The sequence below is a fragment of the Brevundimonas halotolerans genome, assembly GCF_003730275.1.
GTDB classification, from domain to species: domain Bacteria; phylum Pseudomonadota; class Alphaproteobacteria; order Caulobacterales; family Caulobacteraceae; genus Brevundimonas; species Brevundimonas halotolerans.
Genome location: NZ_QTTA01000022.1, coordinates 54894 through 110354 on the forward strand (window position 1 = coordinate 54894; position 55461 = coordinate 110354).

Annotated in this window: 63 protein-coding genes and 1 pseudogene (2 of these 64 running past the window's edge); 38 read left to right on the forward strand and 26 right to left on the reverse strand. The window is 65.6% G+C overall.

What is annotated here, in order from left to right; translation table 11 throughout:
* Positions 1-701, reverse strand: the 5' portion of a protein-coding gene (locus EG854_RS11490; protein WP_241153249.1) for a cell wall hydrolase. The gene continues 451 nt to the left of window position 1, outside the view; the window shows 701 of its 1152 coding nt (coding positions 1-701); its start codon is at positions 699-701; its stop codon lies beyond the left edge, outside the window.
* Between the two features lie 489 nt (positions 702-1190).
* Between EG854_RS11490 and EG854_RS11495 the strand changes: the two genes are divergently transcribed.
* On the forward strand, positions 1191-1382 hold the full coding sequence (locus EG854_RS11495; RefSeq protein ID WP_123288274.1) for a hypothetical protein: 192 nt from the start codon (positions 1191-1193) through the stop codon (positions 1380-1382).
* Between the two features lie 176 nt (positions 1383-1558).
* Positions 1559-1939 carry a DUF6481 family protein gene (locus tag EG854_RS11500; protein ID WP_123288275.1) on the forward strand — a complete coding sequence of 127 codons (381 nt, stop codon included), beginning with the start codon at positions 1559-1561 and terminating at the stop codon, positions 1937-1939.
* Positions 1940-1956: 17 nt separating this feature from the next.
* Here the strand turns inward: EG854_RS11500 and EG854_RS11505 are convergent, their stop codons facing one another.
* The gene (locus EG854_RS11505) at positions 1957-4362 is read right to left on the reverse strand and encodes a PAS domain-containing protein (protein WP_123288276.1); all 2406 of its coding nucleotides are present in this window, start codon (positions 4360-4362) and stop codon (positions 1957-1959) included.
* Positions 4363-4526: 164 nt separating this feature from the next.
* On the opposite strand from EG854_RS11505, the gene EG854_RS11510 reads away from it, so the two are divergent.
* The 5 genes from EG854_RS11510 to EG854_RS11530 all read left to right on the forward strand — a co-directional run bounded on the left by EG854_RS11510 (position 4527) and on the right by EG854_RS11530 (position 8964).
* Positions 4527-5009: a Dps family protein gene (locus EG854_RS11510; protein ID WP_123288277.1), complete on the forward strand. Its 483-nt coding sequence runs from the start codon at positions 4527-4529 to the stop codon at positions 5007-5009.
* Positions 5010-5118: 109 nt separating this feature from the next.
* Positions 5119-6324 (forward strand): cell wall hydrolase, encoded by a 1206-nt coding sequence (locus tag EG854_RS11515; RefSeq protein WP_123288278.1) that lies wholly within the window; start codon positions 5119-5121, stop codon positions 6322-6324.
* A gap of 95 nt (positions 6325-6419) precedes the next feature.
* On the forward strand, positions 6420-7952 hold the full coding sequence (locus EG854_RS11520; RefSeq protein WP_123288345.1) for a sensor histidine kinase: 1533 nt from the start codon (positions 6420-6422) through the stop codon (positions 7950-7952).
* Positions 7953-8035: 83 nt separating this feature from the next.
* Positions 8036-8458, forward strand: coding sequence for a response regulator (locus tag EG854_RS11525; RefSeq protein ID WP_123288279.1), 423 nt, complete (start codon positions 8036-8038; stop codon positions 8456-8458).
* Between the two features lie 26 nt (positions 8459-8484).
* Positions 8485-8964, forward strand: a complete 480-nt coding sequence (locus EG854_RS11530; RefSeq protein ID WP_164462022.1) for a BLUF domain-containing protein — start codon at positions 8485-8487, stop codon at positions 8962-8964.
* A 6-nt stretch (positions 8965-8970) separates the two neighbouring features.
* Here the strand turns inward: EG854_RS11530 and trxB are convergent, their stop codons facing one another.
* Entirely contained in the window at positions 8971-9990 is a 1020-nt protein-coding gene (trxB, locus tag EG854_RS11535) for a thioredoxin-disulfide reductase (RefSeq protein ID WP_123288281.1), read from the reverse strand.
* Between the two features lie 71 nt (positions 9991-10061).
* On the opposite strand from trxB, the gene EG854_RS13415 reads away from it, so the two are divergent.
* Entirely contained in the window at positions 10062-10343 is a 282-nt protein-coding gene (locus EG854_RS13415) for a glycine zipper domain-containing protein (protein ID WP_123288282.1), read from the forward strand.
* Positions 10344-10373: 30 nt separating this feature from the next.
* On the forward strand, positions 10374-11894 hold the full coding sequence (locus EG854_RS11545) for a TIGR00341 family protein (protein WP_123288283.1): 1521 nt from the start codon (positions 10374-10376) through the stop codon (positions 11892-11894).
* A 1-nt stretch (position 11895) separates the two neighbouring features.
* Here EG854_RS11545 and EG854_RS11550 read toward each other — a convergent pair whose 3' ends face one another.
* From EG854_RS11550 to EG854_RS11580, 7 genes are all read right to left on the reverse strand, one after another.
* Entirely contained in the window at positions 11896-12909 is a 1014-nt protein-coding gene (locus tag EG854_RS11550; protein ID WP_123288284.1) for a mitochondrial fission ELM1 family protein, read from the reverse strand.
* Positions 12900-13373 carry a transcription elongation factor GreA gene (gene greA / locus EG854_RS11555; RefSeq protein ID WP_123288285.1) on the reverse strand — a complete coding sequence of 158 codons (474 nt, stop codon included), beginning with the start codon at positions 13371-13373 and terminating at the stop codon, positions 12900-12902. Before greA ends, EG854_RS11550 begins: the two co-directional genes overlap by 10 nt.
* A gap of 113 nt (positions 13374-13486) precedes the next feature.
* Positions 13487-13675: a hypothetical protein gene (locus EG854_RS11560; protein WP_123288286.1), complete on the reverse strand. Its 189-nt coding sequence runs from the start codon at positions 13673-13675 to the stop codon at positions 13487-13489.
* A gap of 116 nt (positions 13676-13791) precedes the next feature.
* Positions 13792-14457, reverse strand: a complete 666-nt coding sequence (locus EG854_RS11565; RefSeq protein WP_123288287.1) for a glutathione S-transferase family protein — start codon at positions 14455-14457, stop codon at positions 13792-13794.
* 23 nt (positions 14458-14480) lie between these two features.
* The gene (carB, locus tag EG854_RS11570; RefSeq protein WP_123288288.1) at positions 14481-17795 is read right to left on the reverse strand and encodes a carbamoyl-phosphate synthase large subunit; all 3315 of its coding nucleotides are present in this window, start codon (positions 17793-17795) and stop codon (positions 14481-14483) included.
* A 16-nt stretch (positions 17796-17811) separates the two neighbouring features.
* On the reverse strand, positions 17812-18126 hold the full coding sequence (locus EG854_RS11575; protein ID WP_241153250.1) for a ribonuclease E inhibitor RraB: 315 nt from the start codon (positions 18124-18126) through the stop codon (positions 17812-17814).
* 120 nt (positions 18127-18246) lie between these two features.
* On the reverse strand, positions 18247-18951 hold the full coding sequence (locus EG854_RS11580) for an HAD family hydrolase (RefSeq protein ID WP_123288289.1): 705 nt from the start codon (positions 18949-18951) through the stop codon (positions 18247-18249).
* A 42-nt stretch (positions 18952-18993) separates the two neighbouring features.
* Between EG854_RS11580 and EG854_RS11585 the strand changes: the two genes are divergently transcribed.
* The 9 genes from EG854_RS11585 (at position 18994) to rpoD (ending at position 27549) form a co-directional block, all read left to right on the forward strand.
* Positions 18994-19683, forward strand: a complete 690-nt coding sequence (locus EG854_RS11585) for an SDR family NAD(P)-dependent oxidoreductase (RefSeq protein WP_123288290.1) — start codon at positions 18994-18996, stop codon at positions 19681-19683.
* Positions 19684-19844: 161 nt separating this feature from the next.
* Positions 19845-20594, forward strand: a complete 750-nt coding sequence (locus EG854_RS11590; RefSeq protein ID WP_164462023.1) for a hypothetical protein — start codon at positions 19845-19847, stop codon at positions 20592-20594.
* 107 nt (positions 20595-20701) lie between these two features.
* The gene (gene carA, locus EG854_RS11595; RefSeq protein WP_123288292.1) at positions 20702-21865 is read left to right on the forward strand and encodes a glutamine-hydrolyzing carbamoyl-phosphate synthase small subunit; all 1164 of its coding nucleotides are present in this window, start codon (positions 20702-20704) and stop codon (positions 21863-21865) included.
* Positions 21862-22629 (forward strand): FkbM family methyltransferase, encoded by a 768-nt coding sequence (locus EG854_RS11600; RefSeq protein WP_123288293.1) that lies wholly within the window; start codon positions 21862-21864, stop codon positions 22627-22629. The genes carA and EG854_RS11600 overlap by 4 nt, the downstream gene beginning before the upstream one ends.
* Entirely contained in the window at positions 22626-24503 is a 1878-nt protein-coding gene (gene dnaG, locus EG854_RS11605; RefSeq protein ID WP_123288294.1) for a DNA primase, read from the forward strand. Before EG854_RS11600 ends, dnaG begins: the two co-directional genes overlap by 4 nt.
* A 35-nt stretch (positions 24504-24538) precedes the next feature.
* Entirely contained in the window at positions 24539-24790 is a 252-nt protein-coding gene (locus tag EG854_RS11610; RefSeq protein ID WP_123288295.1) for an antitoxin, read from the forward strand.
* Complete coding sequence (locus EG854_RS11615; protein WP_123288296.1) at positions 24787-25200, forward strand: type II toxin-antitoxin system VapC family toxin; 414 nt, start codon at positions 24787-24789, stop codon at positions 25198-25200. The genes EG854_RS11610 and EG854_RS11615 overlap by 4 nt, the downstream gene beginning before the upstream one ends.
* Positions 25197-25523, forward strand: a complete 327-nt coding sequence (locus EG854_RS11620; protein WP_183211098.1) for a hypothetical protein — start codon at positions 25197-25199, stop codon at positions 25521-25523. The genes EG854_RS11615 and EG854_RS11620 overlap by 4 nt, the downstream gene beginning before the upstream one ends.
* A gap of 76 nt (positions 25524-25599) precedes the next feature.
* Entirely contained in the window at positions 25600-27549 is a 1950-nt protein-coding gene (gene rpoD, locus EG854_RS11625; protein ID WP_123288297.1) for an RNA polymerase sigma factor RpoD, read from the forward strand.
* A gap of 55 nt (positions 27550-27604) precedes the next feature.
* On the opposite strand, the gene EG854_RS11630 is transcribed toward rpoD, so the two are convergent.
* Positions 27605-27985: an endonuclease domain-containing protein gene (locus tag EG854_RS11630; RefSeq protein WP_311717433.1), complete on the reverse strand. Its 381-nt coding sequence runs from the start codon at positions 27983-27985 to the stop codon at positions 27605-27607.
* A gap of 156 nt (positions 27986-28141) precedes the next feature.
* On the opposite strand from EG854_RS11630, the gene EG854_RS11635 reads away from it, so the two are divergent.
* The gene (locus EG854_RS11635) at positions 28142-28978 is read left to right on the forward strand and encodes a hypothetical protein (protein WP_123288299.1); all 837 of its coding nucleotides are present in this window, start codon (positions 28142-28144) and stop codon (positions 28976-28978) included.
* Between the two features lie 183 nt (positions 28979-29161).
* Here the strand turns inward: EG854_RS11635 and EG854_RS11640 are convergent, their stop codons facing one another.
* Complete coding sequence (locus EG854_RS11640) at positions 29162-29500, reverse strand: type IIL restriction-modification enzyme MmeI (protein WP_206423407.1); 339 nt, start codon at positions 29498-29500, stop codon at positions 29162-29164.
* Positions 29501-29654: 154 nt separating this feature from the next.
* On the opposite strand from EG854_RS11640, the gene EG854_RS11645 reads away from it, so the two are divergent.
* Positions 29655-30185, forward strand: a complete 531-nt coding sequence (locus EG854_RS11645; protein ID WP_123288300.1) for a hypothetical protein — start codon at positions 29655-29657, stop codon at positions 30183-30185.
* A gap of 12 nt (positions 30186-30197) precedes the next feature.
* On the opposite strand, the gene EG854_RS11650 is transcribed toward EG854_RS11645, so the two are convergent.
* Positions 30198-30545 (reverse strand): DUF1428 domain-containing protein, encoded by a 348-nt coding sequence (locus EG854_RS11650; RefSeq protein ID WP_123288301.1) that lies wholly within the window; start codon positions 30543-30545, stop codon positions 30198-30200.
* Between the two features lie 198 nt (positions 30546-30743).
* Between EG854_RS11650 and EG854_RS11655 the strand changes: the two genes are divergently transcribed.
* Positions 30744-32690, forward strand: a complete 1947-nt coding sequence (locus EG854_RS11655; protein ID WP_123288302.1) for a DEAD/DEAH box helicase — start codon at positions 30744-30746, stop codon at positions 32688-32690.
* Positions 32691-32785: 95 nt separating this feature from the next.
* Positions 32786-33106: an Mpo1-like protein gene (locus tag EG854_RS11660; protein ID WP_123288303.1), complete on the forward strand. Its 321-nt coding sequence runs from the start codon at positions 32786-32788 to the stop codon at positions 33104-33106.
* Positions 33107-33108: 2 nt separating this feature from the next.
* On the opposite strand, the gene EG854_RS11665 is transcribed toward EG854_RS11660, so the two are convergent.
* Entirely contained in the window at positions 33109-33636 is a 528-nt protein-coding gene (locus tag EG854_RS11665) for a 3D domain-containing protein (RefSeq protein ID WP_123288304.1), read from the reverse strand.
* 159 nt (positions 33637-33795) lie between these two features.
* Here EG854_RS11665 and EG854_RS11670 point away from each other — a divergent pair, with 159 nt between their 5' ends.
* Genes EG854_RS11670 through EG854_RS11685 form a run of 4 tightly spaced genes read left to right on the forward strand, consistent with a single transcriptional unit; the run spans position 33796 to position 36796 of the window.
* Positions 33796-34233: a protease inhibitor I42 family protein gene (locus EG854_RS11670; RefSeq protein WP_123288305.1), complete on the forward strand. Its 438-nt coding sequence runs from the start codon at positions 33796-33798 to the stop codon at positions 34231-34233.
* A gap of 48 nt (positions 34234-34281) precedes the next feature.
* Positions 34282-34956 (forward strand): nitroreductase family protein, encoded by a 675-nt coding sequence (locus EG854_RS11675; protein ID WP_123288306.1) that lies wholly within the window; start codon positions 34282-34284, stop codon positions 34954-34956.
* Positions 34957-34984: 28 nt separating this feature from the next.
* Entirely contained in the window at positions 34985-36007 is a 1023-nt protein-coding gene (locus tag EG854_RS11680; RefSeq protein WP_123288307.1) for a phospholipase C/P1 nuclease family protein, read from the forward strand.
* Positions 36008-36010: 3 nt separating this feature from the next.
* On the forward strand, positions 36011-36796 hold the full coding sequence (locus tag EG854_RS11685; protein WP_123288308.1) for an RNA methyltransferase: 786 nt from the start codon (positions 36011-36013) through the stop codon (positions 36794-36796).
* Here EG854_RS11685 and EG854_RS13180 read toward each other — a convergent pair.
* Entirely contained in the window at positions 36793-37146 is a 354-nt protein-coding gene (locus EG854_RS13180) for a hypothetical protein (RefSeq protein WP_164462024.1), read from the reverse strand. The two genes, EG854_RS11685 and EG854_RS13180, sit on opposite strands and share 4 nt — an antisense overlap.
* A 138-nt stretch (positions 37147-37284) precedes the next feature.
* On the opposite strand from EG854_RS13180, the gene EG854_RS11690 reads away from it, so the two are divergent.
* The 12 genes from EG854_RS11690 to EG854_RS13395 all read left to right on the forward strand — a co-directional run bounded on the left by EG854_RS11690 (position 37285) and on the right by EG854_RS13395 (position 45161).
* A complete protein-coding gene (locus EG854_RS11690) occupies positions 37285-38391 on the forward strand; it encodes an S-(hydroxymethyl)glutathione dehydrogenase/class III alcohol dehydrogenase (RefSeq protein ID WP_123288309.1) in 1107 nt (368 codons plus the stop codon).
* Between the two features lie 116 nt (positions 38392-38507).
* Positions 38508-38942, forward strand: coding sequence for a hypothetical protein (locus EG854_RS11695; protein ID WP_164462025.1), 435 nt, complete (start codon positions 38508-38510; stop codon positions 38940-38942).
* 133 nt (positions 38943-39075) lie between these two features.
* Positions 39076-39459: a VOC family protein gene (locus tag EG854_RS11700; RefSeq protein WP_123288311.1), complete on the forward strand. Its 384-nt coding sequence runs from the start codon at positions 39076-39078 to the stop codon at positions 39457-39459.
* Between the two features lie 41 nt (positions 39460-39500).
* Complete coding sequence (locus EG854_RS11705; RefSeq protein ID WP_123288312.1) at positions 39501-39755, forward strand: FitA-like ribbon-helix-helix domain-containing protein; 255 nt, start codon at positions 39501-39503, stop codon at positions 39753-39755.
* Positions 39733-40140, forward strand: a complete 408-nt coding sequence (locus EG854_RS11710) for a type II toxin-antitoxin system VapC family toxin (RefSeq protein WP_164462026.1) — start codon at positions 39733-39735, stop codon at positions 40138-40140. Before EG854_RS11705 ends, EG854_RS11710 begins: the two co-directional genes overlap by 23 nt.
* 83 nt (positions 40141-40223) lie before the next feature.
* Entirely contained in the window at positions 40224-41687 is a 1464-nt protein-coding gene (locus EG854_RS11715) for an alanine/glycine:cation symporter family protein (protein ID WP_123288347.1), read from the forward strand.
* Positions 41688-41702: 15 nt separating this feature from the next.
* Positions 41703-42536, forward strand: a complete 834-nt coding sequence (fghA, locus tag EG854_RS11720) for an S-formylglutathione hydrolase (protein WP_123288314.1) — start codon at positions 41703-41705, stop codon at positions 42534-42536.
* 2 nt (positions 42537-42538) lie between these two features.
* Complete coding sequence (locus EG854_RS11725; RefSeq protein WP_123288315.1) at positions 42539-42763, forward strand: hypothetical protein; 225 nt, start codon at positions 42539-42541, stop codon at positions 42761-42763.
* Between the two features lie 100 nt (positions 42764-42863).
* On the forward strand, positions 42864-43478 hold the full coding sequence (locus EG854_RS11730) for a superoxide dismutase (RefSeq protein ID WP_123288316.1): 615 nt from the start codon (positions 42864-42866) through the stop codon (positions 43476-43478).
* A 162-nt stretch (positions 43479-43640) separates the two neighbouring features.
* Positions 43641-44258, forward strand: coding sequence for a 30S ribosomal protein S4 (gene rpsD, locus EG854_RS11735; protein ID WP_123288317.1), 618 nt, complete (start codon positions 43641-43643; stop codon positions 44256-44258).
* A 266-nt stretch (positions 44259-44524) separates the two neighbouring features.
* Complete coding sequence (locus EG854_RS11740; RefSeq protein WP_164462027.1) at positions 44525-44920, forward strand: hypothetical protein; 396 nt, start codon at positions 44525-44527, stop codon at positions 44918-44920.
* 112 nt (positions 44921-45032) lie between these two features.
* A complete protein-coding gene (locus EG854_RS13395; protein ID WP_260155362.1) occupies positions 45033-45161 on the forward strand; it encodes a hypothetical protein in 129 nt (42 codons plus the stop codon).
* A gap of 9 nt (positions 45162-45170) precedes the next feature.
* Here the strand turns inward: EG854_RS13395 and EG854_RS11745 are convergent, their stop codons facing one another.
* The 11 genes and pseudogenes from EG854_RS11745 to EG854_RS11795 form a co-directional block, all read right to left on the reverse strand.
* The gene (locus EG854_RS11745) at positions 45171-45590 is read right to left on the reverse strand and encodes a hypothetical protein (RefSeq protein WP_123288319.1); all 420 of its coding nucleotides are present in this window, start codon (positions 45588-45590) and stop codon (positions 45171-45173) included.
* A 93-nt stretch (positions 45591-45683) separates the two neighbouring features.
* Positions 45684-46115: an acyl-CoA thioesterase gene (locus EG854_RS11750; RefSeq protein WP_123288320.1), complete on the reverse strand. Its 432-nt coding sequence runs from the start codon at positions 46113-46115 to the stop codon at positions 45684-45686.
* On the reverse strand, positions 46115-46468 hold the full coding sequence (gene grxD, locus EG854_RS11755; protein ID WP_123288321.1) for a Grx4 family monothiol glutaredoxin: 354 nt from the start codon (positions 46466-46468) through the stop codon (positions 46115-46117). Before grxD ends, EG854_RS11750 begins: the two co-directional genes overlap by 1 nt.
* A 79-nt stretch (positions 46469-46547) precedes the next feature.
* Positions 46548-47462 carry an aldo/keto reductase gene (locus EG854_RS11760; protein ID WP_123288322.1) on the reverse strand — a complete coding sequence of 305 codons (915 nt, stop codon included), beginning with the start codon at positions 47460-47462 and terminating at the stop codon, positions 46548-46550.
* 3 nt (positions 47463-47465) lie between these two features.
* The gene (locus EG854_RS11765) at positions 47466-47708 is read right to left on the reverse strand and encodes a BolA family protein (RefSeq protein WP_123288323.1); all 243 of its coding nucleotides are present in this window, start codon (positions 47706-47708) and stop codon (positions 47466-47468) included.
* 54 nt (positions 47709-47762) lie between these two features.
* Positions 47763-48281: a GNAT family N-acetyltransferase gene (locus EG854_RS11770; RefSeq protein ID WP_123288324.1), complete on the reverse strand. Its 519-nt coding sequence runs from the start codon at positions 48279-48281 to the stop codon at positions 47763-47765.
* Positions 48278-49261 carry a glycosylasparaginase gene (locus EG854_RS11775; protein ID WP_123288325.1) on the reverse strand — a complete coding sequence of 328 codons (984 nt, stop codon included), beginning with the start codon at positions 49259-49261 and terminating at the stop codon, positions 48278-48280. Before EG854_RS11775 ends, EG854_RS11770 begins: the two co-directional genes overlap by 4 nt.
* A pseudogene (locus tag EG854_RS11780) lies at positions 49258-49563 on the reverse strand (JAB domain-containing protein); the annotation flags it as partial. The pseudogene EG854_RS11780 and the gene EG854_RS11775, both read right to left, overlap by 4 nt.
* Positions 49564-49709: 146 nt before the next feature.
* Positions 49710-50585 (reverse strand): phospholipase D-like domain-containing protein, encoded by an 876-nt coding sequence (locus tag EG854_RS11785; RefSeq protein ID WP_123288326.1) that lies wholly within the window; start codon positions 50583-50585, stop codon positions 49710-49712.
* Entirely contained in the window at positions 50582-53842 is a 3261-nt protein-coding gene (locus EG854_RS11790; protein ID WP_123288327.1) for an Eco57I restriction-modification methylase domain-containing protein, read from the reverse strand. Before EG854_RS11790 ends, EG854_RS11785 begins: the two co-directional genes overlap by 4 nt.
* Positions 53843-53844: 2 nt before the next feature.
* On the reverse strand, positions 53845-55461 hold the 3' portion of the coding sequence (locus tag EG854_RS11795) for a helicase-related protein (protein ID WP_123288328.1). Its footprint extends 1773 nt past the window's final position; 1617 of the gene's 3390 nt are visible here — the last part of the coding sequence; its start codon lies beyond the right edge, outside the window; the stop codon is at positions 53845-53847.

Consider the following 55461-nt stretch of genomic DNA (forward strand, 5'->3'; position numbering starts at 1 on the left):
GCTTCGGTCGCCACCTGACGGGCCCGGTTCCAGGCGGCCTGGTTGACGCCGCGACGCATGGAGCCGTCGCAGGTGAAGCTGAACTGGCAGCCCGTGCGGCGACCGGCGCCCTGGAACACCACGGCACAGACGGTCTTGGGGAAGGCCGGATGGCGGGCGCGGTTGATGACCACCTGGGCCACGGCGCGCTGGCCGTCGCGGCCCTCACCGCGGGCTTCGTAATAGACGGCCTGGGTCAGGCATTCGAGATCGCGGCTGGCGTCGAGCGCACTGCCGAGGCGGAACGGCTGGGCCGCCGGGTGCGACGGGTCGGTGGAGGCGAGGCGCAGGCCCGGGGTCATGTTCGGTCCGGTCGGGCGAAGCTGTTCCAGACGCGCGGTCAGCAGCTCGGACTGACGGTCGCGGCGGCTGGGGCCGGCAACGGTATAGGGATCATGGCGGCGGGCGATGGCCAGGGCACTGGCGTTGAGGCCGCCAGCCGCAGCCGCGAGCGCTTCTTCGGTAAAGCCGGCCGAGGCCGCGCCATCCAGACGGACGGCCTGGGCGCGAAGGGTCGTGGCCTTGGCCACCGTACCGCCGAGATAGGCCACGCCGATCGCCAGACCGAACAGCCCCCCCACGAGCGCCGCGGCAACACCGGGCGTCAGTCGTGTACGGGCCGCCGAGGTGTCGGGCGTTCGAGGCGACAAGGGCGATGACAAAGGCTTTATCCAGTCCGCAGGGCGCAATGCCGCCCCTTATTTAGTCTGTCGATGAGCGGGGTTTTCGCGAAACCACGCACACGACGAGGCCGACGCACCGGCAGTCCGCCGATCGTCGGGGACGCGCCTTTAACATAGGCAATGTGACGCAAATAGGGTTGATTCGCAAGAATCAGAGGGGGTGAAGCTTTTTTGCCCCACCCACAGCGGATGCACTAGATGATCCGTGCACACTCTGTGTTGTGCGCGACAGATCATAGCACGATATCTGGCCGGGAAGGTTAAAGCTGAGTTCAAAGATGAGAGACGCGCATTCTTGGTGCGCTCAAGTGAAACAGGGGCGAAACCTTGGACAACTTGCTGTTCCTGTGCGGTTTCTCAAGGGCTTCCATGGCCTGCGGGAACCGCCGGACGCAGGGGCACGTTTTTCTCTCCATGCAAGCCTGACCGGGATCGGCCCGGGCCGGCCCTGACCGTGAAGGTACTGACATGACCCGCAAGACCGTAATGACCGCCGCCCTGATCTCGACCTTCGGCCTGGCCCTGGCCGCCTGTGGCAGCACAATCGAACAAAAGGCCGCCACCGGCGCCGTCGCCGGCGCGGTTGTGGGCGGGCCCGTCGGGGCTGCGGTCGGCGGCGCGGCCGGCACCGCGGTCGGCCAGGCCACCAAGGACGACTGATTTTCCGGCCACAGACCCGGACGGGCGCGCCCCTCCGGTACCGCTGCGACTTGATCCGCGCGGGCTAGAGCCCTAAAGCCCCCCGGTCGGTGATGCCTGTCGCCGACCGGGTCCGGCCATGAGTGTCGGGGCTCCGCGGATCATTCGACCGACCCACCCTAGCAGACCGAGACTTGATGAGAGATCTGAAGCAGACCGGCTTTGCCGATCGCCTGGCCACGCAGGCCGAAGCCAAAAAGGCCCTTCTGGCCCGATTCAAGCCGAAACCGTCGATTCCCGATCCCGACTTTGATCGGCGCGCCGAAAAGCTCGCCGCCGAAAAGGAAGCCGCGCGCCTCGAGAAGGAACGGCTGAAGCAGGAGAAGGAAGCCGAGCGGCTGGCGGCCAAGGAAAAGGCACGGCAGGAAGCCGAGGCGAAGAAGGCCGCGGCCGAACAGGCCAAGGCCCAGACCGCCGAGCAGATCGAGGAAGAGCGCCGCAACGAGCGCCGCGAGCGCAAGGCCGCCATCAAGGCCGAGCAGCGGGCCCGCCGGGCCGAGAAGAAGACCCGCCGCTAAGCCGCGGCGGCTGAAGATCAGGCGTCCAGAACCGTCCTGAGCGCATCGATGGCAAAGGGTTTACGCACCAGCGTCCACGGGGCGTCGCGCAAGGCCGCATCGACGTCGTCGCCCGCATAGCCGGTGGCCAGCACAATCCGCATGTCCGGATAGAGGGTGCTGGCGCGGCGGGCGAGATCGAGCCCCGACATCTCGCCCGGCATGACGATGTCGGTCAGCAGGATGTCAAAGGGGGCGGCCTTGAGCCGTTTCAGGGCCGTGGCGGGGTCCGACGCCGTCGTCACCGTCAGGCCCATGGCCTCGAGCAGGGCCAGGGCGATGGCCTGCACCTCCGGGTCATCCTCGACCAGCAGGACGGACCGCTCGCCGCCCCCGGCAGGTGATGCCTTGCGAGCCGGCTCAGCCAGCGCGGGCTCAATGTCGAGGGCCACGGGCAGGTACATTTCCATGCGCGTACCCTCCCCCGGGGCGGTCACGACGTGGATGGCGCCGCCACTCTGCTTCAGGAAGCCATAGACCTGCGAGAGTCCAAGGCCTGTGCCCTTGCCGACCGCCTTGGTCGTGTAGAAGGGCTCGAAGATGCGCTCGCGCACCTCATCGGGAATGCCCGGGCCGTCATCGCTGACTGTGATGCGGACATAGTCGCCGGGCTCAAGGTCGCTGATCTCGCCCGCCTTGACCTTGAAGCGACGGGTCTCGACCTCCACGCAGCCTTTACCGGCCACAGCGTCGCGGGCATTGACCAGCAGATTGAGCAAGGCGGCCTCGAACTGGGCCGTATCGACCCGCACCGGGGCTCCACCGCGGCGCAGGCGCGTGCGATAGGTCATGCCCCCGCCCAGCGCCCCCCGGATCAAGGGCTCGCCCTCCCGGATCAAGGCATTGACGTCAACGGACTCGGGCCGCAGCGCCTGTCGACGGGAAAAGGCCAGCAGTTGATGGGTCAGGCGTTCGCCGCGACGGGCCGCGCTCAGCGCCGCCTCGGTCAGTTTCAGGCGTTTGGCCTCATCGACCTTGTTGTTGAGCAGCATGTCGAGGCCGCCGATGACCACCGTCAGCAGGTTGTTGAAGTCATGGGCCACGCCCCCGGTCAGGCGACCGACCGCCTCCATCCGCTGGGCATGCATCAGGTCAGCCTCGGCCTGGGCCTTGTCCAGCAGGGCCCGGCCGACCCGGTCCTCAAGCAATTCATTGATGCGTTTCAGATCGACCTCGGCCTGTTTGGCGTCGGTAACGTCAAAGGCCACACCCACAAAGCCCTGAATCTTGCCCTGGGCGTCCAGACGGGGTCGCGAGAAAGACTTCAGCCAGCGCCAGGCGCCATCCTGACGGCGATAGCGCCCTTCAAGGCTGAACGGCTGACCGGTGGCCTCTCCCGCAATGGACTCGGCGATTATGCGATCGCGGTCCTCCGGGTGGATGAACTCGCGCCAGTCCGTGTTGAGCGTCGCCGCATCCTCAACGCCCATGAACCGGATGTAGGCCTGATTGACGAACTCCCGCGTACGGTCCTCAGCCGTGACCCAGATCAGGACAGGCGCATCATCTGCCATGGCGCGGAAGCGCTGCTCGCTCTCCCGCAGGGCCGACTCGACCTGACGGATCTCGGACAGGTCGATATTGGCCCCGACCACGCCGAGAAAACCTCCCTCAGCATCGAAACGCGGCCGGGCATGGGTTGAGAGGATCCGCCATTCCCCGTCCTCTCGCAGATAACGAGCCTCGATTTCGAGCGGGGTGCGGGTCTGCAGGGCGTTCAGGCAGGCTGACCAGACGCGATCACGGTCTTCGGGGTGTATGGCCTCCATCCACGGAGCCAGATCCGTCAGATCCGTCGGGCGGTCGCCCCAGAAGCGACGAAACTCGGCATTGAGATAGACCCGGCCCTCGATGTCGCCCGTCCAGAGCATGACGGGCGCGACATCGGCGATATCCCGAAAACGGGCCTCGTATTCGTTCACCCGCGCTGCAGCGGCCCGCAGGTCCCCCACGGTCGTGTCCAGACGGCGCATGGCCCGCCGGAGGGCCGACGCCACCCAGGTCACGAACAGGCCGACGACAATGAAGTTTACCGTGGCCACCCGGCCGAGGTTGCTGGTCAACCCCACGCCAGTCGCATCCGGGCCAGCCACATACCAGCCGCCCAGCAGGCACAGGACGACCGCGACCGCGCCGGCGATCCGTCCCCCCGCCAGAGCGGCCATGACCACGGCCGGCAGCAGGATCATGAACCCGGTGACCTCGGCGTAAAATGTCGAGAGAGCGTACCGGACGAGGAGGGCCGCAACGGCCGCCAGGACACCGATCAGGACCGCCTGCAGCAGGGTGGGCGGCGGCGTGCGTGCGAGGCGTGCGAGCAGGCGATCCGCACTGAACCACGCGCCGTCGGCGGGCTCACCGCCCCGGTCGTCGCCCTGATTCATCGGATCGGTCCCCACCGCGTCAGATCACGCCCACGAGGCGGTGAACGCAAGCGTGACTGTTGCGTTCCCTTGCAGAGCCGGGGGCGACGACCCGCCGGGTTGTTCAAACTCCGCCCCCTTCCTATTTCTGGGTCTGACCCGGACCCGTATTTTCAGGAGACTTTATGACCACCGCCACCATCCAGACCGGACTCAAGAAAGCCGACCGCAGCGAGGTCTCGCAGGCCTTGACCAAGGTGCTGGCCGACAGCTTTGCCGTCTATCTGAAGACCCATGGCTATCACTGGAACGTCCGGGGCCCCGAATTCTTTACCCTGCACAATCTGCTGGAGCAGCAGTATACGGAAATCTGGGGCGCGCTGGACGATATCGCCGAACGCATCCGCGCACTCGGCATCCTGGCGCCGCAAGGCTACGCCACCTTCGGCAATCTCACCGCCATCAAGGACGGCGATCCGGAGCAGAACGCAGAGGCCATGCTGAAGGAACTGATGCGCGACCACGAGACGCTGATCGCCACGACGCGCGATACGCTTTCGCTGGCTGATGATGCGGGCGACGAGGCCACGGCCGACCTGATGACCCAGCGTCTGGCGGCGCACGAGAAATTCGCCTGGATGCTGCGCTCTACGCTGGGCGGACGCTGATCCTGACCGGGGAGCGACCACACCGGGTGGCTCCCCGTATGCCTGAAATTCGCCCGGTTGGGCGGCTAACATCGTGTGCTGAACCGATGAAAGCCCTATATCCCGCCCCATGCGCCTGATCGCACCTCTCCTCGACTGGCTGAAGGCCCGGTTTCCCGATGGTCGGGGAACGGGGCTGAGCGTTGTCGCCCTGCTCGCGCTGTCGGGTGTGGCCATGACCGCCAGTTCAACCGCCCGCCCCGAGCTGGACCTGCGGGTCCAGGCGGTGATGGATGCCACCCGGGGCGCCCTGGGCCCGGAAGGCCTGGAGGCCATGGCGGCACGGATGAACCCGGCCCAGCTTGCGCTGGCCATGCGCCATGACCCCGGCATGCAGACGGTCGGCCACTTCGGCATGACGCCGGGCTGGGAGACGTTGTCGCTCGGTGGCAAGCCGACGCTGGAGCAGGGCGAGACCGGGCTTGAGGCCCACCGTCTGAACGCCGCCCGGCCCGTGACCCGGGGCCTGCTGCGACCGGCGCGGCCCTTTTCGCTGGGCAGGATCGCGACCGCGGATCGCAACCGCGCCCTGCGCTGCCTGACGCAGGCCGTCTATTATGAAGCAGCGCTGGAGCCGCGCCCCGGACAGGAAGCTGTGGCGCAGGTGGTGCTGAACCGGGTTCGCGACCCGAACTTCCCCAATACGGTCTGCGGCGTGGTGTTTCAGGGCGCCGAGCGCATCACAGGATGTCAGTTCAGCTTTACCTGTGACGGGGCCCTGTCGCAGGCTCCTGTGGCCTGGGCGTGGAAGCGGGCCGAAGACGTCGCCCGGCGCGCGCTGGACGGCCATGTGGCGGAGCGGGTCGGCACCGCCACCCACTATCACGCCGACTATGTTTTCCCCTGGTGGGCGCCCAGCCTGGGCAAGATCGACCAGATCGGGGCGCACATCTTCTACCGCTGGAAAGGCTTCCCCGGCGAAACGGCCGCCTTTTCGCAGGCCTATGCCGGGCGCGAGCCCGTGATCGACGAGGCGCGGTTTTCGCGGCCGCGCCTTCTGCTGGCGGACAGTGCGGACGACGCGGTCGAGACCACCCTTGACGGAACGGTCGTGGGCGCCCCCCCACGAACCGTCGAGATCAACGGCCAGACCCGCGTGGTCGGGGCCGTGAGCCTGGGCGGACGTCGACAGCCGACGCCCGAGGAAATCGCAGAGATCAACAGCAGTCTGGCGGACTTCGAGGCTGAAGAATCCCCCGCGCCGCGGGCGGCTCCTGCTCCCGTGCCGGGGGTTGTGGCCCTTGAAGTCGAGGAAGTCGGCCGACCCGGACGTTAGGCCCCCCGGACAGGACGACGTCTGCCCTATTGAAACCTGAACGGCCGAACGGCATTCATACGGTTCCGGCGCACGGCGCCGCTTCCGAGATCTGGATGCCCGACACATCGCCCGACAGACCGTCCTGGACCGAAGCCGAACGGCTGGCCGCGCTCCGTGACTACGAGATTCTGGACACCGAGCCGGAGCGCGCCTTTGACGACATCGTCGATCTGGTCGCGACCCTGTTCGATGCGCCGATCGCGGTCGTCAACCTGATCGATGAAGGCCGCCAGTGGTTCAAGGCCGAAAAGGGCCTTGGCGTGCGAGAGACTCCGCTGGAGACCAGCTTTTGCGCCCATGCCATTCTTGAAGCCGACCGCATGGTCGTGCCGGACGCGACACAGGATCCCCGCTTCGCGTGCAATCCGCTCGTTACCGAAGCCCCCGGTCTGCGCTTCTACGCCGGGCAGTTGCTGAAGTCGGCGGAGGGACTCCCGCTCGGCACCCTCTGCGTGCTTGACACCAAGGCCCGGCCGGAGGGGCCGACCGACATCCAGATGAAGGCGCTGGAGGTGCTGGCCGCCCAGGTCATGACCCAGCTCAACCTGCGTCGGTCCCTGAAACATCAGCAGCGGTCACAGGCCGAGTTCCGCGCCATAGCCGATTCCATGCCCCAGATGGTGTGGTCGACCCTGCCCGACGGATTCCACGACTATTACAATGCGCGCTGGTACGAGTTCACGGGTGTGCAGGACGGATCAACCGACGGCGAGGGCTGGAACGACATGTTCCATCCCGATGATCAGGAGCGCGCCTGGGCCCGGTGGCGGCATTCCCTTGAAACCGGCGACCCCTACGAGATCGAATATCGGTTGAGACGCCATGACGGGGTCTATTGCTGGACGCTGGGCCGCGCCATGCCGGTCCGGGACGAAGCCGGCAGGATCGTGCGCTGGTTCGGCACCTGCACCGACATCGACGATCTGAAAAAGATGGATCAGGCCAAGGAGCTCCTGAGCCAGGAACTGAGCCACCGGATCAAGAACATCTTTGCCGTGGTGTCGGCGCTGGTCGCCCTGTCCGCCCGGCAATATCCCGAGGCCAAACCCTTTTCCCAGGCGCTGCGGACCCGCATCAATGCCCTGGCCCGCGCTCATGAGTTCGTCCGCCCGCACAGCGATGTGTCGCAACCGCTGATGGGCGACATGACCCTGCACGGCTTCCTGGCGGCGCTTTTCAGCCCCTATACTGACGATGAGGGCAAGCCCCGCGTGCGGATCAGCGGCGATGACGCCACCTTTGACGATCAGGCGGCGACCTCTGTGGCCCTGCTGTTCCACGAACTGGCGACCAATGCGTCCAAATATGGCGCCCTGTCTGTCTCGGGCGGCCATGTCGAGGTCACCACCAAAGAGGCCGAGGAAGGTGACTTCCATCTGGCCTGGCGCGAGCGGGGCGGACCTGAGGTCAAGGGCGTGCCGCAGACAGCCGGTTTTGGCTCGTCGCTGGCGACCCTGTCGGTCGAGGGACAGCTGGCGGGCAAATTGTCGCGCAACTGGAACCCGGACGGTCTGGAAGTGCTGATTGAGCTGCCCGGTACCGCCCTGTCCCGCCGAAAAGCGGCCCGGACTCTTACAACGTCGTAAGATCGCAACCCTAACGCCGACGAAACGTTTTGTCGGCTAACGTACCTAACCCCCCATCCTTTGGAGCCAACTCCGTTACGCCCATGCCCGCCCGTATCCTTATTGTCGAAGATGAAGCCCTCGTGGCCATGGAGCTACGATTCGTGCTGGAAGATCTCGGCTACGAGGTCGTGGGCACGGCTGCGGACTCGGCGGCTGCGCTGAAGATTGCCAAGGAAACCGAGGTCGATCTGGCACTGGTCGACATTCACCTTTCGGATGGGCCGACCGGCGTGACGATTGGTCGGGAACTCGCGGTCGATCACAAGGTCGCCGTGCTGTTCATGACGGCCAATCCGGGCATGGTCCGGAACGGCGTCGTCGGTGCCATCGGCGTGCTGTCCAAGCCGACGGAGGAGCGCATCGTGCAGGACGCGGTGGCCTATGCCCTCGACCTGCGCAGCGGCGCCGTTCGCAATATGGCGCCCCCGCAGTTGCAGCTGTTCGAAGACGGTCCCCGGGCCTGAGCATGCAAGACGTGAAAGGCTGGACCGTGGAGCAGCTCGTGTATGTCAGCCGCAGCGTCCGGGGCGTCAACAGCGCCATCGGCATGTCCGACATCCTGGCGGAGGCGCGCCCCAATAACGCGCGCGACGGCATCACCGGCTGTCTGACGGCGATCGACGGCCGTTTTGTGCAGGTGGTCGAAGGTCAGGCCGACAAGCTGGACGATCTGATCAACCGCCTGGTGCGCGACGAACGCCACACCGAGCTGCGCGTGCTGGAACGGCGGACGGTGTCCGAGCGTGCCTTTCCGCAATGGGACATGCTGAGCCCCGTGCTGGTGACCGCCGAAATCGATGACCTGCGCAGCCTGCTGCGGGACGACTCGGGCGGACGGCTGGACGACTTCATCGGCCCGCTGCAGACTGCCCTGGCCCGTCAGAGCGAGGTCCTGCACGAAACGCGAACGCTGAGCGAAAGCCATCGCCCCCAGGCCTCAAATGATGATGAGGCCGAACGCACGGCCTGATCCGGCCTACCAGGCGCCGATCTTTTCGGCCTCGGCGTGGGGGATGGGGTTGCCCGCGCGGGCGTGATCAACCTCGGCCAGATAGCGGGCCGCCTCCAGCGCCGCCATACAGCCCATGCCTGCCGCCGTGACGGCCTGACGATAGACGTCGTCGGTGACATCCCCGGCCGCATAGACGCCCTCGATCGAGGTCGCGGTGGTACCCGGCTTGACCACCAGATAGCCGCCGGACTTGGTTTCCAGTTGCCCGTTGAACAGTTCGGATGACGGGGCGTGGCCGATGGCAATGAAGACCCCGTCGGCGGGCAGGTCGCGGGTCTCGCTGCCCTCGGTGGCGCGGATGCGGACACCGGTGACGTTGGAGGCAATGCCGTCGGTCTGGCCGAGGATCTCATCGACGACGTGGTTCCAGACCACCTCGATCTTCGGATGGGCGAACAGCCGCTCCTGCAGGATCTTCTCGGCGCGGAACTCGTCGCGGCGGTGCACGACGGTGACCTTGGAGGCAAAATTGGTCAGGAACAGCGCTTCCTCGACCGCCGTATTGCCGCCGCCGACCACCACCACCTGTTTGCCTCGATAGAAGAAGCCGTCGCACGTCGCACAGGCCGAAACGCCAAAGCCCTGATATTTCGCCTCGCTCTCGATCCCCAGCCATTTGGCCTGGGCCCCGGTCGAGATGATCACCGTCTCGGCCAGGATTTCGGTGCCGGAATCGAGCGTCAGGCGGAACGGGCGTTGCGACAGGTCGGCCTTTGTCACGATGTCCTGGATGACCTCGGTACCGACATGCTCGGCCTGGGCCTGCATCTGCTCCATCAGCCAAGGGCCCTGAATGACCTCGGCAAAGCCCGGATAGTTCTCGACATCGGTCGTGATGGTCAGCTGACCGCCCGGCTGGATGCCGGCAATGACCACGGGCTCAAGCGAGGCGCGGGCGGCATAGATGGCGGCGGTCCAGCCGGCGGGGCCGGAACCGATGATGGCGACGCGGACGGTGCGGGGTTGGGAAGGCGAGCTGCTCATACCCCCTATTTAGGGGCTGATTCCCGATCATGCGATGGCTAGTGTGCCCCGATGCAACGAAGGAGCTGGGGATGAGTGACAACAAGAACGCAGCCTTCCTGCCGCTGGGCATGGGCGTCGGGATCGCCATCGGTGTGGCGCTGGGCACGGCCCTCGACAATCTGGCACTGGGACTGGCGCTCGGCGTCGCCATCGGCGCGGGCGTGGGCGCCAGCGGCATGGCGGCAGGCAACCGGAAAAAGAAGGACGGCGATGGATCGTCAGGCGTCGCGGCCAGCGACACCAGCGAGCGATCCTCAAAGGATTTTGACGCCGGTGACGGGGGTGGCGATGGCGGCGGCGGTGGCGATTGACGTTCGCTCACGACCGGTCAACAAGGTCTCATGAGCGAACTGGGCCACAGCGCGCGCAAGACGCGCACCTTCATCCGCCGGTTTCTGGCGATCGCGCGGCGTAACGTCGACCATGATGCGGTCGCCGAAAATGTCTATGAAAACGGCGGCCTGAGCGGTCGTTATCTGATCATGACCGGGATTTCGGCGGCCATCGCCATCCTGGGCCTGATGCTGTCGTCACCGGCTGTGGTGATCGGCGCCATGTTGATGTCGCCGATGATGGGCCCGATCGTGGCGCTGGGGTTTTCGCTGGCCCTGCTGGACTTCCGCGAGATGAACCGGGCGCTCAAGGCCCTGGCACTGGGCTTCGGCCTGGCCCTGATCGTGGCCGTGGTCCTGACCGTCCTGTCGCCGTTGAAGGAACCGACGGCCGAGATTCTGGCGCGGACCCGGCCCAATTTCTTTGACCTGCTGATCGCGGTCTTCTCCGGCATCGCCGGCGCCTATGCGGTGATCAAGCAGCGGGGCGAAACGATCATAGGCGTGGCTATCGCCACAGCCTTGATGCCGCCCGTCGCGACGGTGGGCTTTGGCCTCGGCACCGGCGATATGGGCATCGCGGGCGGGGCCTTTTTTCTGTTCATGACCAACCTTGTGGCCATCGCGCTCGCCGCGACCCTGACCGCAGGCTTTTACGGTTTCCGGCCGCGGCTGATGGAGCGACCGGTCAAATGGCGCGGACTGGCCGTGGTGCTGGTGTTTGCCGTGCTGTCGGCGCCGCTGGCGCTGTCACTCAGGGCCATCGGTCTGGAAAGCCGGGCCACGGCCGAGACCCGACTGGCGGTCGATGCCATCTTTGCCGGGTCAGAATCCCGCATCACCCTTCTCGAGGTGCGCAGCCGGTCGGGCGAGGTGACGGTGTCGGCCCTGATCAGCACCCGGGCGCTGGTGGCCGATGCCGAACGCCAGTTGCAGCAGCGGCTGACGGCAGCCCTGCATGTGCCGGTGGCGGCCAGTCTGGACCAGATCGTCGTCGCAGACCCGCAAGCCGCATCGCGCGCGGTTCAGGCCAGTCCTGTCTCGGCCCCCGATCCGGTCGCGGCTCTGCGTGGTCGTCTGATCGATGCTGTTCCCTTTGCGACGGACGCCATCATGCTGAACGCCGAAGGCTCGCAAGCCGTCGTGCTGCTGCGGCCCGAGGCGGGGCTGAACCTGCAGAGCGCCTATGCGCTGGAGACAGCCTTGACCCAGAGGTTCGAGGGCTTGTCGGTGCTGGTCACGCCGCCGGTGCAGCTGTTCGACACGGTCGATCTGGGCGATCCGGCGGCCCGCGCCCGGGCAGTCTGGGCCTTGTCCCGTTGGCGAGCCACCCCGGCCATCCGCATGTGCCGCCCCGAACAACCGCCCGAGCCGGAAACCCCACCCGCCGAGGGCGAGGCGGCGCCGGCCCGTCTGGATTCGGGTGAGACCTTCATCGCCGAACTTGCCGCGGTCGGCGTATCGACCACGACGGAAGGCGCGCCGGCCTGTCAGCGCGGCGACATCAATACCGCGCGCCTGTCGTTCTAGCTCAGGCCCGAAAGGCGTCGTAGCGCGCCAGTAGTAACCGCGCGGCCCGGTCCGTCTCGGCCAGTGGCACGCGCGGTGTAGCCGGAAAATCCAGCGTGCCGTCGAACGGACGCGCCAGACCGCGTGTGACGAGAGCCTCGCGCAGGCGGTCGAACTTGGGCTGCGACTTGCGCGCCACCATGCGCAGCAGGTGCACCGGGCGACCGGTCGAGGCGGCCTCGGCGGCCATATTGGCGCTGTCCTCGGTGACCAGCACATGGTCGGCGGCGCCTAGGAAGGCGAAATAGGGATTGTCGCCCTGCCCGTCCCAAATCCAGCCGGGGACGACCGCCAGCCTTTCGCGAAGAATAGCCTCGGCCTCGGGCGGGGTGCGGCGCGACAGGGTGACCATGACCGAGCCGCCGACGGCGCGGACCGCCCCGGCGATCTGGTCGGCCAACCGGGCGGCATGGTCGGGCGGCAGGTCGTGACTGGCCGAGCGTCCTCCGACCAGCACGGCCACGCGGGGACGCGGCAAAGGATCAAGGCGATCGGAAAAGGCTGCTACCGCATCCGCGATGCGGACGGGGGTGATGCGGTGGGGGGAGCCGAGGATCGAGACCACATTGGCGCCGCTGAGGCCGTCATGCTCGGGGGCGACGACCAGATCGAACCGGTCGGTCCGCCAGCGCGGATCCTGGGTTTGAACGACAAAGGGACGACCGGGTCCGGCGGTCACGGCCCGGGACGAGAGCGGCAGGGAGGCGCGGCCCGTCGCGATCCAGATATCCGGCCAGGGGGCGCCGTCGGACGGCAGCACGGGATCGGACTCGGGATCGCGCATCCACGGCTGTTTCAGCGCGGAGGGCCATTTGTCGAAGGCGGATCCCCAACCGATACGGCAGATTTCAATGTCGGCCGGACGCAGGCGCTGGACGGCCTCGGCCAGTCCAAGCGCCTGATTCTGGATGCCGGCCCGGCCGTCAGAGACGACCCGGATCCGGAGGGAAGACGCGCTGTCGCTCGTCAGATCCACTCGACCTTGAGGATCTCATAGGCCTTGACGCCGCCGGGCGTGTTGACCTCGACGACATCACCGACCTCTTTCGAGATCATGGCGCGCGACAGGGGGGAGGTGATCGAGATCCGGCCCTGTTTCACATCGGCTTCGTGCTCGCCGACGATCTGATAGCGGGCCTCTTCCTCGGTGTCCTCGTCGACGACGGTGACCGTGGCGCCAAATTTCACCTGATCGCCCGAAAGCTTGGACACGTCGATAACCTGGGCCCGCGACATGCGGTCCTCGATCTCGGCGATCTGGCCTTCGATCCAGCCCTGACGTTCCTTGGCGGCGTGATACTCGGCATTCTCGGACAGGTCGCCGTGCTCACGGGCCTCCGAGATCGCCGAAATCACCGCGGGACGTTCCACGGACTTCAATTGCTTGAGCTGATCGTCCAGGGCGCGATAGCCCGGGGCCGTCATCGGCACTTTTTCCATAGGGTGGTGAGTTTCTTGTTTCGCCCGACTGCGGAGAGGAAGATCAACCTTGGTAGAAGGTCGCGGGGCGCGCGCGACCGGGGCAAAAAGGATAGGTCACGATCTCGCTGAACTCAAGCGGTTGGACGTATCGTTGTGCGACGCACCTTTTGGATCAGACTGCGGGTCAGCCACGCAAGGGCTGCGAGGGCCACAACCATGAAGGCTGCGGACACCAGCGCCAGCTTGGCGAACACCAGCGCCAGACTGAAGGCGATGACCACCAGTGCCAGGGCGATGAGATAGAGAGCTGCGATCTTCATGATGGAGTAACGTCGTCCTGCCTCCTGCGGTTTCACGGGGCGCCGCGCGATCAACGCGATTGTGAAGATGCCGCCTCGACCGTGTTCCGCGCAACACGCCGGGACGGCCCTTGCCCTCAGGCGTAGCTATAAGGTCCGCCTCGCTCGAGCGCCCGCTGATAGGCAGGGCGCGCATGGATGGCCTCAAGGAAGGCCTTCAACTTCGGGCGACGGTCAAAGCCGAAGATGCGGGTCGCCCCGGCCTCGATCGGAAAGCTCATCATGATGTCTGCGGCGGAAAAGGCCCCGCCGGCGAACCACGGATGGGCGGTCAGCTCGGCTTCCCAGAAATCGATGTGGGCCTGCAGCTGGGGATCGATGAAGCCCGACTGGGCCTTTCCGGCGATCGAGTTGACCAGAGGCCGCACCAGACCCGGCGCGCGCTTCGGCAGCTGACTGAACACCAGCTTCAGCAGCAGCGGCGGCATGGCCGACCCCTCGGCATAGTGCAGCCAGTAGCGATAGCGGCGACCGGCCTCGGTGCCGGACGGCGGGGCCAGCTTCCCCCTGCCGTGAGTCTCGACCAGATAGTCGACGATGGCGCCGGTTTCGGCGACGCGGATGTCGCCGTCATCGACCACCGGAGACTTGCCCAGCGGGTGGATCGCCTTCAGCTCGGGCGGCGCCAGCATGGTCTTGGCATCGCGCTGATAGCGTTTGACCTCATAGGGCAGGCCCAGTTCCTCGAGCAGCCACAGCACCCGCTGGGACCGGCTGTCGTTCAGGTGGTGCACGGTGATCATGGCTGGCGCTCCGATGCGAACCGTCAGGCGTAGGCCTGCAGGGGGCGGACGTCCAGATCGTCGTTTCGGATGGCGGCGATGGCATGGACGGCGGCAAGCGCCCCGGCGGTCGTGGTGTAATAGGGGATCTTCATCATCAGGGCGGTGCGCCTCAGGCTGAAACTGTCCTGCAGGGACTGTTTGCCCTCGGTGGTGTTGAAGACCAGCTGGACGTCGCGGTTCTTCATGGCGTCGACGATGTTGGGGCGGCCTTCCAGCACCTTTTTCACATGGCCGACCGGCAGGCCCTGCTGGACCAGCCAGGCGTGGGTGCCGCCCGTCGCGATCACCTCGAACCCCTGTTTCAGCAACAGGGCGACGGGCTCGACGATGAAGGGTTTGTCGGAGTCCTTGACCGAGACGAAGGCGCAACCCTGGATCGGCAGGGTGGTGCCGCCGCCGATCTGGCTCTTGGCAAAGGCGCGGGCGAAGGCGTCGGCCATGTCGGGCTCGCCCTCGCGCTTCCAGTCCAGGCCCATGACCTCGCCGGTCGAGCGCATCTCGGGTCCCAGAACCGTGTCGACCCCGGCAAAGCGGGCGAAGGGGAAGACCGCCTCCTTGACCGCGATGTGGTCATAGGGCCGGTGCTCCAGCCCGAACGAGGCCAGCGGCACACCGGCCATGACCTTGGCGGCGATGGCGGCGATCGGCTGGCCGATGGTCTTGGCGACGAAGGGCGCCGTGCGGCTGGCGCGCGGATTGACCTCCAGCACGAAGATGCGCGGCGTGTCGGAGTGCGGCTCCTCGATGGCGAACTGGACATTCATCAGCCCGCGCACCTTCAGCGCCTTGGCCATGGCCTCGGTCTGACGCATCAGCTCGGCCACCACTTCGGCCGACAGGGAATAGGGCGGCATGGAACAGGCGCTGTCGCCCGAGTGGACGCCGGCTTCCTCGATATGCTCCAGCACCCCGGCCACGAATACCATCTCATCGTCGCACAGGGCGTCGACATCGACCTCGGTGGCGCGGTTCAGATAGTGGTCGATCAGGACGGGGTCGTCGCCCGACACCCGCATGGCCTCACCGACATAGCGATCCAGCTGTTCCCGGTCGTGAACGATCATCATGCCGCGGCCGCCCAGCACATAGGAGGGCCGCAGAACGACCGGATAGCCGACCTCATCGGCCTTGTCGGCGGCTTCCTGGGCCGAGCGGGCCAGACCGTTGGGCGGCTGCATCAGGCCGATGTCATGCAGCATGACCTGGAAGCGCTCGCGGTCCTCGGCCAGATCGATGGAGTCCAGCGACGTGCCCAGGATCGGCACGCCGTCCTCGTGCAGGGCATGGGCCAGCTTCAGCGGGGTCTGGCCGCCGAACTGCACGACCACGCCGATCAGCTCACCGGCCCGGCGCTCGACGTCGATCAGCTCCAGCACATCCTCGGCCGTCAGCGGCTCGAAATAGAGGCGGTCCGAGGTGTCATAGTCGGTCGAGACGGTCTCGGGGTTGCAGTTGACCATGATCGACTCGACGTCGATCTCGGCAAAGGCAAAGGCCGCGTGACAGCAGCAATAGTCGAACTCGATCCCCTGCCCGATCCGGTTGGGACCGCCGCCGAGGATGATGGCCTTCTTCCGATCCGACGGGCGGGATTCGCACTCCGGGACCTGACCGACGGCGCCGGTCTCATAGGTCGAGTACATATAGGCGGTGGCCGAGGCGAACTCGGCGGCGCAGGTATCGATCCGCTTGAACACCGGCCGCACGTCCAGCGCGCGACGGGCCTTGCGCACTGCGGCCTCGGTCGTGCCGGTCAGGGCGGCGATGCGGGCGTCCGCGAACCCCTTGGCCTTGAGCTGGCGGAAGGCGCGGGGGTCGGTGGGCAGGCCCCGGACCCGCAGATGGCCCTCGTCGCGAATCAGCTCCTGGATCTGGCGCAGGAACCACGGCTCATAGGCACAGGCAGCCTGGACCTCCTCGACCGTCAGGCCGTGGCGGAAGGCCTGGGCGATGACGCGGATGCGGTCGGGCGTGGGCGTGCCCAGCGCGCGGACGACGGCGGCGCGGATGGCGCTTTCGTCCTCGGTATCGGTGGTGCCGTCGATCTCGATTTCGTCAAAGCCCGACAGGCCGGTTTCCAGCCCGCGCAGGGCCTTCTGCATGGACTCCTGGAAGGTCCGGCCGATGGCCATGACCTCGCCCACCGACTTCATTGAGGTCGACAGCAGGGGCTCTGAGCCCGGATATTTCTCGAAGGCGAAACGGGGGATCTTGGTGACCACATAGTCGATCGAGGGCTCGAACGAGGCCGGGGTCACGCCGGTGATGTCATTGGTCAGTTCGTCAAGCGTATAGCCGACGGCCAGACGGGCGGCGACCTTGGCGATCGGAAAGCCCGTGGCCTTGGACGCCAGCGCCGATGACCGCGACACGCGCGGATTCATCTCGATCACCACCATGCGGCCGTCGGCCGGATTGATCGCCCACTGGACGTTGGAGCCGCCGGTCTCGACGCCGATCTCGCGCAAGACGTTGATCGAGCCCGTGCGCATCCGCTGGTACTCTTTATCTGTCAGCGTCAGAGCGGGGGCGACGGTGATGCTATCGCCGGTGTGGACCCCCATCGGGTCGATGTTCTCGATCGAGCAGATGATGATGCAGTTGTCCGCCTTGTCGCGGACCACCTCCATCTCATACTCCTTCCAGCCTAGGACGCTTTCCTCGATCAGCACCTCGGTGGTCGGCGACAGGTCCAGGCCGCGCTCGACGATCTCGCGGAACTCTTCGACGTTGTAGGCGATGCCGCCGCCGGTCCCGGCCAGGGTGAAGGACGGGCGGACGATGGCCGGCAGGCCGACGAACTCCAGCGCCTCTTCCGCCTCATCGATGTGGTGGATGGCGCGCGAGCGGGGGCTTTCCAGACCCAGCTTGTCCATGGCGTCGCGGAATTTCTGGCGGTCCTCGGCCTTGTCGATGACATCGGCCCGGGCCCCGATCATTTCGACGTCGTGGCGGGCCAGCGCGCCCGAGGCATCCAGCGCCAGGGCCGTGTTCAGCGCCGTCTGGCCACCCATGGTCGGCAGCAGGGCAAAGCCGCCGGGCAGCACATGCCGTTCCTTCTCGATGATCTTCTCGACGAACTCGGGCGTGATCGGCTCGATATAGGTGGCGTCGGCCACCTCCGGGTCGGTCATGATGGTGGCGGGGTTGGAGTTCACCAGAATGACCCGGTAGCCCTCGGCCTTCAGCGCCTTGCACGCCTGAACGCCGGAATAGTCGAACTCGCAGGCCTGACCGATGATGATCGGCCCGGCGCCGATGATCAGGATCGACTGGATGTCTGTGCGTCTGGGCATCGCGGGCCTCTTCTTGTCAGTTCGTCACGACCGCACACTCCCAGCCGTCATAGTCCAGCTGGAAGGCCGCGGCCCAGGATTGCATCATGGCGGAGACAGGCGCGAACGAGGCTTCGTCCACCGCCATGGTCGTCTCCAGAATGGTCGAGTCGTCGGACCCGCGCGTCAGGAAACCGGCGCGGCGGGCGACCTCGTTCAGATCGTCGTGGTCACCCTCGCCATAGAAGTAGAACAGGGTGTGGCGCGGGGTGACGCCGCTGTCGCCATGCTCCGCCAGGGCCGCCCGGATCATGGCATCTCGCTCGTCATGCGGGATATCGGCAGCGGTCACGGAACGGCGGTCCTCTGGCGCACGAAAACCCGACGGAGGGAGGGCCCCCGGCGCGGTCACGTCTGGTTGTCGGTTAAGCGGCCGGTCTAAAGACGCGGCGGCCTGCTAGCAAGGCCTGAATCAGCCCGGATCCCGTTCTATCCGCGCCAGCCATTCGGGCAGTTCGTCGAAGCGGGCCAGGGTGATGTAGCGGGGATGGCCTTCGGGGGCGTCGGCCAGTTCGTGGGCCCAGGTGACCTCATAGGGGATGTGCACCCCCCAGGCGCCGGCCTCGATCGCGGGCAGGACATCCGAGCGCATGGAATTGCCGACCATCACGCCCTCCGCCGGGCCGGTGCCGTGGCGCGCGAAGACCCGCTCATAGGTCGAGCGGTCCTTTTCCGAGACGATCTCGACGCCCGAGAACAGCTCGCCGAGGCCCGAGGCGGCCAGTTTGCGTTCCTGATCCATCAGATCGCCCTTGGTCACCAGTACGAGACGGTAGGTCTCGGTCAGTTGCGCCAGGGTTTCGGCCACGCCGGGCAGGGTTTCGACCGGATGGGCCAGCATTTCCCGACCGGCGGCCAGGATCTCGCGGATGGCCGAGGACGGGGGATCGCCGTCGCACAGCTCCATCGCCGTCTCGATCATCGACAGGGTGAAGCCCTTCACCCCATAGCCATAGAGGCGCAGGTTGCGGCGCTCGACCTCGGCCAGCCTGTGCGCGATCACCGCATTGTCGTGATCGGTCAGAAGGTCGAGAAAGCGGGCCTGGGTGAGGCGAAAGATCGTCTCATTGTGCCAGAGGGTGTCGTCGGCATCGAGGCCGAGGGTGGTGATGCGCATGCGGCGCTGCCTAACACCGGAATCAGGCGTTTGGGAGAGGCGATGAGCGAGACATCTGCGGTGGTGATCGGTGCGTCGGGGGGCATTGGTGGTGCACTGGCCCGGCAGCTGGAGGCTGCGGGCCACCATGCGGTCGTCCACGCTCTGTCACGCTCGGGCACCGGGCTGGATCTGGAGGATGAGGGCTCGATCGCCGCGGCCGCCGCGCGGATCGCTGAGGGGCCGCCCCCTGCCCTCGTGATCGTCGCCACGGGCATTCTGCACGGCGACCACTCACCCGAGCGCAGCTATCGCGCCCTGACGGCCGAGCATCTGATGCGCGACTATCGCCTGAATGCCATCGGCCCGGCGCTGGTGGCCAGACATCTCCTGCCCTTGATGCCCCGCGACGGCCGAGGCGTGTTCGCCGCCCTGTCGGCGCGGGTGGGGTCGATCGGTGACAACCGGCTGGGCGGCTGGCATGCCTATCGCGCCTCCAAGGCCGCGCTGAACATGCTGATCCGCAATCTGGCCATTGAGCATGGGCGAACCCACAAGGCCGGGATCGTCGTTGGCCTGCACCCCGGCACAGTGGCGACAGACCTGAGCGCGCCGTTTCAGGCCGGGGTGGCTCCGGAGAAACTGTTCACCCCCGACCACTCCGCCGAACAGCTTTTGCGTGTGGCATCGGCCCTGACGCCTTCCGACAGTGGGGGCGTTTTCGCCTGGGACGGCCAGCGCATCCCGGCCTGAAAACAAAAGAGGGTGAACCGGCGGTTCACCGCCTTTTTGACCGTCTGTAGACAATCAGGGGCGCATCCTGCAGGCGTCGGGGACCGACTGTCACCTGGAGGTGGCCTATGGGGACCTTTTCTTATGACCCGGTGGACTCCGCCGGGTTTAAAGACACTACCATGACGGGCATGGGTGGCTCGTCGCAAGCGCCTCTGCATTTCGATGCCCAGCAGGCGGGCTTTGAACTGGTCACGCGCGGACGGCGGGGCCTGGCGGTCAGCCTGATCGCCCAGGACATTGTCGCTCTGGACAGCGGACAGGCGGTGTCCCGTCGCGTGCGCCGGATCATCCGCCATACGGGGGGTGAGGCCGGGCTGAACCTGTTCGGTCGCGGCACGCTGGAAGGCGCGGACCTGCGCCGGATCGACCTGCAGACGTTGCGGATCGGTCTGGACCTGCTGCGTCGCACGCCGGGCCTGACGGGCGTCCTGCCGGTCTTCTGGCGAACGCTGGCGACCAGCCATGGCCGGTTTGCCCTTCTGTATGCTGGCACGAATGATGAGACCCGCCCCGCCGGCCTGTCGATGGAAATCATGGGCGGCACCGAGACTTCACGCCTCGAGGCGGTGGCCGAGGTCATCGAACAGTTCCAGTCCGGGCCGATCGGCATGATCCTGCACGCCGCGCCGGATATCGGTATCGTCCGTCAGGCGGCGGAGACGCGAGCCTCCTGCCTGTGCCTCGATTTCGCCGGAGTGGATCACCTGTCGCCCGAGGGCAAGGCCGAGGCCCGGGATCTGATCGCAACCGCCCGACGGGTGACGCCGACGGTGCTGCTGGTCAATCTGAGGCCGGACTGGGCCCCTGCGGCGCATGAGGCCGGGGCCACCCACGCCGTCCTTGCCCCCATGGAACCGCTCAGCCTGTAGCGGCAGAGGTTGACCGGATCGGGTATGGCCCCTAACACCCGGCCGCTTCCGGCCCCTGTCGATACGCGACGGGTGCGCCGGGGCGAACTCCGCGATAGGATGCCGCCATGACCCGAACCCTCCCCGGCGTAACCGGCGTGCTGGCGCTCGCTGACGGCACCATCCTGCAGGGCCTTGGCTGCGGGGCCGAGGGCTCCGCCTTGGGCGAAGTCGTCTTCAACACCGCCATGACCGGCTATCAGGAAATCCTGACCGACCCGTCCTACATGAGCCAGATCCTGGCCTTCACCTTTCCGCACGTCGGCAACGTCGGGGTGAATGCCGAAGACGTCGAACAGATGGGCGAGAGCGCGGCCACCTCGGCGCGCGGCGCCATTTTCCGCGACGTACCGACGACGCCAGCCAACTGGCGCGCGGGCCAGTCCTTCGACGACTGGATGAAGAGCCGCAATGTGGTGGGGCTGGCCGGGGTCGACACCCGGGCCCTGACCGCGCGCATCCGTGAAAGCGGCGCGCCGCATGCGGTGATCGCCCACGCCGCCGACGGACAGTTCGATCTGGATGCCCTGGTGGCACAGGCCCGCGCCTGGCAGGGGCTGGTCGGGCTGGATCTGGCCAAGGACGCCTCGACGCTTCAGGCCTTCGACTGGGATCAGGGCCTGTGGGACTGGCCCGAGGGCTATCCGCGTGTCCAGGCCGCCGACAAGTCGGTGGTGGTCATCGACTATGGCGTGAAAAAGAACATTCTGCGGGCGCTGGCCTCTACGGGTGCGAAGATCACCGTCGTGCCCGCCACCACCTCGGCCGAGGACATTCTGGCGCGCAAGCCCGATGGCGTCGTGCTGTCGAACGGCCCGGGCGATCCGGCGGCCACCGGCGAATATGCGGTGCCCGAGATCAAGAAACTGGTCGCCTCCGGCACGCCCCTGATGGGCATCTGCCTCGGCCACCAGATGCTGGCGCTGGCCATGGGCGCGAAAACGGTCAAGATGGACCAGGGCCATCACGGCGCCAACCATCCGGTCAAGGACCTGACCACCGGCAAGGTCGAAATCGTGTCCATGAATCATGGCTTCACCGTCGATCGCGACAGCCTGCCGGACGCGGTGACCGAGACCCACGTCAGTCTGTTTGACGGCACGAACTGCGGCATTGCGCTCAAGGATCGGCCGGTGTTCAGCGTTCAGCATCACCCCGAGGCCAGTCCCGGGCCGACGGACAGCCTGTATCTGTTCGGGCGGTTCGCGGACCTGATGAAGGCCGGAGCGTGAGCTGGGTCCCCCCGTCGACCCTTGTCGAAAAACTGAAGCGGCTGCTCTTCAGCCCCCGGCAGGAACTGGACCGGATCGTCGCCCGCGAGCTGCGCAAGGGCGAGACGGAGATTCACCTGCTGCCGCAGCTGGTCGATCCCGCCCGGATCGCCATTGATGTCGGCGCCAACCGCGGCGTCTGGACCCGGCAAATGGCGGCCTTGTGCCCCGAGGTTCACGCGTTCGAGCCCAATCCCAAGATCTTTGCCATTCTGGACGCTGCCAAGCCGGCCAATGCGGTGACCTATCCCCTGGCTCTGTCGGACAGGGACGGCGGGTCGTCGCTCTATGTACCGCGATCGGCACGTGGCTATTCAAATCAGCGGGCGACGCTGGTTCCCGATCAGCAGCCGGGGGTCGAGACTGGCGTCGTGGATGTCGAGACTGTCCGCCTCGACGACCTCGACCTTCCGCCCTGTGGCTTCATCAAGATCGACGTCGAGGGCCATGAGGCCGCCGTGCTGGCCGGGGCCCGGGCGACGCTGATGCGGGACCGCCCCACCCTGTTGATCGAGATCGAGGAACGCCACACCGGCGTGCCGATCGAGCAGGCCATCGCCGAGGTCGAGGCCATGGGCTATGATGCCTTCTTCCTTGAAGGGGGTCAGCTGACCGGTATCGCGGCGTTTGACCCGGATCGTCAGCATCGCCAGGCCGTCGACACGCCTGATTATGTTTACAATTTCATCTTCAAGACGAGAGACATCAGCCAAGGCATCCCTTGAAATTCGACGAACGATTCATCGAGGAGCTCAAGTCCCGGCTGCGGCCGTCGGACGTGATCGGCCGCACGGTGAAGCTGAAGCGTCAGGGCCGCGAGTTCGCCGGCCTGTCGCCCTTCACCAAGGAAAAGAGCCCGTCCTTCTTCGTCAATGACGAGAAGGGCTTCTTCCACGACTTCAGCTCGGGCAAGCACGGCGACATCATCAGCTTCCTGCAGGAGACCGAGCGCCTGAGCTTCGTCGAAGCGGTCGAGCGGCTTGCCAATGAGGCGGGGATGGCCCTGCCCGCCCCCGACCCCCAGGCTGCGGCCCGTGAGCAGCGCCGCACCACCCTGTTCGACTGGACCGAACTGGCCATGAAGTGGTTCTCGGCCAATCTGCGCCGGTCGGTCGGCGCCAGCACACGCGAATATCTGAAGAAGCGCGGCCTGCCTGAGGACCAGTGGGAGCGGTTCGGTCTGGGCTACGCGCCCAATGACCGCGACGGCCTGAAGACCGCCCTGATCCAGAAGGGGGCCACACCCGGCGATCTGGTCGAGGCGGGCCTCTTGATCGCGCCCGAGGGCGGCGGCGCCCCCTATGACCGGTTTCGCGACCGGCTGATCTTTCCCATTCTGGACGACCGGGGCCGGGTGGTCAGTTTCGGCGGCCGGGCCATGAACCCCGACGACCGGGCCAAATATCTGAATGGCCCGGAAAGCCCGCTGTTTCACAAGGGCGCCACGCTTTACGGCATGCCCGAGGCCCGCAAGCTGCTGGGCACCTCGAAACAGGCCAGTCTGGTGGTGGTCGAGGGCTATATGGATGTGATCGCCTGTCAGAGGGCGGGCATTCCGGCGGTCGCCCCCATGGGCACGGCCCTGACCGAGGAACAGATGGCGCGGCTGTGGCGGGTCACGCCCGAGCCGGTGCTATGTTTTGACGGGGATGCCGCCGGTCAGCGCGCCGCTGGCCGCGCGGTTGAACGCGCCCTGCCCCTGCTGAAGCCGGGGCGGAGCTTCCGGTTCTCAATCTTACCCGCCGGACAAGACCCCGACGACATCATGAGGGAGCAGGGTCAGTCGCGCTTGCGGGACCTCCTCGGCGTAGAAAAGACCATTCCATTCGCCCGGATGCTGTTTGAAAAGGAACGCGATCAGGTCGGGCCGCTCGAAACGCCTGATGCGGAAGCAACCCTGATAAGCAATCTTCGGAAATCGGCGGCGATCATCCCTGATCCTGATCTGTCGCGGGCTTACAAGAAGTTCCTGACCTCAGCCTACTACGAGTTCCTGCGCCCTACGGAGGCCGAGAGGAAGGCCGCCGGCAAGACGCTTTATCGGGACCGACGCGCACGCGAAGCAGCTCCCGCGAGAGACCAGACGCCTGAAGCCCGGACGAGCGCAGCCTTCATTTCCCAAACCCCCCTCCCGATCGTGGGCGCCATCGTTGAAGCGCTTATCCAGTTCCCTGAGTTTCTATTCGAAAAGTCCGAATTGCTTCAGAATCAAAGCTTCGGGGATGATCGGATTGATAGGCTGATAAGCGACATGGTGCGCCTCTCATTCGACCGGGGAGGGTTGGGCGAGGGCCTCTTCCGTTCTCGTCTCATCGCCTTGGGCCACGAGGAGACACTAAATTTGGTAGACCGCGTCGCCTCATTGGCACACGCCCCATTTTTGTCACCTGACGCTTCGCCCGAGACCGTCGTGAAGAGTCTTTCCCAAGCGATACTGGCAACCTTGGCTACGCAAGCTCTGGAACGGGCGATCGAAGAACTGAAGTCCGAGAACCCCTATGATCCCAAGGTGTTTTCAAATCTGAAAGCTGAACGTGACGCTACGAGAAAGCGTCTCATCAGCGGCGCCCTGTGGGACGAGGACGCAACCATTCACTGATTGGCCTATGCCTCGGCCTATGCTAATCTTGCCTCATGAGCACGTCGCGTCAGGTCAAGCTGTTCCGCAATGGTCGCAATCAGGCCGTGCGCATTCCGCGTGAGTTTGAACTGCCGGGGGACGAGGCGGTGATGCGTCAGGAGGGGGATCGCCTGATCATCGAACTTCCCGTTCAGCAAAGGACTCTGGTCGAAATTCTTGCCGAATGGGCAAAGGAGCCGCCCCTTCGAGACGACGAAACCTTGCCGCGCATTCCTCGGCAGGCGCCCCGGCCGTTTGACCTTTGACGCTGTATCTCCTCGACACCAATGCGATCTCTGATCTGATCCGCGATCCCGGAGGCGAGGTCGCGGGGCGCTTTGCATTGGTGGGTCTCGAGCGGGTGTGCACCAGTGTCATCGTCGCGGCCGAGTTGCGCTATGGGGCCGCCAAGCGCGGCTCGACGAGACTGGGCGAACGCGTCGACACGGTTCTGAGGCAGGTTCCGATCAAGCCGTTTGAGCCCCCTGCCGACCAGATTTACGGGCACATCCGGGCCGATCTGGAGGCACAGGGCGCTTCCGTTGGCGACCATGACCTGCTGATCGCCGCCCAGGCCCTGTCGCTGGGTTGCATACTGGTGACGGATAATGAGCGCGAATTCCGGCGCGTTCCGGGTCTGCCCGTCGAAAATTGGCGCACGGCACCGGCGGCTTGATCCTTGACTCTGGCGCGCTTCGTCGCCATCTGGCCCAATCGGGTTACGAGGCCCTGTTGCACGAGGTCGAGAAGGCGGCGGCAAAGTCCGGCGCGCCCTTCCTGGCAGAAGACCTGCCCCTCGGCGAGGCACGGACCCTTTGGTCGCAGGCGTTCGACGCCCTGACCCGCATTGCGGCGTTGGAGCGGGCGCTGGCCATGGCGAAGTCGGAGGCCCATCGGGCGTTCGACAGCTCTGCCTTCACGCAGTTGAAGGCGGAGCGCGATGCCCTGCGGCGTGCGATCAAGTCGGGAAGCCTTTGGGAAGACACCGCAGGAGCCTAACGGGGCCGCGGACGTTTTCCTGTTCATATAGTGCCGTTTAGCCACAGGCTGCGGCGGGTCGGAGACGGAAAACGGGATGAGTGCGCAGACGGACACGCAGGACAACGAAGCGTCGAACGACGGTCCCCTGCTCGATCTGACCGATGCCGGAGTCAAAAAGTTTATCAAACAGGCCAAGACGCGTGGCTATGTGACGATGGAAGATCTGAACAAGGTGCTGCCCTCGGAAGAGGTCACGCCCGATCAGATCGAGGACACCCTGGCCATGCTGTCGGAGATGGGCGTCAACGTCGTTGAGGCCGAGGAAGACGGCGAGGCCGCCCAGGGCACCGACGTGGCCGAAAAGGCCGAGACCTCGGTCTCCGAAACCGATGCCAAGCCGACCTATGACCGCACCGACGACCCCGTGCGCATGTATCTGCGCGAGATGGGCTCGGTCGAGCTGCTGAGCCGCGAGGGCGAGATCGCCATCGCCAAGCGGATCGAGGCCGGCCGCGACGCCATGATCTCGGGGCTGTGCGAAAGCGCCCTGACGTTCGAAGCCATCATGGTGTGGCGCGACGAACTGCTGAACAACCGCATCCTGCTGCGCGAGGTCATCGACCTGGACGCCACCTATGGCGTGCTGAACCCCGCCAGCCTGCCGCACAACCAGCCGCCGCAGCCGATCCCCGGCCAGCCCAAGCCCCCCCGCACCGCTGAAGAAGCGGAAAAGGAGGCCGAGGAAGAAGAGGACGAGGACGATTTTGATGACGGCGGCGGCATGTCGATCTCGGCACTCGAGGCCGAGCTGCGCGACGGCGTCATGGAAGTGCTGGACGCGGTCGCCAACGACTTTGGCGGCTTCCGTCGCTTGCAGGACAAGCTGGTCGAGGCGCGGCTGAAGGGTGAGGCCCTGTCGGCCAAGGATCAGAAGGCCTATGAGGCCCTGTCCAAGTCGATCTCGGACCGCCTGAAGTCGATGAAGTTGAACAACAACCGCATCGAGGCCCTGGTCGAGCAGCTGTATGCGATCAACAAGCGTCTGATCTCGCTGGAAGGGCGCCTGCTGCGCCTCGCCGACAGCTATGGCATCTCGCGCCCCGAATTCCTCAAGGCCTATTTCGGCGCCGAGCTGGATCCCGACTGGAGCGAGCGGGTCAAGGACATGGGCGTGCGCTGGACCAAGTTCAGCGAGAATGAATCGGCCCAGATCGGCCAGATCCGCGGCGATGTGGCCGCCGTGGCCAGCGAGGCCGGCCTGCCGATCGACGACTATCGCCGCATCGTCCAGAAGGTGCAGAAGGGCGAGCGCGAGGCCCGTCAGGCCAAGAAGGAAATGGTCGAGGCCAACCTGCGCCTGGTGATCTCCATCGCCAAGAAATACACCAACCGCGGCCTGCAATTCCTTGATCTTATTCAGGAAGGCAACATCGGCCTGATGAAGGCGGTCGACAAGTTCGAGTACCGCCGCGGCTATAAATTTTCGACCTATGCGACCTGGTGGATCCGTCAGGCCATCACCCGCTCGATCGCCGATCAGGCCCGCACCATCCGCATCCCGGTCCATATGATCGAGACGATCAACAAGATCGTCCGCACCAGCCGCCAGATGCTGCACGAGATCGGCCGCGAACCGACCCCGGAAGAACTGGCCGAAAAGCTGGCCATGCCGCTGGAAAAGGTCCGCAAGGTCCTGAAGATCGCCAAGGAGCCGATCAGCCTCGAAACCCCGATCGGCGACGAGGAAGACAGCCACCTGGGCGACTTCATCGAGGACAAGAACGCCATCCTGCCCATCGACGCGGCCATCCAGTCGAACCTGCGCGAAACCACCACCCGCGTGCTGGCTTCGCTGACGCCGCGCGAGGAGCGGGTGCTGCGCATGCGCTTCGGCATCGGCATGAACACCGACCACACCCTGGAAGAAGTCGGCCAGCAGTTCAGCGTGACCCGCGAACGCATCCGCCAGATCGAGGCCAAGGCGCTGAGAAAGCTGAAGCACCCGTCACGCAGCCGCAAGCTGCGGTCGTTCCTGGATAGCTAGGGCGGGCAGTAGGCAGTAGGGCTTGGTCTTCCTTCTCCCCCCGTGGGAGAAGGTGTCAGGCGGAGCCTGACGGATGAGGGGGTCCGGCCCCGGCATGCGCCCGAATGGCGTCGAACACGATGTTCGGATTGGTCAGGACGGCCTCGTTTCCGAATCTGAGCACCGTGAACCCTCGCCGGGTCAGATCGGCGTCACGCCGTCGATCCGCCTCCTCGCGCAAGCGATGAATGCCGCCGTCCAGCTCGATGACCAGTTTCAGGTCGTAGCAGCAGAAGTCCGCGATCCACGGGCCGATGCGGGTCTGACGGCGGAATTTGAAGCCCTCGAACCCCCGGTCGCGGAGACGAGTCCACATCGCCGTCTCGGCAAGGGTCATTCTGGCCCGGAGGCGGCGTGGCTGGTTTGACATGCCCCTCAGCCCCCTCGGCCCCCTCATCCGTCTCGCTCCGCGAGACACCTTCTCCCACGAGGGGAGAAGGGAACATATCATGAACATTAGCCATGACCAAACCGACCAATCCTGGCTGCAAGACTGACCAACCCTGCCAACCCTGCGTCCGGGTTTGACGCAGGCATATGTCAGGCTGCGTTCATGACTGAGCGACGCATCATCAAACAGCGATCCCCGGCCGTCTGGGCGCGGGTGAAGGCGGCCTATCTGGCCGGGGAGCCGGCGGCCTCGGTCGCGCGGCGGTTCGACGTGGGCCTTGGCAATCTGCGCTTCAAGGCCAATGCCGAGGGCTGGACCCGCAAGGCGGTGATGGCCGCCGCCGAACAGGAGGCGGATGCCGAGGACCGGCGTCTGGCCGGCGAGGCCGATGTCGGGGCGCCCCTGCCCCTGCCCCCGCCCCCCGAGGCACCCGTCCCGCCCGAAGACCTGCACGAGGCGCTGGAGGCGGCGACGCGGCGGGCGGCCTCCCTGCTGGCGCGGGGACGGGCCGCCGAGGCCAGCGCCCTGCTGAAGGCGGCCGAGGCGCTGGACCGCCGCATCGGCACCCCGCACCCGGAAGCCGGGCGGGCGGCGGAGGCCGACCCAGAGCCCCCGGCCCCCGTGGACGATATCGCCGAGGAGGAAGAGCTGTACCGCCTGCGCGCCGAGCTGGAGAGCCACATCCTGAGCCGGGCCGATGAAACGGCGCGGCGCATGCTGTCGGACCTGGACACCCCGCCGGACCTGCTGGGGGCGCTGGCCCTGCACTGGCGTGCCGAGAACCTGGGCCCCGAATGCGCCGCGCTGGATTTCGTCCGCCACCGTAGAGATGACGGCCGCCCGGGCCGCTACTGGAATGCCGACGGCAGTCTGAAGACGCTGGACCAGATTTTCGACGGCTGGTGGGAGACCGTGCGCAACCAGATGCGCGGCCAGAAGGGCCTGCCCTACCGCAAGGACTGGGTCAGGCCGGGGGAGGGAGAGGGCGAGGAGGTTTGAGGGTCAGGTGGGGCGTCGACGATCCTCCCCCATTCATGGGGGAGGGGGACCCCGAAGGGGTGGAGGGGGCGGGTACGGCATTTTCCTGTCTAGTCTGAGCGCGAAGGCGTGATGGACGCGATCGTGCGAGCGGTCGCCCCCTCCACCGCAAGCGGTCCCCCTCCCCCGCGAAGCGGGGGAGGATCACTGAAAGTCGCAGAGCAGGATGTAGCGGGGAAGCTCGTGGTCTTTCAGACCGGGGAAGTAGTTGTGGGCCTGCTGGCGGGCGCGGACGAGGTCGCGGCCTGCGCTCTTCTGTTCGACCAGAAGGACGCCTTTCCAGAACAGGTCGATGAAGCCGCGCTTGTCGCCCAGCAGGCGTACCGGCTCCTCGAAGGTCGCCACCTTGCGGCGGCGGACCCCAAAGACCTCAAAGAAGTCGTTGTAGAAACTCTGGGTCTCGCCCTTTTCGTAGTGGGCATCGGACCACTCGCGCGCAAAGGCGGCGGCGCGGGCCCTGATTTCATTCCAGCTGAGACGCAAAGGCGGTGCCCTCCCCCGCCCTTGTCGCCCGGTTCGCGCGGCGGTGGCAAGCGGGGACCGGGTGGAGGCGCTCACGATCCACAACCGCCGTTCCACCAATGGACTTCCCGTGCGCGGCGCGGCATCCTTGAACGGACGCCCTGAGGAGGCCGTGATGTTCAACCTGGGCTATCTGAAGCGCCGGCTGGGTCAGTACGCGGCCCTGTGGGTCGGCGGCTTTCTGGTCGGCGGGGCGGCCATCTTGATCGGGCTGATGTTTGCCGACCTGATGACGGCGGTGGACCGGGTTCTGCCGGTGATGCTCGGCGCGCTGGCGCTGACGCTCGGGGCCGGGACGGTGATGACCCTAGTGTCAGGCGAGACGTTGGGAACGAAACTGGCCGTGCTGCTGCTGGCCGTGATGCTGGCCCTGCCGCTGTTGTGGGCGCCGGTGTCGGCGGCGGTGGCCATCGCCTTCTTCGCCGACCGGTCGATCGAATATTCAGAGACCTACGCCGCCTTCCAGATCGGCGTGTCGCGGGTGCTGTTCCCGATCGGACAGGCGCTGGGACAGGGGGATCTGTTCGGCTGGCTGTGGACGGCGTTCCAGTGGGTGTCGACCGTGGTCGGGTTCCTCTCGGCCCTGGCCAGGGTCTGGCCAGCGATCCGGCGGTTGCTGGGACCAGAGCCGCCGGTCGAGGCCTGAGCTTCCGGCGGCCTACCCGTCGATCAGGACATCAAATCCGGCGAAGATCATGCGCTTGCCGTCGAACGGCATGTCCATTTTCATCATGGCTTCGTTCTGCATGAGGGCGTCCCAGGCCTTGTCGCGGGTGGCGCGGTCGGGCCAGGTGATCCAGCCGACGGCGACCGTCTCGTCGGTCTTGAGCTGAACGGCCTTTTTGAAGTCGGTGACCTTGCCGTCGGGGATGTCCTCGCCCCAGCACTCGGTGACCTTGAGGGCGCCGGCCTGTTTGAAATGGACCGTGGTGTCCCGCGAATGCTGGAGGTAGGCGGCCTTGTTGGCGGTCGGCACGGGGATGACGGTGATGTCGAGAAAGGCCATGAGGGGGGATCCTGAACGGAGGGTGTCTGCGTCCACCTGACACCGGAATGGGGCCCCGGGGAAGGGCCTCGCGCAAAACCGCCCCACCATGGCCTTTATCCGTGTATAGAGGCGGCCTCCCTTACCGCCCGGCCCGAGGTTTACGCCTTGGCCGGGCGCGGTCGTTTCGGCGACCCCTCTTGCTGTTCAGGACCTTCGATGCCGTTTCCCGCTACCCATCCCGCGCTTGATCGCGCCCTGGCCGACCGTGGCTATGCCGAGCCGACACCGGTTCAGGAAGCCGTGCTGGAGGGCGACCATTCGGGCTCGGACCTGCTGGTCTCGGCCCAGACCGGATCCGGCAAGACGGTGGCGTTCGGTCTGGCGGCCGCGCCGACCCTGCTGGGCGAGGCCGAACGGTTCGGCAAGGCGGGCAAGCCGCTGGCGCTGGTGATCGCGCCGACGCGCGAACTGGCCCTGCAGGTCGCGGCCGAACTGACGTGGCTGTACGCCGGGACCGACGCGAAGATCGGCACCTGTGTCGGCGGCATGGATGCCCGCAAGGAGGCCCGCGCCCTGGGCTGGGGCACCCACATCGTCATCGGCACGCCCGGGCGGCTGAAGGACCACATCGACCGCGGCAATCTGGACCTGTCGGAGCTGAAGCTGGCGGTGCTGGATGAGGCCGACGAGATGCTCGACATGGGCTTTCGCGAGGACCTCGAGTTCATCCTCGACCAGTCGCCGGCCGAGCGCCGGACCCTGCTGTTCTCGGCCACCATCGCGCGCGAGATCGCCGTGCTGGCCAAACGCTATCAGCGCGATGCGGTGCGGATCGACACCACCAACAAGAGCCAGCCGCACGGCGACATCGAATACCGCGCCATGCGGATCGCGCCGAACCAGATCGAACACGCGGTCGTCAATGTGCTGCGCTTCTTCGAGGCACCCGGGGCGCTGGTGTTCTGCTCGACGCGCGAGTCGGTCAAGCATCTGCAGGCCGCCCTGCGCGAGCGGGGCTTTGCCTCGGTCGGCCTGTCGGGCGAGCTGAGCCAGCGCGAGCGCACCGACGCCCTGCAGGCGCTGCGCGACGGTCAGGCGCGGGTCTGTGTGGCGACCGACGTGGCGGCGCGCGGGCTGGACCTGCCGGACCTGGGGCTGGTCATTCATGCGGAGCTGCCGGTCAACCGGGCGACCCTGCTGCACCGGTCGGGCCGGACGGGCCGCGCGGGCAAGAAGGGCGTATCCGTCCTGCTGGTGCCCAATCCGAAACGTCGTCGCGCCGAAATGCTGCTGTCGTCGGCAGGCGTCACCGCCAGCTGGGACGTGGCCCCCGGGGCCGATGCCATCCGCGCCCAGGACGAAGCCCGCCTGGTCTCCGGTCCCATCTTTGACCAGCCCGTGGCGGACGAGGACTTTGCGCTCGCGAAGAAGCTGATGGCCGAGCGCACGCCGGAAGAGATCGCCTGTGCCTTCATCAGCCTGCAACGGGCCAAGATGCCGGCGCCCGAGGACCTGACCGATCCGGGCGAGCGGCCCGAGCGCAAGGAACGCGGCGATGCGGCCACGGCCTGGCCGACCGAGCGGCTGCAACCGCATGAGGTCAGCTGGTTCCGCGTCGATGTGGGCCGCCACAGCGAGGGCAAGCAGGCCGATCCCAAGTGGCTGATCCCGGTGATCTGCCGGCTTGGCGGGATCACCAAGCGCGAGATCGGCTCGATCCGCATCCTGTCGCACGAGACCCGGTTCGAGATCGCGCGGGCCGCCGTCGAAGGCTTCCGGTCGGCGCTGGCCGCGGCCAAGAACCCCGAGGTGGCCATCACCCCGTCGTCGGCCCCCGACAATGCCTATGAGGCGCGGCCCAAGCGCCCCTTCGTCAAGAAGCCCTATGCGCCCCGTGCCGAGGGTGAGGCCGAAGGCGGCGAGCGTCCGCGTCCGGCATGGAAAGCGAAGAAGCCGCCTTTCCAGCCCAACACCGACGCGGCCCCCGCCGAGGACCGCAAGCCGTGGAAGGCCAAGGGCGATCCCAAGGCCAATGGCAAGCTGCGCGGCAATGCGCCGTTCAAGGGCGGCGCGCCCAAGCCCCGGGTCGAGGGTGCTGCCCCTGTGGCCCGCGCCAAGCCGCCGTTCAAGAAGACCGGCAAGCCGCACAAGCGCGCAGGCTAGAGCCGCCCCCTCCACCGCTGCGCGGTCCCCCTCCCCCGCAGGCGGGGGAGGATCAGGGACTTGCCCTGTCGGAAAAGGCAACGCACTCTTTGCCCATGAGCACGCACGCCCCTGAGGAACGGTTCGCCTCGTTCGAGGCCTTCTATCCGTACTATATCCACGAGCACTCGAACCGGACGTGCCGGCGGATCCATGTGGTGGGGTCCGCGCTGGTGCTGGTCGTACTGGTGACGGCGATCGTGACGCGGAACGCCTGGTGGCTGCTGGCCATGCCGGTGATCGGCTATGGCTTTGCCTGGGTCGGGCATTTCTTCTTCGAGAAGAACCGGCCCGCGACCTTCAAATATCCGCTGTGGAGCCTGATGGGCGACTGGCGGATGTTCTTCGAGACCGTGACGGGCAAGCGCCGCTTTTAGTCTCAGGCGGGCGGGCAGCCGTCGAAGGTGCCGGCGCGGACGACCGTGAGGCTGCGCATGTTCAGCGGCATGACCGGGGCCATCGAGCCGCGCCCGTGACCGGTATACAGGTCGATCTTGTTGCCCTTGATGGCGCCGCCGGTGTCGGAGGCATACCAGTAGCCGTCGTGGATGGTGCCGTCAGCGAGGCGCAGGCCGACCGTTTCCTTGATGAACAGACGCGTGCGGCGGGGCACGACGCGCGGGTCGGTGGCCACGGTGCGCATGGCGATCGGACGGCAGCCCAGCGAATCGTTGCCGGTCGCTCCGCCGCCACCCGCATGATACATGCGCGCCGACAGCATCCAGTCGGCCGGGCGCAGCGCGAGGGCCTTCTGATCCTCGTTCAGGGACAGCCAGACATCGGGGGCGAACCCATGTTCGGCGGCCTCGACTTCGGCCGAGACCAGCGCTTCATAGGGCACGGGGTCGATGGATGAGGCGACCGCAGGGGTCACCAGGGCCAGCACCAGAGCGAGGGTCTTGAACATGGAGGAATCGCCATATCGCCGATCCTCGAACCGACCGGCGCCGGGTGTTTGCTCGCCGAATGGGACAAGAAGACGGCAGGGATAGCAGGACTTGGTCAGGTCCTGTGGGTTGGCCTGTGGACCAGCTCGGGTCAGGATGTCGGCAGGAGGAGAAGAGTCATGCGTGTTCTGAGGCTTCTGATGCTGGCCGGGATCGCCGTCGCGGTGCTGGCGCTCGCCGCCTGCGACAGGGTGATGCCGGACAGCCGGGACACGTCCCTGCCCCCGCCAATCCCCGAAGCCGTGACGGTCGTCATCGACGAGTGGGACGGTCCGGCCAACATTCGCGTCGGCCAGACGATGGCAGTGACGTTGAGCTCGAATTTCGACTGGCAGATCACCACTCTGCCGGACAATCTGGAGCTGCTGGGAACGGAGACAGGCCCCACAGACACGGCCCAGCGGGACGGCGGCGCCACCGGCGGGGCCAGTTGGTTCGTCTTTCACCTGAAGGCCGGGGCGCCCGGCGAGGGAGATCTGGTGCTGGTCGAGGCCCCGGGGTGGGAGCCGGAACGCCAGATGCAGACGGTCGTCATTCCGGTGCAGGTAGAACCCTGAGGCCGGACGGGTCTATCAAGGGGCGCTGATCGCGACGGAGCCTGCCCGATGAAAGACCACCCCGCCACCCCGCTGGTCGGCTATGCACCGCTGACGGACGATGAGGCCACCGCTCGCGCCACAGGCTTTCGCGAGGAGATGGCCCGACGGCGAACGGTGCGGGAGTTCTCGGACCGACCGGTGCCGCGTTCGGTGGTCGAGCAGGCGCTGCTGACCGCCGGATCAGCGCCGTCGGGCGCCAATCACCAGCCCTGGTTCTTTTCCGTGATCGAAAGCGCCGACGCCCGGACCCGCATTCGCGAAGCGGCCGAGGCGGAGGAGAAGGCCTTTTACGAGACCAAGGCGCCGCAGGAATGGCTGCAGGCGCTGGCGCCGCTGGGCACCGATCCGGACAAGGGGTTTCTGGAGGTCGCACCGGTGCTGATCGCCATCTTTTCCCAGAAGCGCGGCGGGCCCCGGCCGGGCGATGCGAAGAAGAACTATTATGTCACCGAGAGCGTCGGCATCGCCACGGGCCTGCTGATCGCGGCCCTGCACAAGGCCGGCCTTGCGACCCTGACCCACACGCCCGCGCCGATGAGCTTCCTGAGCGAGATCTGCGGACGACCCGCCGAGGAAAAGCCGTTCCTGTTACTGGTGGCTGGCCATCCGGCGGCGGACGCGACGGTGCCGCTGGCAGCGCTGGACAAGAAGCCGCTGGACGCCATCGCCGCATGGATTTAACCCGCCCCCAGTCCCTGGAGCGCCCCTGATGAAACGCCTGATCGCCACCGCCTTCGCCCTGACGCTGATCGTTCTGCCCCCCGCCGAGGTCGCGGCCTGGGGGGCCAGTGGTCACCGGATGGTCGGCCAGGCCGCCATGCGGGCCCTGCCCGAGGAACTGCCCGCCTTTCTGAGGACGGCCGAGGCCGCCGCCCAGGTCGGCGAACTGTCGCGCGAGCCCGACCGCTGGAAGGGCGCTGGCCAGCCGCACGGCCGCGAGCGCGACACCGCCCACTTCGTCGACATGATCGAGGACGGCCGCATCATGACCGAAGCCGGGCCGCACATCCGCGACCTGCCGACGCTCAAGTCCGAATATGACGCCCTGCTGCTGGAGGCCGGGATCAAGGTCAATGACGCGGGCTATCTGCCCTATGCGATCATGGATGCCTGGCTGCAGGTGGTGCAGGACTTTGCCTATTGGCGGGTGCTGACGGCCGCCGAGGCGCGCGAGACCGACCTGGCGCGTCAGGCCTGGTACCGCGAGGACCGGCTGCGGCGCGAGGCCCTGCTGCTGCGCGATATCGGCATGCTGTCGCACTATATCTCGGACGGTTCGCAGCCGCTGCACACGACGATCCACTACAATGGCTGGGACCGGGATACGGACAATCCCGAGGGCTTCACCCGATCGCGCCAGACGCACGGCCTGTTCGAGGGCGACTTTGTCCGCGACCGCGTGAATCTGCAGGGCATCGAGGCGGCGATGACGGCGCCGCGTCTGGACGGGTTCGACCTGCGCGCCCGCACCGCCGACTATCTGCTGGTCGCGCTGGACCAGGTGGTGCCCTTCTACCGGCTGGAGAAGGCCGGCGGCTTCGTCGAGGCCGATCCGCGCGGCGTCGACTTTGCCACCCAGCGGCTGGCGGCGGGGGCCAGCGAGCTGCGCGACCTGATCGTGCTGGCCTGGCGCGAGTCGGGCACCCGCTCGATCGGCTGGCCGGCGGTCAAGGTGGCCGAGGTCCAGGCCGGAACCGTCGACCCGTGGCTGTCGATGATCGGTCAGGACTGACGGGTGAGCGAGCCCGCCACGCCCACGCCGCCCGTCATCATCCTCGACAAGCCGCAGCTGGCCGACAACATCGGGGCGGTGGCGCGGGTCATGGCCAACTTCGGTCTGTCCGAACTGCGCCTCGTCAGCCCGCGCGACGGCTGGCCGCAGGACCGGGCCTGGGCCACGGCCTCGGGCGCCGACTGGGTGCTGGACGGGGTGAAGGTCTTCGATAGCGTGGCCGAGGCGATCGCCGACCTGAACACGGTGTTTTCGACCACGGCCCGCCCGCGCGAGACGCGGATGCCGGTGCGGACGCCGCGCGAGTCGGCGCGCCTGCTGTATGACGATCGGGCCTCGGGCCTCGGCGTCGGCCTGTTGTTCGGCGGCGAGCGGGCGGGGCTGGAGACCACCGACATCGCCCTGACCCAGGGGATCACCACCATCCCCATCGACCCCCGGCACCATTCGCTGAATCTGGCGCAGGCGGTCGCGATCAATGCCTATGAGTGGCGGACGTTGATCCTGGATGCCCCGCCGCCGCGATTCCGCGAAGGCGACCCGCCGGCGTCCAACGACCTGCTGGTCGGCATGTATGAGCATCTGGAGACCGAGCTGGAGGCGGGCGGGTTCTTTCATCCGCCGGAGAAGAAGCGGTCGATGAGCCAGAACCTGCGCGTCATGCTGGGCCGGGCCGGGTTCAGCGCGCAGGAGGTGGCGACCTTCCGCGGCGTGATCCATGCGCTGGCCAAGGGACGCGGACGGCTGCTGGCCCGGATGGCGGCGAAGCACGAGGCGGGCGAGACCTAGCCGGATTCCGCCGATATACCCGCGCCGGTCACGATGACGATGTTGCGGTGGATCATGGCCTGGACGGTGCCTTTGGAAAACAGGGTCTGAATAGTCTGAACCGTCTGAAATCGCGCCTCCGTCGGCATCGGTCTCGGCAACCGGACAGCATGCATCATCCGGCGACCAGGGCGGGAAGATCGCTGCGGGAAACGCGCGGGGTATTGAAAGGGATAGGCATTCAGGCGGCGGCCATCATAGCTGGACGTCGCAGGTTCGCGGTCCTTCTCCCCTTGCGAGAGAAGGTGGCAGGCGAAGCCTGACGGATGGGGGGTGGCACAGGTCAGGGAAAAGAGGCCGACACCGGCCAAGCGTGGAGAGACCCCTCATCCGCCCCCTTCTCAGGGGGCACCTTCTCCCACAAGGGGAGAAGGGACCCGACTGTGTTTTGGGTTGAAAGCGAGGGCAAGCGGTGCAACGCCTCGGGATCAAATCAGGAGCCCTCCCCCATGAAGACCCGTGCCGCCGTAGCCTTTGAAGCGAAGAAGCCGCTGGAGATCGTCGAGGTCGATCTGGAGGGGCCGAAGGCGTTCGAGGTGCTGGTCGAGATCAAGGCGACGGGCATCTGCCACACGGATGCCTATACGCTGGACGGGTTGGATTCGGAGGGCATCTTCCCCTCGATCCTCGGCCATGAGGGCGCCGGCGTGGTGGTCGAGGTGGGGCCGGGCGTGACCTCGGTCGAGGTCGGCGATCACGTCATCCCGCTCTACACGCCGGAATGTCGCCAGTGCAAAAGCTGCCTGAGCCGCAAGACCAATCTGTGCACCGCTATCCGGGGGACTCAGGGCAAGGGGCTTATGCCCGACGGGACGTCGCGGTTCAGCTATAAGGGGCAGGCCATCGCCCACTATATGGGCTGCTCGACCTTCTCGAACTACACGGTGCTGCCCGAGATCGCCCTGGCGAAGATCCGCAAGGACGCGCCGTTCGACAAGGCCTGCTACGTCGGTTGTGGCGTGACCACGGGCGTGGGCGCGGTGGTCAATACGGCCAAGGTCGAGCCGGGGGCCAACTGCGTCGTCTTCGGACTGGGCGGGATCGGGCTGAACGTCATCCAGGGGCTGAAGATGGTCGGGGCCGACATGATCGTCGGTGTCGACATCAACAACGACAAGGAAGAGTGGGGCCGGAAATTCGGCATGACCCATTTCGTCAATCCGAAGGATGTGTCGGATGTGGTCGCCCATCTGGTCGAGATGACCGGCGGCGGGGCGGACTACACTTTTGACTGCACCGGCAACACCACCGTCATGCGTCAGGCGCTGGAGGCCTGCCATCGCGGCTGGGGTGAGAGCATCGTCATCGGCGTGGCCGAGGCCGGCAAGGAGATCGCCACCCGCCCGTTCCAGCTGGTCACCGGCCGGGTCTGGCGCGGCAGTGCCTTTGGCGGGGCGCGCGGCCGCACCGACACGCCGCGCATCGTCGACTGGTACATGGACGGCAAGATCGAGATCGACCCGATGATCACCCACACAATGCCGCTGGAAGACATCAACAAGGCCTTCGACCTGATGCATGCGGGCGAGAGCATCCGAAGCGTGGTGGTGTTTTGAGAGCAGCCCCCATCCTGCTCAGCCTGCTGATAGCGGGCGGCTGTGACGTCGCGCCGGACAGGGAATCTCAAGCGGATGATTTCCGTATAAGCCCGGTCCCCGGCCCTGCGTGGACCATGCACAGTATCACACTCTATCTGCCGGGAGAGGTCATCGAACCAAGAGTTCCGGCCGGGATTCTGGCTACCTACGTTGGGGCCTTGAAAGAACGGGCTACGATCGAATTCTCGGCTCACTCGCATGCGGGGGTATCCGGCGTCATTGTCGTCATGATTAAGCCGGGGCAGGAATCACGCAGCTGGCTTGTCACCGGGACGCCAGTTCAGACCGAAATCCGGGACTCGATTGAGCAGGCGTTTGAGGCTGTCGTAGCGCCGAATGTCTCCGGCGGGCCCGTCGTGTTTGGTCTGGTCTTCTCAGCGTGGGGCGGCGGGGAACCTCCCCCCGGCATGCCCATGCCAATTCCCGAGAGCTGGAACGTCCTTTCCGGTCCAGAGGGCAGGCTGATGGACGACGCCTTCTTCAACGAAGTCGGGATGTTGCCCGGATAGCGCAAACGCGTCCCGGCTGGGCAGTGTCGTTGAGGCACCGTCCCGGATATTCGCTGGCGCGGATTCCGGGATGACAAGGCGACAGAACTGTAGTTAGTCTACAAAAGAAACGAACACTCCGGGGAGGGAAGCCATGTTCACCCACATCACCGTTGGCGCCAATGACGTCGAGGCGTCGCGCCGCTTCTATGATGCCGCACTCGGCGCCCTCGGGCATGAGCCGGCGCAGGGGCCGGATGCCAAGGGGCGTTACTGGTGGCGGACGCGGATGGGGGCCTTTGCGGTCGGCAAGCCGATCGACGGCGAGCCCGCCTGCCACGCCAACGGCGGCACCATCGGCTTTGCCGCCAAGACGGCCGACATGGTTCAGGCCTTTTATGATGCCGGGGTGGCGGCGGGCGGCACGGCCATCGAGGACCCGCCCGGCGAGCGCAACGGCCCGTTCGGCGCGCTGATCCTGGCCTATCTGCGTGACCCGTCGGGGAACAAGGTCTGTGCGCTGCACCGCCCCGGGTAAGAAATATTGCCCCGATGATAGCAAGGCGCTATCATAGCCCTATGGGCCAGCTTCTTATCCGCAATGTTCCCGACCATGAGATCGCCGAGCTGAAGGCCCAGGCGGAGCGCGAACGCATCTCGCTGGAGCAGCGGCTGCGCAATCTGGTGGCCGAGGCTGCTCGCAAGGAGCAGGACGCATTCTGGGAACTGGCCGCCCGGATGCGGGAAGCCACGCGGGGCGCAGACATCGACGTCGATGCCACCATTCGCGAGGGCCGGGAGGAACGGGACCGTGCCATCATCGGCGATCTTTGACGCCAGCGTCGTCGTCCGCTGGGTCGTTGATGATCCGCTGACGCCCGCTGCCATTGAAGCCAGCGAAACGTGGGCTCCCGTCGCGCCAACCCTGCTGGGCAGCGAATTTGCCAATGCCCTGCGGAGCCAGGCCAAGGCGGGTCGATATGAAGCGGACTGGTGCCTGGCGCAGATAACCCGCCTGACCAAGCTGATCGATTTGCGGGACGAGCGGGAGCACTGGCCGCTGGCGCTGAAGTTGGGGCTGGAGCGCGACCATGCCGTCTATGACTGCGTCTATGTCGCGATGGCCGTCAGCCTTGCCCTGCCCCTGATCACGGCCGACTCCAGACTGACCAGCAAGTTTTCTGATCTGCCCGGACTTGACCTGAGACCTCTGCGGTAACGTCGCAAGGTCAGAAAAGCGTTCCCATTCCGGGACAGCCGGTTATGGTGCCCGCTTTCATCGGCATCCCGGGGGAATGGGGAATGAGCGACGCAGCAACGCCCGCAGGCGTGCAGGCCTTTTACGACCAGGTCACCAACGTCAGTGACTTCATCTGGGGCGGGACCTGGAACGGGGAGGCCGTAATCCCCTTCCCGCCCATGGTGATCGTGCTGCTGGGCGTCGGCGCCTGGATCATGATCGGCCTGCGCTTCTATCCGCTGCTGAAACTGGGCGAGGCCTTTGCCGGCCTGTTCAAGAAGGATCCCTCGGGCAAGGGCGAGATTTCGCCGTTCGCGGCCCTGTCGACTGCCCTGTCGGGACAGGTCGGCACGGGCAACCTTGCGGGCGTTGCGACCGCCATCACCCTGGGCGGACCTGGCGCCCTGTTCTGGATGTGGGTGACGGCGCTGTTCGGCATGGCGCTGGCCTTTGCTGAAGGCTCGCTGGCCATCCGCTTCCGCGATGTCGGCCCGGACGGCGCCTATCGCGGCGGACCGATGAGCTATATCCGCAAGGGTCTGGGCAAGAAATGGAGCTGGCTGGCTATCCTGTTCTGCCTCGGCACGCTGTTCTCGGCGGTGGCCACCGGCAATATGATCCAGGCCAATTCGATCGCCGACTCGATCACCAATCTGGTCCCCGTGACCGAATGGGGCGCGGGCCTGATCGTGGCCGCGGCCGTGTTCGTGGTCATCATCGGCGGCATCAAGTCGATCGGCAGCGTGGCGGAAAAGGTCGTGCCGGTCATGGCCGTCTCCTATCTGCTGCTGGCCCTGCTGGCGCTGATCCTGAACATCGAGGATCTGCCGGCGACCTTTGTCATGATCTTTGACAGTGCCTTTACCGGCATGGCGGCGACCGGCGGCTTTGTCGGCGCGGGTGTGATGATGGCCATCCGGGCCGGTGTGGCGCGCGGCCTGTTCTCGAACGAGGCCGGTCAGGGCTCGACCCCCATGGCGCACGCCGTGGCCAAGACCGACGATCCGGCACGTCAGGGCCGGTTCGCCATGATGGGCACCTTTATCGACACCATGGTGATTTGCACCATGACCGGTCTGGTGATGCTGACGGTGCAGGGGTCCTTCCCCGCCGGTGACGGCACGGTCGAGCATGTCTGGAACTCGGACCTGCGCGGCTTTGAGATGACGCTGGCGGCGTTTTCCGCCGTGTTCCCGCAGATCCTGTTCGGAACGACGTCGATCGGCGGCTTTGTCGTGTCGCTGGCGCTGATCCTGTTCGTGTTCACCACCCTGCTGACCTGGAGCTATTACGGGGAGCGGGCGGCCACCCATCTGTTCGGACAGGGCGTCGCCATTCCGTGGCGCCTGCTGTGGGTGGTGATGATCTTTGTCGGGTCGTTCCAGCACATCGAGTTCGTCTGGCGCATGGGGGACATTTCCAATGCCGCCATGGCCCTGCCGAACCTGATCGCCCTGGCGGCCCTGTCGAGCGTGGTGTTCGCCCTGGCCCGCGGTGACAAGACTGCCGGCAAGACGCACGACTAAAGGAGACCTCCCGCCGTGGACGTCCTGAAGACCCATGTCGTCCACGGCGGGACGCTTCGCTATCTGAGCCACGACAGCGCGGCCACCGGCACAGCGATGAAGCTGTCGGTGTTCGTGCCGCCGGGTGAGGCCCCCTTTCCGGTCGTCATCTGGCTGTCGGGCCTGACCTGTACCGAAGACAATTTCACCACCAAGGCCGGGGCCTATGAGGCGGCGGCGCGGCTGGGCCTGATCGTGGTGGCGCCCGACACCAGCCCCCGTGGCGAGGGCGTGGCGGACGACGAGGCCTATGACCTCGGCCAGGGCGCCGGCTTCTATGTCGATGCGACCGAGGCGCCGTGGGCCCCGCATTTCTGCATGGAGACCTATGTCACCCGCGATCTGGTCGAGCTGATCGATGCCGAGTTCCCGACCAATGGCCGGCGGGCCATCCTGGGCCATTCGATGGGCGGGCACGGGGCGCTGACGCTGGCGCTGAACCATCCGCATCTGTTCGCCTCGGTCTCGGCCTTTGCGCCGATCGCCTCACCGACCCGCTGCCCGTGGGGCGAGAAAGCCCTGACCGCCTATCTGGGTCCGGATCGCGAGCGCTGGGCCCAGCACGATACGGCCCTGCTGATCGAGGCGGGCGTGGCCAATGGCCAGTTCGACGACATCCTGATCGATCAGGGCGACGCCGACGGCTTTCTGGTCGAGCAGCTGAAACCCGATCTGCTGACGGCGGCGGCCGAGGCGGCGGGCCAGCGCCTGACCTTGCGCATGCAGCCCGGCTATGACCATTCCTATTTCTTCATGGCCAGTTTCATCGCGGATCATCTGGCCTTCCACGCGAAGCGACTGAAGGCCTGACCATGGCAGACCCCGATTATGACGCCATGTTCGCCGAGCTGTGCGTCAAGCTGGGCTTTTGCCTGCATCCCAAGGGACAGGCGCGGGTGATCGCGGCCCTGCCGAACGGCTATGACGCGGCCATGCGGGCGGTGTTTGCTGCTGAAGGCACCGATCCGGGCTCGATCCCCGGCGACCTGAAGCGGGCGGTGCGCGACTGTCTGAAGGCCCACGCCACCGCGGGCTGATCCCGACGAAATCGGAACGAATTCGCCCTCCGACCCTTGGGTCTGGAGACGCCGCACCTATGTGTACGGCCAAGGTTTACCCCAGACTCAGGAGCCCGACATGGCCTTTACCCTGCCCCCCCTCCCCTATGCCTATGACGCGCTGGAACCGGCCATCGACAAGGAAACGATGACCTTCCACCACGACAAGCACCACCAGGCCTATGTCGACAAGCTGAACGACGCCGTGGACGGCGACGACAGCCTGAAGGGCAAATCGCTGGAGGACATGTTCAGGACCATGTCGAAACTGCCCAAGGCCGTGCGCAACAACGGCGGCGGCCACTGGAATCACGCCCTGTTCTGGAAGCTGCTGGCCCCCGAAGGCCAGACGGGTGAGCCCTCGGGCGCACTGAAAGAGGCGATCGACAAGGATCTGGGCGGGATGGACAAATTCAAGGAGGCCTTCAACGCCGCCGGCGCCGGCCAGTTCGGCTCGGGCTGGGCCTGGTTGATCGTTCAGGACGGCAAGCTGAAGGTCACCTCGACCCCCAACCAGGACAATCCGCTGATGGATGTGGCTGACGAGCAGGGCACTGTGATCCTTGGCGCCGACGTCTGGGAACATGCCTATTATCTGAAGTACCAGAACCGCCGGGCCGACTATCTGAAAGCCTTCTGGTCCGTGGTGAACTGGAACGAGGTCAATGACCTCTATGCCAAGGCCGTTTCCTAGGGGCTGATTGTTGACTCCGTAGGGCGGGGCCGCCATAAGCCCCGCCTTCACGTCCCGTCGCAAGACCGGGGCGGGATTGATGACGGATGATGCGTGGACCGCCGTTGAGATCGCATTCCCAATATCGGGGATGCCGGGCCGCATCGCGATAGAGAGCAACATATGTCCAAGCGCCACAGCGCCAAATACAAGATCGATCGGGCCATGGGTGAGAACCTGTGGGGCCGGTCCAAGTCTCCGGTCAACAAGCGTTCCTACGGCCCCGGCCAGCACGGCCAGCGCCGCAAGTCCAAGGTCTCTGACTTTGGTCTGCAGCTGAAGGCCAAGCAGAAGCTGAAGGGCTATTACGGCAACATCACCGAAAAGCAGTTCGCCAAGACCTATGAGGAAGCCGCCCGCCGCAAGGGCAACACCTCGGAGCTGCTGATCGGCCTGCTGGAATCGCGTCTGGACGCCGTCGTCTACCGCGCCAAATTCGTTCCGACCGTCTGGGCTGCCCGTCAGTTCGTCAGCCACGGCCACGTGACCGTCAACGGCAAGAAGGTCGACATCGGCTCGTACCGCGTCAAGGTCGGCGATGTGGTCGAGATCAAGGAAAAGTCGCGCAGCATGGCGCTGGTCCTTGAGGCCATGCAGTCGGGCGAGCGGGACATTCCGGATTATCTGGAAGTCGGCGATCGCGGCTTCTCGGTCCGCTGGGTGCGCGTGCCGGAACTGGCCGACGTGCCGTTCCCGGTGAAGATGGAACCCAACCTGGTCGTCGAATACTACTCTTCGTAAGTTAGGGCGCTAACGCTCGCCGCGCGGCGGCTCGCTTCTTGAGCGCGTTTGCCGGTCTTGCCCTCAAGTCGCGAGTGACCGCGTCACGAGCATAGGGCCAGAAGATGCGCTCAAGCAGCGAGGTTCCGCGAACCGAGCGTTAGCGCAAGAAACAGGGGCTCCGGAGCGATCCGGGGCCCTTTTTCGTGGACGAAAGCCGGTTCGGGGATGCCAAACGATCCGAATTGAGGCAGTCTTGACGCTTGGGAAAGGCGCGGGGACAGGCCATGTCACCACATCGCACATCTATTGGTCTGATCGGGGCGGTGGCTCTGGGCGCGCTGACGGTGTCGGGTTGCGCAAGCCTGCCAGACTGGCTGAGTGGGCGCCCGCCGGTCGAGGATGGCCCCGGCGTGGTCGAGCCGATCCGTGCCGCGGCCGTCGGTCAGGACACGGTCCTGTTCTGGATCAGCAGCAATGGCTGCACCGAAAAGAGCGATCTGGTGCCCGTGGTGCGCGAGACCTATGACGGCGCGCGCGTGACCCTTCGCCGGGTGCGGGACGACCGCTGCACCAATCCGGAGAAGAACAGCGTCGAACTGCGCTGGAGCTTTGAGGAAATGGGGCTGGCGCCCGGCACCCGGCTGCAGGTCGCCAATCCCTATCGCCCCGCCCAGGGCTGACGTCGAGGCTTTCCGGGCCTTGCGCATTGAGGATTATTCACGTGCATCCGTGCGCGGAGGGGGCGAAAACAGGTGGCGTTTCGCTCACTCACATCCTTCGGGGGATATCACCATGCTTCGCCGTCTGACCCTTATGGCCGCCATCGCCGCCCTCAGCACCCCGCTGCTGGCCGGCTGCATCATCGTCACCACCGACAAGCCCGAGACCCAGGTCATCCAGGCGCCCGCTCAGGAAGACTGAGGGCGCACCCTAGCGGTTCAGGCGTTCCCAGGTTTCGACGCAGGTGGAAATCCGCTCGGCCGCCCCGGTCGAGCGGTCTTCGGCGACATGGCGGCGGGCGAGGGCCGACTGTTCGCTTTCGAGGGCGGTGATGTCGGCCGGTTCCATTTCGGCGCGCCAGGCGTCCGTGCCGCCGGCCATATCCACCAGGGTGCGGTTGATGGTTTCATGCTGCTCATCGGCATCGACCGCGGCCGGGTCGACGAGTGCGGCCATGATGCGGTCGGCAAAGGCCGGATCACCACTCAGGATCTGGTCGTTCAGCACGGTGAAATAGGTCGAACAGCCGACCGCCTCCCGCTGAAGCTCTTCTGTGTTTGCGCCGCCGCAGGCCGCGAGCCCGCCCAGCATCACTAATCCGATCGTCAGCGTCGGCACGATCCGTCGCATCCGGTACCTCATCATAGCCACCCCAAGCCGGCAATCGTCCACGCAAAGGCCGGTCGGTTCAAGCCTTTTCCGCCCTCAGTGCCGAGCAAAAGGTCAGACCGTGGCCAGGAAGGGGGCGATCATTTCGCCTGCGATCCGGTGCGGGCGCAGGGTGCGGGCGTCGACCAGGCACCATTCGGACACGCCCTGGGCGCACAGACGGCCCTGACCGTCCTCGATGCGGACATAACGGTTGAAGCGGGGCCCCTGGGGATCGCCGACCCAGGTGCGGGCGACGACGCCCGTGGCGCCGGGCTCGATCCCGCGCAGATAGTCGACCTCATGCCGGAGCGCGACCCACGACCAGCGGGCGCGCGTGGCGTCATCAAAGCGCGCATTCCAGTGGGCGGTGCCGGCGTCCTGCAGCCAGCCGACATAGACCACATTGTTGACGTGGCCATTGGCGTCGATGTGTTCGGGACGCACCTCCAGCGGGACGACGAAGACCTCGCGGTCCTCGCGCGGGACCAGCGGCGCCCGGGCCATCAGGCGTCTGCGTCGCCGAGCGGCACGCCCTTGTCGGCCATCAGGGTGCCGAGCTCGCCGGCCTGGAACATCTCGCGCACGATATCCGATCCGCCGACGAACTCGCCCTTCACATACAGCTGGGGAATGGTCGGCCAGTCGGTGAAGGCCTTGATGCCCTCGCGCAAGCCGTCGTCCTGCAGCACATCGACGCCAACGAAGGGTGCGCTGAGGTGGTCGAGGATCTGCACCGCCTGGGCCGAGAAGCCACAGCGCGGCGCATCCGGCGTGCCCTTCATGAACAGCACCACGGGGTGATCGGCGATGGTCTGGGCGATGAAATCGCGCACGGGGTCGGCAGCGGTGTCGGTCACGGGAGATACCTCTTCAGCAGGCCTGTGAGCTAGGAGGCCCCGAAGGCCGGGTCAAGGGCAGGCGCGGTCAAGGGCAGGATCAGGCGGCGGCCGTGCCGACCCGGGCCATTTCGATCTGGGCGGGCAGACCGGGCGGAAGGTCGCGCTCGGGCACCTGGGCCAGGTCTTTGACGCGCTCGTCGGTCGTGGCGCTGATCATGACGCTGGAGATCGACGGATCGACCAGGGCATAGCCGAGGCAGATCTGCTCGGCCGTCCAGCCGTGGGTGCGATGCAGGAAGGCGAAGGTGCCCATGCCCTTAAGCGGCGTATCAGGCGTGCGCGACCGGCCGAGGCCAAACAGGCCACGTTTGGGCGCATGCACCGTCTCGGCCTTTTTCGGCGTGTCGAGACTGTCGGGGAAATAGCCATAGCCGAGGATGGCCATGTCACGCTCGCGCGCATGGCGGACCCGCGACAGGATACGCCAGTCGGAATTGACGTGGAACGGTGTCGCCAGCACATCGAAGGCACCGGTCGAGACATAGGTGTCCATGACCTCGCCCTCGCCCGACACCCCCAGCAGGCGGACGCGCTCGGAGGCGCGGAGTGCCTTGAGCGCCTGCAGGGTGGACTGGGCCAATTCCTGTTCCTCGGGCTCATCCAGCAAGGCGACGTCGATATGGCCCAGACCCGAGACATGGAGCACCCGGTCCATCGCGTGGGTCATGCCCTCGGCCGAAAAGTCGCGTTGCGAGCCCCGCCTTCCGTCGCCAGTGCCCAGCATCAGGGTGACCGAGACCAGCTTGCGGTCGACATGGCTGAGCGCCTGACCCACCACATCGGCCAGCACCGGGTCGGCGGTCTCGAGGCGGAAGCTGTTGATGCCGGCCTCAAGCCCCGCATAGATCAGCGACTGGGCGGCTTCGAATCCGCGCGCCAGCGCCGCATGGCCGAGGCTGAGGGTCAGGGAGGATACGGCGGTGCCCGCATAGCCAAAGGGACGATAACGCATGGCTCAGCCCTTTCCTTCGGGAGCGGCGGTCTCGAGCGCCAGGGCGTGCAGTTCGCCGCCCATCCGGCCCTTGAGCGCGGCATAGACCATCTGATGCTGTTTCACCCGGCCCAAGCCCGCGAAGGCCCCGGACACGACGCGCGCGCGATAGTGATCGCCGTCCCCGGCCAGATCGACAATGTCGATCTCGGCATCCGGAAAGGCTTCCAGAAGGTGCGATCTCAGACTGTCGGCGGACATGGGCATGGGTGAAACCTGATTATTCGCCTCCCCTCATGCCTCATAAACCTTAATGTCCGGCTACGTTCCGGCACGTTCCAGCAGGATCACTGCATCGCCCTTGTAGGTGGTCTCGGCATAGGGCTTGAACCCCAGCCGACCGGCCAGCGCCAGCGACGGGGTATTATCGGGGCTGATCATACAGACCAGACGATCCGCCTTGAGGTGCTGTTCTGCCCAGGCGATGGCGGCGGCGGCGGCTTCGAACGCCATGCCCTTGCCCTGAAAGGCCGGCGACAGGCCCCAGCCGATTTCGGGCGCGTCAAAGGCGGGGTCGACGATGCGGCGATAGCTCAACAGGCCGACGCTGCCAATATAGCGGCCGTCGCCCTGGGTGCGGATCGCCCAATTGCCATAGCCCATGACCTGCCAGTGGCCGACATCGCGCAGCAGGCGGAACCAGGCCTCCTCGGCATTGAGCGCCTGGGGGAAGATGTGACGGAAGAAGCCCGGGTCGGCCAGCAGGGCGCACAGGTCGGCATAGTCTCCCTCTGCCACCGGGCTCAGGATCAGGCGGTCGGTTTCGATCACCGGGCTCATGAAAACAGGCTTTCGGCCCGGACCAGCCGGGTTTCACCCGCTGCATCCGTGACCGCATAGGTAAAGCCGGGGCGCAGGGCAAAGGCCCCGGCGCGGCCTTGTTTGTCCAGCGCCAGCAGGGCGACCTGATGGTCCGCGATCTTATCGCCCCGCAGCCGGGCGAGGCGCTCGATCACCCGTTTGCAGGCGGCATCGGGATCCAGACCGGCGCGCATGGCCTCGACCACGGCATGGGCGCCCGAAACGCGCAGGATGTCTTCGCCCACGCCCGTGCCGGTGGCGGCGCCCACCTCGTCATCGACCGACAGGCCGGCGCCGGGGATGGGGCTGTCGCCGACCCGGCCGCGCATCTTGAAGGCCATGCCCGAGGTGGTGCAGGCCCCGGCCATGGCTCCTGTGAGATCGATGCCCAGAATGCCGATGGTGTCGTGATCCGAGGCCCCGCCCGGCCAGTCGGTGTTCTCGCTGTTGGCGCGGGGGGCATAGTCCGAGGTTTCCAGCCAGCGCTTCCACACGGCCTCCGCCGCGGGCGTCAGCAGGCGGGTCGTTTCAAACCCCTGATCCAGCGCAAAGGCGCGGGCCCCCTCGCCCACCAGAATGACATGGGGGGTGGCCTCCATCACCCGGCGGGCGACCGAGACGGCGTGGACGATATCCTCAAGCGCGCAGACCGAGCCCATGTCGCCGCGCCCGTTCATGATGACGGCGTCCAGCGTCACATGACCCTCCCGGTCCGGAAAGCCACCGATGCCGACCGAGGCATTGGTGACATCGGCCTCGGCCACCCGGGCGCCGGCCTCGACCATGTCGAGGGCCGAGCCACTCGCCTGCCGCACCGCATGGGCGGCGGCATTGGCCGGGACGCCGAAGTCCCAGGTCGAGACCAGCACAGCGGGGGGCGTATCGGCATGGGCGATGCTGGAGGCCGCCGCAGCGGTTGCGGCCCCGGCCAGCACGGCCCGGCGCGACGGGCCGCTCACATCAGCCCCAATTGCTTGAAGCTGGCCACGCCCTTGCGACCGACAATCAGATGGTCGTGCACATCGACTCCGAGAGCACGGGCGGCCTCGACCACCTGACGGGTCATGTCGATGTCAGCACGGCTGGGCGTGGGGTCACCGGACGGGTGATTGTGGACGATGATCATGGCCTTGGCGGACAGTTCGAGGGCGCGGCGGACCACCTCGCGTGGATAGACGGGGGCATGGTCGACCGTGCCCCGGTTCTGGATTTCGTCGAGGATCAGCTGGTTGCGGTTATCCAGATAGAGCACCCCGTACTTTACGTTATCGAAAAGCGCCCAAAAGCCCGCTACGACTGAGTTTGCTACTGCCCGATTCACGGTGCCAGACTGTCTGTTTTGCGCTCCTGGGGCAACGCCAACTTTTACACTTCTCGCCGTCGCGCCGGGCGGTCGCACGCCGAGCGTCAAGGTTGGGGTCCGGTCAGGATCCACAGACGACCGCTCTTCCACACTGGGTTCGGTGTCGTGGTGAGTTCGGTGTTCAGTGCTTTGAACGCCGAGTCAGTGGGGTCAACCACACGGTAGTCGTAACGATCGAGACCGACCCTCCAGACCTCGAGGAGATTGCCGGGCACGGCCTCCGGTATGTCGACGGTTATAACGACCTTATGCCGCACGACCTTTCGGTCGATGACGTCGCCGGTGTCGACGTTTCGTAAACGTAGCGTTGGAACGTCCGCGTCATCCATTTCGACGCCGAAGAACTCCGCCCAAGCGCTCAGGGATGGCTGAACCTGATGGCCAGAAAACCCCTGCTTGTCGGACGGCTTGATCTGCATAAGAAGGCGCGCGAAGGGCTGCGGCGATGCGCTCGGCAGTTTGATGCTTGGCGGCTTGTACTGCTTCTCCAACCATTTGAGGTCATCATCTGACAGCTCGTCGGTGCAAAGGCTATCGACGAACTTGCGAACCGACTTCAGCGTCGCGGGATCTGAAGACCTGAGCACGGCCTCGGTCAGGACCTTCTGCGACCGAGACGACGCATTGGTGGAGCCCACGAAGCTGTACGTATCGAACGCGAACACTTTGGCGTGCAGCAACGGCAGGGTAAAGATGCGAACTCCGTTCTTCCTCAGCCGTCGCAAGGCGCCAGGATGGGTGATGCCGCATTGAACCGACGCCAAACTGGCGTCGACGACCAAATTGCTATTCGGAACGAGCGGTAGAAGACTGTCACCCCTCTTACCGAAATATGCCACTGCCACCTTGCTAGGGGAGGCCGCGTCGCGCGCGGCCTTCGTGATCTTCTTCCACGGCGACTCGGTAATAAGGCGGCTCACGCGTCCTCCTCATGCGACGACGGCGCGTCGCGGAAATCCGTTTTTACGATCTGCGAATAGGCGAGCTCGATCTCCGGCCTGAGGTCTTCCAAGCCCAGAGCGGCGATCCAAGACTGATCCGTGGCGTCAGACACGGCGCGGCATTTGGCCAAGTTGAAGTTGCCAATGCGTTTGCCGGCGTTCAGCTTGAACACCAAATTGTCCTGCATGGCAGCTTCCAGAGTCTCGCGGGCATGTCTCGCGCGAATGTCCGGCAGAGCTTGGAAGGCCTGTGAAGGGAACGGGAGCCAGCCAAAGTTGCCCTGGGTCACATGGAAATCGTCGCCCACGATCGACCACCAGAGGAGGCCGATTTTACCATTAAGTAGAGTGTGGGCCTGATCGCGTGCTTCGCTCGATCCGAAGTAAACTGTCCCGTTGTCGGACGATGGGGCCAATGTGGCGTCACCGTCATAGGTCGGTGCCGGAGTGACGGCGAACGACACCCAATTGTAGGCCGACTTGCGGAAGTACAGCGGGTAGGCGGTCGCCCCCCTGGATCGAACGACATCGAGCGGCGGGAATCGAAGCTTCGCCTCTTCGAGGCGAGTCAGTAGGTCTTGTTGGCTCAGCTTGGGAACCAGCCCGTTCCAAAGCTCAGGACGGAAGCGGGCATACTCGAGCCGCGGAATGAGGTGGGGGCGCGCCTCTTCGAACCATCGATGGGTCACGGTGGTGTAAGCGGCTCGTATCCCGTTGCGCTGACCGATGTGTATGGTGTTGCGGACACGAACCTCTGCGCTGAACAAGGCAGCTGGAATGCGTGCGAATGAAGAGAACCAATTTGTCGAAAACTCTCGGAACAGGAGATCTCGCAGCGGCTCGAAACCCGATGAAAACGCCAAGCTGAGCGGGACAATCATCCCGGCGTAGCCGTCAGGCGAGGTCAGGTCGGCTGCCCTCTCCATGATCCAAGCATAGATGTCCGGACACGCCTCGGTCTCGAAGCCGCGGACTGTGTAGGCCTGCCGAACCTTGGAGGAGGTGATATAAGGCGGGTTGCCGACGACAACGTCGAAACCGCCGCGTTGCATGATGGCGTAGAAGTCCAGCGCCCAGTGGAACGGCTTGTGCGAAACTTTCCAGCGCGCGACCGCGTCGTCGCTGGCGTTCCGTTGATCGTATTCGAGGGCCATGAACCGATCGAGCCGTCCGCTCAGATCCGCGAGACGTCCTTTAAGCTCGATCTTTGCTTGTGGGCCGGCGTTTCCGTGCAGAGCCGTCTGATCGTTACGGAAGTTCTGGAACGCCCGGGCCAGTTCCGTCGCTCGTTCACGGATTTCCGCCAAGTCGGCCGTGAATTCCAAGCCGGTCTGACGCGCACGACTGATGGCGTTGATCGAGGTGTAGCCAATTAGGGAGTTGCCGGCGCGGATGTTGAAATCGATGTCGGGTAGCGGCTCAATTTGATCGACCGTCTCGAGTTGTGCGGCGAGCTTCAGGAACAGGCGGAGTTTACAGATCTCCACCGCCTCATCCATGATGTCGACGCCGTACAGATTGGCGACAATAATCGATTTGTAGATGAAGTAGTCTCGACTCGGGTGGACGTCGACTCGGGCCAGATCCTCGCGGAACTCAAGAAGGTTCGGACCACCGCTCGGCGTGGGCGGTGAGGCCTCGACGAACTGCTGCATTCGAGCCAAGCATCCCTCATACAGGGGGTGCAGAACGTTGAGAGCTGCGAACAGAAAGGCACCGGAGCCGCAGGCGGGATCCAAGACTCGGATCTCTGAGATACCGCGCCAGAACGCTTTCACCAGGTCGCTGCTCTCGGCGTATTGGATCGCGTCGAGTGCAAACTGGCTGATGTTGAGGTTGAGGGTGGTGAACTCCTCAATCGTTGCGATCGATCCAGATACGAGCCGAGCCTTCAGCGCCTCGTAACGCGCGCGACGCGCAACGACTTCCCGCCACGTCTCCGTCGGTAGTCCGAACTCCGGATCCGCTACACGGTGCCAATCTCTCTGAGCCTCATCGTCGGACAGGCCCCGAGCGATCGATGGGGGCAGCGGCCGCTCGACCCCCTTTCGGATCGACGGATGGATGTATGCGTCGGGGTTCTCAGCGGCCATGCGCCAGACGCTCCCCCCCGGCTCGAACGCCGCACTGTGATGAGCGGCGGCCGTCTTGAATAGCCAAGGGATCACCGTATTGCTGGTGATGTAGTCAGTGACGTCCTCCTTGGTGTAGTACGCCCCCATCTGCTTATTGTTGATGTATTTTTCGAAGATGTGGCCCAAGACGTCCGGGTTGATTTCACGACCGTCGTTTCGGGCGATTGGCCGAGTGTCCAAGGTCCAATCGTAGTTGTCGAAGAACTCGAAAATCCGGACGAACGCCTCGTCTGCGATATCGATCTGGCAATCGCCTGTCTCAAGCGCATGGGGCTCGAACAAGCCGCCATTCAGGTACGGCACACGGCCCAGAAGGCCGATCGTGGCTTCATCGCGCTCATCCAGCGGGCGCGCCAGGCCGCCGTGGAAGAGGGTGCGCAAGAAAAGCCGATAAAAGCTATGGAACCGGCCATCGCCATGCTGGGCGCGTACCCGAGCCAGCCGCTCGCGCAAATAGTTGGCGTCGCCGTCCAGGAAGCCCTTCTTCTGAATGAAGTAGATGAACATCAGCCGGTTCAGCATCAGGGACGCGTACCACTGGCGATCGGTGACGCGTTCAAGGCCCGTAATGAAGTCCAAGAAGCATTGGTGCTGGGCTTCGAACTCAGCGTAGAATCTCTTGGTTATCCGCTCTCGATCAAAGGCATCCCGCAGGCGAACGGTTGTACCGGCGAGCGTCAGTCCCTCCTCTTCGTCCAGACCAAAGGCGATATGGTCCAGCTTCTGGATCAGGCCTTCCGGGGCGCTGGCGACCAGCCAGACGTGCTCTCGAAATGCGGCCGGTTTACCCTTCTCGCGGCTGACCCACTGCCAAACTTGACGCGCCCGCCCCGGGTCCGTGAAGATGATCAGGTGTTCGTAGGCCAGCTTGGTGATTTCGCGGTCGATGCGCTGGCGTGCAGCACGATCGGGTACGGTGTCGCAACGGAAGATCCGAACTCCGCGCTTTTCCGCCACAGGCGACAGCGAATAGCTTTCTCCGTCCACTAGGATCGTTTCGGCCTGTCGTGATCGCGGATGGTCCCATCCGAGTTCGTTGAACAGTCCGGCAAAGTCGAACGCCTTCAGCTGCGCCGCCGCCCGCTCGCGATCGATCCCCATGATTATCCCTTCAACCCCATCGAGCAGATGATCCGCAGGTCCCGCTGCGAGTCGTCCCGATCCTGTTTCATACACAACCTTCCGTCTTCACGGAGCGCCACGACCATTTCTACGAGCCGCCCATCGCTGATGCCGGATTTGAGCTGACGGTTGAGGGCGTCGATCGTGGTTTGAAACAGTGGAAACTCGTAGATGTCCGCCATCGCTTTTTCTACGTCGCGGACGGTTTGGTCGGTGACGAACAGGGTGCGCTGGTCACCTTGCGTCTCCAGCCAGCGCTTCAGGCGATCGTAGGTCTTGAAGCGCGCGCCAGACGGTCGGCCCAGAGCCCCATGGGTCGTTCGTTCTTCCTGGACGAGATGCTCGACGCCGGCGCGAACTATGTCGTGGTGGAAATCGGTGCGGCCCAGCGCCGGTTCAGCTGGTCCGCATTCGGCCGCTCTGAGAATTGCGAGGGGCGACTGGGTCAGGATCACGCCGTCGCGCCCGACCCAGGCAAGGGAATCGTTGTCGTCCGGCGTGCGGATATAGACCAGCGCGCCCTCCTTGGCGTCGGTGATCGGGGGCAAGTTCTTCGTCGCATAGACGACGTCGGGCAGGTTCTCGATCGCCTTTTGAAGACCGGGCTCGTCCTTTATGGCGTTCTGCCAGATCTGGAAGGCGAGGGATGCTAGATCGACCTCGCCGTCCTCTTCACCATCCAGGACGCCCGACTTCTCGCTGTAGAGGTCCTGAATAGGGTTGGCGTGATCATCGTCTTCGAAGAACGCTTCGTCAGACCCTACGACGTCCTGATTTTCCTTGAGCCGCTCACGCACTCGCGCGCGAAGGCGTATTATCCGTTCGACCCCGTCGGCCGGCAGGAAAGAGTAGCAGTTGATCGTATCTGCCTGTTGACCGATCCGGTCGACACGCCCCGCTCTCTGTATGAGCCGGATGATGGCCCAGGGTAGGTCGAAGTTCACGATCGTAGCGCAGTCCTGAAGATTTTGGCCTTCCGAAAGAACATCAGTTGCGACCAGCACCCGGAGCTCTCCTTCGGCCTTGGCGAGGGCTTCTTTTTTGTTGGACTTCGGACTGAACCGCCAAGCCAGCCGTGTGGGACTATCGGATTGGCCCGTGACCGCAGAGATCGCCGTGACCCCGGCGTTCTTCAGCGCGGCTTCGAGATAGCGAGCCGTATCCGCGAACTGCGTGAAGATCAGTAGCTTCTCGGTGGGGTGGTCGACCCGAACCAGATCAATGAGCGCCTTCAGCTTGGTGTCCTGGCGTTCGTCCCATTGCCCGCAGTGCGCGAGCACCGCTTGGAGGTCATCGACGTCCGCCGTCAAATCCTTCAGCAAGGTCGATCTGAACAGGTGTGCCGCCACCCATTTGAATCGGCGAGCCTTGGCGTTAGCGTAGACTCCGTAAATCTGTGCGGCCTGAGCCCTCAGGCGCTCGAGGGGGGCTAGGGCAGTGGGGCCGTCAGCCTCCTGAGCGTCGTACTCGCCTTGAGCGAACAGGGTGTCCGCCGCTTCGGAGTCCGTATCCTCATCGGTCATGTCCAGGAGCTCGGGGTCCTGGGATCCGATCGGAACAGGCAGGCCATTTTCCAGCGCGTGCAGGAAGACGAGATT

Bases quoted from the DNA above. Each gene is read 5' to 3' on its own strand.
- EG854_RS11495 (WP_123288274.1), top strand. From the start codon at position 1,191: ATGACCCGCAAGACCGTAATGACCGCCGCCCTGATCTCGACCTTCGGC.
- EG854_RS11500 (WP_123288275.1), top strand. From the start codon at position 1,559: ATGAGAGATCTGAAGCAGACCGGCTTTGCCGATCGCCTGGCCACGCAG.
- EG854_RS11505 (WP_123288276.1), bottom strand. From the start codon at position 4,362: ATGAATCAGGGCGACGACCGGGGCGGTGAGCCCGCCGACGGCGCGTGG.
- EG854_RS11510 (WP_123288277.1), top strand. From the start codon at position 4,527: ATGACCACCGCCACCATCCAGACCGGACTCAAGAAAGCCGACCGCAGC.
- EG854_RS11515 (WP_123288278.1), top strand. From the start codon at position 5,119: ATGCGCCTGATCGCACCTCTCCTCGACTGGCTGAAGGCCCGGTTTCCC.
- EG854_RS11520 (WP_123288345.1), top strand. From the start codon at position 6,420: ATGCCCGACACATCGCCCGACAGACCGTCCTGGACCGAAGCCGAACGG.
- EG854_RS11525 (WP_123288279.1), top strand. From the start codon at position 8,036: ATGCCCGCCCGTATCCTTATTGTCGAAGATGAAGCCCTCGTGGCCATG.
- trxB (WP_123288281.1), bottom strand. From the start codon at position 9,990: ATGAGCAGCTCGCCTTCCCAACCCCGCACCGTCCGCGTCGCCATCATC.
- EG854_RS13415 (WP_123288282.1), top strand. From the start codon at position 10,062: ATGAGTGACAACAAGAACGCAGCCTTCCTGCCGCTGGGCATGGGCGTC.
- EG854_RS11545 (WP_123288283.1), top strand. From the start codon at position 10,374: ATGAGCGAACTGGGCCACAGCGCGCGCAAGACGCGCACCTTCATCCGC.
- greA (WP_123288285.1), bottom strand. From the start codon at position 13,373: ATGGAAAAAGTGCCGATGACGGCCCCGGGCTATCGCGCCCTGGACGAT.
- EG854_RS11560 (WP_123288286.1), bottom strand. From the start codon at position 13,675: ATGAAGATCGCAGCTCTCTATCTCATCGCCCTGGCACTGGTGGTCATC.
- EG854_RS11565 (WP_123288287.1), bottom strand. From the start codon at position 14,457: ATGATCACCGTGCACCACCTGAACGACAGCCGGTCCCAGCGGGTGCTG.
- carB (WP_123288288.1), bottom strand. From the start codon at position 17,795: ATGCCCAGACGCACAGACATCCAGTCGATCCTGATCATCGGCGCCGGG.
- EG854_RS11580 (WP_123288289.1), bottom strand. From the start codon at position 18,951: ATGCGCATCACCACCCTCGGCCTCGATGCCGACGACACCCTCTGGCAC.
- EG854_RS11585 (WP_123288290.1), top strand. From the start codon at position 18,994: ATGAGCGAGACATCTGCGGTGGTGATCGGTGCGTCGGGGGGCATTGGT.
- EG854_RS11590 (WP_164462023.1), top strand. From the start codon at position 19,845: ATGACGGGCATGGGTGGCTCGTCGCAAGCGCCTCTGCATTTCGATGCC.
- carA (WP_123288292.1), top strand. From the start codon at position 20,702: ATGACCCGAACCCTCCCCGGCGTAACCGGCGTGCTGGCGCTCGCTGAC.
- EG854_RS11610 (WP_123288295.1), top strand. From the start codon at position 24,539: ATGAGCACGTCGCGTCAGGTCAAGCTGTTCCGCAATGGTCGCAATCAG.
- rpoD (WP_123288297.1), top strand. From the start codon at position 25,600: ATGAGTGCGCAGACGGACACGCAGGACAACGAAGCGTCGAACGACGGT.
- EG854_RS11630 (WP_311717433.1), bottom strand. From the start codon at position 27,985: ATGAGGGGGCCGAGGGGGCTGAGGGGCATGTCAAACCAGCCACGCCGC.
- EG854_RS11635 (WP_123288299.1), top strand. From the start codon at position 28,142: ATGACTGAGCGACGCATCATCAAACAGCGATCCCCGGCCGTCTGGGCG.
- EG854_RS11645 (WP_123288300.1), top strand. From the start codon at position 29,655: ATGTTCAACCTGGGCTATCTGAAGCGCCGGCTGGGTCAGTACGCGGCC.
- EG854_RS11650 (WP_123288301.1), bottom strand. From the start codon at position 30,545: ATGGCCTTTCTCGACATCACCGTCATCCCCGTGCCGACCGCCAACAAG.
- EG854_RS11655 (WP_123288302.1), top strand. From the start codon at position 30,744: ATGCCGTTTCCCGCTACCCATCCCGCGCTTGATCGCGCCCTGGCCGAC.
- EG854_RS11660 (WP_123288303.1), top strand. From the start codon at position 32,786: ATGAGCACGCACGCCCCTGAGGAACGGTTCGCCTCGTTCGAGGCCTTC.
- EG854_RS11665 (WP_123288304.1), bottom strand. From the start codon at position 33,636: ATGTTCAAGACCCTCGCTCTGGTGCTGGCCCTGGTGACCCCTGCGGTC.
- EG854_RS11670 (WP_123288305.1), top strand. From the start codon at position 33,796: ATGCGTGTTCTGAGGCTTCTGATGCTGGCCGGGATCGCCGTCGCGGTG.
- EG854_RS11675 (WP_123288306.1), top strand. From the start codon at position 34,282: ATGAAAGACCACCCCGCCACCCCGCTGGTCGGCTATGCACCGCTGACG.
- EG854_RS11680 (WP_123288307.1), top strand. From the start codon at position 34,985: ATGAAACGCCTGATCGCCACCGCCTTCGCCCTGACGCTGATCGTTCTG.
- EG854_RS11690 (WP_123288309.1), top strand. From the start codon at position 37,285: ATGAAGACCCGTGCCGCCGTAGCCTTTGAAGCGAAGAAGCCGCTGGAG.
- EG854_RS11695 (WP_164462025.1), top strand. From the start codon at position 38,508: ATGCACAGTATCACACTCTATCTGCCGGGAGAGGTCATCGAACCAAGA.
- EG854_RS11700 (WP_123288311.1), top strand. From the start codon at position 39,076: ATGTTCACCCACATCACCGTTGGCGCCAATGACGTCGAGGCGTCGCGC.
- EG854_RS11705 (WP_123288312.1), top strand. From the start codon at position 39,501: ATGGGCCAGCTTCTTATCCGCAATGTTCCCGACCATGAGATCGCCGAG.
- EG854_RS11715 (WP_123288347.1), top strand. From the start codon at position 40,224: ATGAGCGACGCAGCAACGCCCGCAGGCGTGCAGGCCTTTTACGACCAG.
- EG854_RS11725 (WP_123288315.1), top strand. From the start codon at position 42,539: ATGGCAGACCCCGATTATGACGCCATGTTCGCCGAGCTGTGCGTCAAG.
- EG854_RS11730 (WP_123288316.1), top strand. From the start codon at position 42,864: ATGGCCTTTACCCTGCCCCCCCTCCCCTATGCCTATGACGCGCTGGAA.
- rpsD (WP_123288317.1), top strand. From the start codon at position 43,641: ATGTCCAAGCGCCACAGCGCCAAATACAAGATCGATCGGGCCATGGGT.
- EG854_RS11740 (WP_164462027.1), top strand. From the start codon at position 44,525: ATGTCACCACATCGCACATCTATTGGTCTGATCGGGGCGGTGGCTCTG.
- EG854_RS13395 (WP_260155362.1), top strand. From the start codon at position 45,033: ATGCTTCGCCGTCTGACCCTTATGGCCGCCATCGCCGCCCTCAGCACC.
- EG854_RS11745 (WP_123288319.1), bottom strand. From the start codon at position 45,590: ATGCGACGGATCGTGCCGACGCTGACGATCGGATTAGTGATGCTGGGC.
- EG854_RS11750 (WP_123288320.1), bottom strand. From the start codon at position 46,115: ATGGCCCGGGCGCCGCTGGTCCCGCGCGAGGACCGCGAGGTCTTCGTC.
- EG854_RS11760 (WP_123288322.1), bottom strand. From the start codon at position 47,462: ATGCGTTATCGTCCCTTTGGCTATGCGGGCACCGCCGTATCCTCCCTG.
- EG854_RS11765 (WP_123288323.1), bottom strand. From the start codon at position 47,708: ATGCCCATGTCCGCCGACAGTCTGAGATCGCACCTTCTGGAAGCCTTT.
- EG854_RS11770 (WP_123288324.1), bottom strand. From the start codon at position 48,281: ATGAGCCCGGTGATCGAAACCGACCGCCTGATCCTGAGCCCGGTGGCA.
- EG854_RS11790 (WP_123288327.1), bottom strand. From the start codon at position 53,842: ATGGGGATCGATCGCGAGCGGGCGGCGGCGCAGCTGAAGGCGTTCGAC.